Origin of the sequence: Pseudoalteromonas sp. RB2-MNA-CIBAN-0110 (genome assembly GCF_040309305.1) — a bacterium.
In the GTDB taxonomy this organism is placed as follows: domain Bacteria; phylum Pseudomonadota; class Gammaproteobacteria; order Enterobacterales; family Alteromonadaceae; genus Pseudoalteromonas; species Pseudoalteromonas arctica.
The window spans coordinates 1-57671 of the sequence record NZ_JBEOOQ010000029.1 but is presented as its reverse complement, the minus strand read 5'-3'; the positions used below and the strand labels follow the sequence as shown (position 1 = coordinate 57671).

Annotated in this window: 56 protein-coding genes and 1 tRNA gene (1 of these 57 running past the window's edge); 33 read left to right on the top strand and 24 right to left on the bottom strand. The window is 39.9% G+C overall.

The features are described 5' to 3' along the window. The 22 genes from infB to AAEY68_RS14225 all read left to right on the top strand — a co-directional run. Positions 1-2050, top strand: the 3' portion of a protein-coding gene (infB, locus tag AAEY68_RS14330) for a translation initiation factor IF-2 (protein ID WP_007585504.1). It extends 611 nt beyond the left edge of the window; the window shows 2050 of its 2661 coding nt (coding positions 612-2661); its start codon lies beyond the left edge, outside the window; the stop codon is at positions 2048-2050. A 156-nt stretch (positions 2051-2206) separates the two neighbouring features. Next, a complete protein-coding gene (rbfA, locus tag AAEY68_RS14325; RefSeq protein ID WP_007585506.1) occupies positions 2207-2692 on the top strand; it encodes a 30S ribosome-binding factor RbfA in 486 nt (161 codons plus the stop codon). Beyond that, positions 2676-3635, top strand: a complete 960-nt coding sequence (gene truB, locus AAEY68_RS14320; RefSeq protein WP_007585508.1) for a tRNA pseudouridine(55) synthase TruB — start codon at positions 2676-2678, stop codon at positions 3633-3635. The genes rbfA and truB overlap by 17 nt, the downstream gene beginning before the upstream one ends. 154 nt (positions 3636-3789) lie before the next feature. After that, a complete protein-coding gene (gene rpsO / locus AAEY68_RS14315; protein ID WP_007585509.1) occupies positions 3790-4059 on the top strand; it encodes a 30S ribosomal protein S15 in 270 nt (89 codons plus the stop codon). A gap of 619 nt (positions 4060-4678) precedes the next feature. After that, on the top strand, positions 4679-6805 hold the full coding sequence (pnp, locus tag AAEY68_RS14310; protein WP_007585511.1) for a polyribonucleotide nucleotidyltransferase: 2127 nt from the start codon (positions 4679-4681) through the stop codon (positions 6803-6805). A 141-nt stretch (positions 6806-6946) separates the two neighbouring features. Next, the gene (gene nlpI / locus AAEY68_RS14305) at positions 6947-7825 is read left to right on the top strand and encodes a lipoprotein NlpI (protein ID WP_165734800.1); all 879 of its coding nucleotides are present in this window, start codon (positions 6947-6949) and stop codon (positions 7823-7825) included. Next, positions 7812-8987, top strand: coding sequence for a hypothetical protein (locus AAEY68_RS14300; protein ID WP_350586182.1), 1176 nt, complete (start codon positions 7812-7814; stop codon positions 8985-8987). The genes nlpI and AAEY68_RS14300 overlap by 14 nt, the downstream gene beginning before the upstream one ends. 215 nt (positions 8988-9202) lie before the next feature. Beyond that, positions 9203-11995 (top strand): monovalent cation/H+ antiporter subunit A, encoded by a 2793-nt coding sequence (locus AAEY68_RS14295; protein ID WP_350586180.1) that lies wholly within the window; start codon positions 9203-9205, stop codon positions 11993-11995. Then, on the top strand, positions 11995-12348 hold the full coding sequence (locus tag AAEY68_RS14290) for a Na+/H+ antiporter subunit C (protein WP_010554685.1): 354 nt from the start codon (positions 11995-11997) through the stop codon (positions 12346-12348). The genes AAEY68_RS14295 and AAEY68_RS14290 overlap by 1 nt, the downstream gene beginning before the upstream one ends. Then, positions 12345-13862, top strand: coding sequence for a monovalent cation/H+ antiporter subunit D (locus tag AAEY68_RS14285; RefSeq protein ID WP_350586178.1), 1518 nt, complete (start codon positions 12345-12347; stop codon positions 13860-13862). The genes AAEY68_RS14290 and AAEY68_RS14285 overlap by 4 nt, the downstream gene beginning before the upstream one ends. Then, complete coding sequence (locus AAEY68_RS14280; RefSeq protein ID WP_007585523.1) at positions 13862-14398, top strand: Na+/H+ antiporter subunit E; 537 nt, start codon at positions 13862-13864, stop codon at positions 14396-14398. The genes AAEY68_RS14285 and AAEY68_RS14280 overlap by 1 nt, the downstream gene beginning before the upstream one ends. Continuing rightward, on the top strand, positions 14392-14661 hold the full coding sequence (locus AAEY68_RS14275) for a K+/H+ antiporter subunit F (protein ID WP_007378493.1): 270 nt from the start codon (positions 14392-14394) through the stop codon (positions 14659-14661). The genes AAEY68_RS14280 and AAEY68_RS14275 overlap by 7 nt, the downstream gene beginning before the upstream one ends. 9 nt (positions 14662-14670) lie before the next feature. Continuing rightward, positions 14671-15003, top strand: coding sequence for a Na+/H+ antiporter subunit G (locus tag AAEY68_RS14270; protein ID WP_007585525.1), 333 nt, complete (start codon positions 14671-14673; stop codon positions 15001-15003). A 130-nt stretch (positions 15004-15133) separates the two neighbouring features. Then, the gene (locus tag AAEY68_RS14265) at positions 15134-15631 is read left to right on the top strand and encodes a DUF2059 domain-containing protein (RefSeq protein ID WP_010554687.1); all 498 of its coding nucleotides are present in this window, start codon (positions 15134-15136) and stop codon (positions 15629-15631) included. Positions 15632-16140: 509 nt separating this feature from the next. After that, positions 16141-16584, top strand: coding sequence for a MerR family transcriptional regulator (locus tag AAEY68_RS14260; protein ID WP_010554688.1), 444 nt, complete (start codon positions 16141-16143; stop codon positions 16582-16584). Beyond that, complete coding sequence (locus AAEY68_RS14255; protein ID WP_350586175.1) at positions 16574-18820, top strand: heavy metal translocating P-type ATPase; 2247 nt, start codon at positions 16574-16576, stop codon at positions 18818-18820. Before AAEY68_RS14260 ends, AAEY68_RS14255 begins: the two co-directional genes overlap by 11 nt. 20 nt (positions 18821-18840) lie before the next feature. Then, a complete protein-coding gene (locus AAEY68_RS14250; protein ID WP_024593887.1) occupies positions 18841-19194 on the top strand; it encodes a cupredoxin domain-containing protein in 354 nt (117 codons plus the stop codon). Positions 19195-19264: 70 nt separating this feature from the next. Continuing rightward, positions 19265-19480, top strand: a complete 216-nt coding sequence (locus AAEY68_RS14245; RefSeq protein ID WP_007585532.1) for a TIGR02450 family Trp-rich protein — start codon at positions 19265-19267, stop codon at positions 19478-19480. Positions 19481-20095: 615 nt separating this feature from the next. After that, complete coding sequence (locus AAEY68_RS14240) at positions 20096-20308, top strand: EF-hand domain-containing protein (protein ID WP_007585535.1); 213 nt, start codon at positions 20096-20098, stop codon at positions 20306-20308. A 169-nt stretch (positions 20309-20477) separates the two neighbouring features. Next, the gene (locus AAEY68_RS14235; RefSeq protein WP_024593886.1) at positions 20478-20684 is read left to right on the top strand and encodes a hypothetical protein; all 207 of its coding nucleotides are present in this window, start codon (positions 20478-20480) and stop codon (positions 20682-20684) included. An 80-nt stretch (positions 20685-20764) separates the two neighbouring features. After that, positions 20765-20980: an EF-hand domain-containing protein gene (locus AAEY68_RS14230; protein ID WP_002958509.1), complete on the top strand. Its 216-nt coding sequence runs from the start codon at positions 20765-20767 to the stop codon at positions 20978-20980. 233 nt (positions 20981-21213) lie between these two features. Next, entirely contained in the window at positions 21214-22161 is a 948-nt protein-coding gene (locus AAEY68_RS14225; RefSeq protein ID WP_024593885.1) for a PDC sensor domain-containing protein, read from the top strand. Positions 22162-22196: 35 nt separating this feature from the next. Here AAEY68_RS14225 and AAEY68_RS14220 read toward each other — a convergent pair whose 3' ends face one another. Together AAEY68_RS14220 and AAEY68_RS14215 are read right to left on the bottom strand one after the other, a co-directional pair. Continuing rightward, positions 22197-23816, bottom strand: coding sequence for a M28 family metallopeptidase (locus AAEY68_RS14220; protein ID WP_024593884.1), 1620 nt, complete (start codon positions 23814-23816; stop codon positions 22197-22199). A 398-nt stretch (positions 23817-24214) separates the two neighbouring features. Then, positions 24215-24454, bottom strand: a complete 240-nt coding sequence (locus AAEY68_RS14215) for an RNA recognition motif domain-containing protein (RefSeq protein WP_007585551.1) — start codon at positions 24452-24454, stop codon at positions 24215-24217. A gap of 256 nt (positions 24455-24710) precedes the next feature. Between AAEY68_RS14215 and AAEY68_RS14210 the strand changes: the two genes are divergently transcribed. Continuing rightward, positions 24711-25997, top strand: coding sequence for a VCBS domain-containing protein (locus AAEY68_RS14210; RefSeq protein WP_024593883.1), 1287 nt, complete (start codon positions 24711-24713; stop codon positions 25995-25997). An 80-nt stretch (positions 25998-26077) separates the two neighbouring features. On the opposite strand, the gene lipA is transcribed toward AAEY68_RS14210, so the two are convergent. The 13 genes from lipA to leuS form a co-directional block, all read right to left on the bottom strand. After that, positions 26078-27043 (bottom strand): lipoyl synthase, encoded by a 966-nt coding sequence (gene lipA, locus AAEY68_RS14205; protein ID WP_002958515.1) that lies wholly within the window; start codon positions 27041-27043, stop codon positions 26078-26080. Then, positions 27040-27693, bottom strand: a complete 654-nt coding sequence (gene lipB, locus AAEY68_RS14200; protein ID WP_010554695.1) for a lipoyl(octanoyl) transferase LipB — start codon at positions 27691-27693, stop codon at positions 27040-27042. Before lipB ends, lipA begins: the two co-directional genes overlap by 4 nt. Before the next feature lie 19 nt (positions 27694-27712). Then, positions 27713-27991, bottom strand: a complete 279-nt coding sequence (gene ybeD, locus AAEY68_RS14195; RefSeq protein ID WP_002958517.1) for a DUF493 family protein YbeD — start codon at positions 27989-27991, stop codon at positions 27713-27715. A gap of 175 nt (positions 27992-28166) precedes the next feature. Further along, positions 28167-29330 carry a serine hydrolase gene (locus tag AAEY68_RS14190; RefSeq protein WP_010554697.1) on the bottom strand — a complete coding sequence of 388 codons (1164 nt, stop codon included), beginning with the start codon at positions 29328-29330 and terminating at the stop codon, positions 28167-28169. Between the two features lie 314 nt (positions 29331-29644). Beyond that, the gene (locus AAEY68_RS14185; RefSeq protein WP_350586171.1) at positions 29645-30409 is read right to left on the bottom strand and encodes a septal ring lytic transglycosylase RlpA family protein; all 765 of its coding nucleotides are present in this window, start codon (positions 30407-30409) and stop codon (positions 29645-29647) included. Further along, positions 30409-31515, bottom strand: coding sequence for a rod shape-determining protein RodA (gene rodA, locus AAEY68_RS14180; RefSeq protein WP_007585558.1), 1107 nt, complete (start codon positions 31513-31515; stop codon positions 30409-30411). Before rodA ends, AAEY68_RS14185 begins: the two co-directional genes overlap by 1 nt. Then, positions 31512-33380 carry a penicillin-binding protein 2 gene (gene mrdA, locus AAEY68_RS14175; RefSeq protein ID WP_033012431.1) on the bottom strand — a complete coding sequence of 623 codons (1869 nt, stop codon included), beginning with the start codon at positions 33378-33380 and terminating at the stop codon, positions 31512-31514. The genes rodA and mrdA overlap by 4 nt, the downstream gene beginning before the upstream one ends. A 9-nt stretch (positions 33381-33389) precedes the next feature. After that, positions 33390-33860 carry a 23S rRNA (pseudouridine(1915)-N(3))-methyltransferase RlmH gene (gene rlmH, locus AAEY68_RS14170; RefSeq protein ID WP_007585562.1) on the bottom strand — a complete coding sequence of 157 codons (471 nt, stop codon included), beginning with the start codon at positions 33858-33860 and terminating at the stop codon, positions 33390-33392. 37 nt (positions 33861-33897) lie between these two features. Beyond that, entirely contained in the window at positions 33898-34215 is a 318-nt protein-coding gene (rsfS, locus tag AAEY68_RS14165; protein ID WP_007585564.1) for a ribosome silencing factor, read from the bottom strand. Positions 34216-34270: 55 nt separating this feature from the next. Further along, positions 34271-34906, bottom strand: coding sequence for a nicotinate-nucleotide adenylyltransferase (gene nadD, locus AAEY68_RS14160; RefSeq protein ID WP_350586169.1), 636 nt, complete (start codon positions 34904-34906; stop codon positions 34271-34273). A 21-nt stretch (positions 34907-34927) separates the two neighbouring features. Beyond that, complete coding sequence (gene holA, locus AAEY68_RS14155; RefSeq protein ID WP_350586168.1) at positions 34928-35965, bottom strand: DNA polymerase III subunit delta; 1038 nt, start codon at positions 35963-35965, stop codon at positions 34928-34930. Next, positions 35965-36456, bottom strand: a complete 492-nt coding sequence (locus AAEY68_RS14150; protein WP_010554703.1) for an LPS-assembly lipoprotein LptE — start codon at positions 36454-36456, stop codon at positions 35965-35967. The genes holA and AAEY68_RS14150 overlap by 1 nt, the downstream gene beginning before the upstream one ends. Position 36457: 1 nt before the next feature. Next, on the bottom strand, positions 36458-39046 hold the full coding sequence (gene leuS / locus AAEY68_RS14145) for a leucine--tRNA ligase (RefSeq protein WP_007585573.1): 2589 nt from the start codon (positions 39044-39046) through the stop codon (positions 36458-36460). A gap of 196 nt (positions 39047-39242) precedes the next feature. Between leuS and AAEY68_RS14140 the strand changes: the two genes are divergently transcribed. The 5 genes from AAEY68_RS14140 to AAEY68_RS14120 all read left to right on the top strand — a co-directional run bounded on the left by AAEY68_RS14140 (position 39243) and on the right by AAEY68_RS14120 (position 43698). Next, positions 39243-39701, top strand: a complete 459-nt coding sequence (locus AAEY68_RS14140; RefSeq protein ID WP_024609293.1) for a zinc ribbon-containing protein — start codon at positions 39243-39245, stop codon at positions 39699-39701. Positions 39702-39778: 77 nt separating this feature from the next. Continuing rightward, the gene (locus tag AAEY68_RS14135) at positions 39779-42199 is read left to right on the top strand and encodes a Lon protease family protein (protein WP_257983226.1); all 2421 of its coding nucleotides are present in this window, start codon (positions 39779-39781) and stop codon (positions 42197-42199) included. A gap of 2 nt (positions 42200-42201) precedes the next feature. Continuing rightward, the gene (gene bamJ / locus AAEY68_RS14130) at positions 42202-42678 is read left to right on the top strand and encodes a BamJ family beta-barrel-assembly machinery protein (protein ID WP_007585579.1); all 477 of its coding nucleotides are present in this window, start codon (positions 42202-42204) and stop codon (positions 42676-42678) included. Between the two features lie 25 nt (positions 42679-42703). Next, positions 42704-42958 (top strand): hypothetical protein, encoded by a 255-nt coding sequence (locus AAEY68_RS14125; protein WP_182671329.1) that lies wholly within the window; start codon positions 42704-42706, stop codon positions 42956-42958. Between the two features lie 146 nt (positions 42959-43104). After that, positions 43105-43698 (top strand): hypothetical protein, encoded by a 594-nt coding sequence (locus tag AAEY68_RS14120; RefSeq protein WP_350586165.1) that lies wholly within the window; start codon positions 43105-43107, stop codon positions 43696-43698. Between the two features lie 21 nt (positions 43699-43719). On the opposite strand, the gene AAEY68_RS14115 is transcribed toward AAEY68_RS14120, so the two are convergent. Further along, complete coding sequence (locus AAEY68_RS14115) at positions 43720-44244, bottom strand: CIA30 family protein (protein ID WP_024609297.1); 525 nt, start codon at positions 44242-44244, stop codon at positions 43720-43722. Positions 44245-44326: 82 nt separating this feature from the next. Then, positions 44327-45106, bottom strand: a complete 780-nt coding sequence (locus AAEY68_RS14110) for a hypothetical protein (RefSeq protein WP_350586163.1) — start codon at positions 45104-45106, stop codon at positions 44327-44329. 180 nt (positions 45107-45286) lie between these two features. On the opposite strand from AAEY68_RS14110, the gene AAEY68_RS14105 reads away from it, so the two are divergent. From AAEY68_RS14105 to AAEY68_RS14095, 3 genes are all read left to right on the top strand, one after another. Further along, positions 45287-46372 (top strand): alkene reductase, encoded by a 1086-nt coding sequence (locus AAEY68_RS14105; RefSeq protein WP_350586161.1) that lies wholly within the window; start codon positions 45287-45289, stop codon positions 46370-46372. A 152-nt stretch (positions 46373-46524) separates the two neighbouring features. Then, positions 46525-47535: an RDD family protein gene (locus tag AAEY68_RS14100; RefSeq protein WP_350586159.1), complete on the top strand. Its 1011-nt coding sequence runs from the start codon at positions 46525-46527 to the stop codon at positions 47533-47535. Positions 47536-47564: 29 nt separating this feature from the next. Next, on the top strand, positions 47565-48413 hold the full coding sequence (locus AAEY68_RS14095) for an alpha/beta hydrolase (protein ID WP_350586157.1): 849 nt from the start codon (positions 47565-47567) through the stop codon (positions 48411-48413). A gap of 29 nt (positions 48414-48442) precedes the next feature. Here AAEY68_RS14095 and AAEY68_RS14090 read toward each other — a convergent pair whose 3' ends face one another. The 6 genes from AAEY68_RS14090 to miaB are packed head-to-tail and all read right to left on the bottom strand — an operon-like array spanning position 48443 to position 54389. Beyond that, positions 48443-48871: a hypothetical protein gene (locus AAEY68_RS14090; RefSeq protein WP_165725702.1), complete on the bottom strand. Its 429-nt coding sequence runs from the start codon at positions 48869-48871 to the stop codon at positions 48443-48445. Between the two features lie 59 nt (positions 48872-48930). Continuing rightward, positions 48931-50481 carry an apolipoprotein N-acyltransferase gene (gene lnt, locus AAEY68_RS14085; protein WP_350586155.1) on the bottom strand — a complete coding sequence of 517 codons (1551 nt, stop codon included), beginning with the start codon at positions 50479-50481 and terminating at the stop codon, positions 48931-48933. Beyond that, entirely contained in the window at positions 50462-51346 is an 885-nt protein-coding gene (gene corC, locus AAEY68_RS14080) for a CNNM family magnesium/cobalt transport protein CorC (protein ID WP_007585597.1), read from the bottom strand. Before corC ends, lnt begins: the two co-directional genes overlap by 20 nt. 22 nt (positions 51347-51368) lie before the next feature. Continuing rightward, the gene (ybeY, locus tag AAEY68_RS14075) at positions 51369-51827 is read right to left on the bottom strand and encodes an rRNA maturation RNase YbeY (protein ID WP_002958542.1); all 459 of its coding nucleotides are present in this window, start codon (positions 51825-51827) and stop codon (positions 51369-51371) included. A gap of 4 nt (positions 51828-51831) precedes the next feature. After that, the gene (locus AAEY68_RS14070; protein WP_007585598.1) at positions 51832-52890 is read right to left on the bottom strand and encodes a PhoH family protein; all 1059 of its coding nucleotides are present in this window, start codon (positions 52888-52890) and stop codon (positions 51832-51834) included. A 50-nt stretch (positions 52891-52940) separates the two neighbouring features. Continuing rightward, a complete protein-coding gene (gene miaB / locus AAEY68_RS14065; protein ID WP_101216148.1) occupies positions 52941-54389 on the bottom strand; it encodes a tRNA (N6-isopentenyl adenosine(37)-C2)-methylthiotransferase MiaB in 1449 nt (482 codons plus the stop codon). A 169-nt stretch (positions 54390-54558) separates the two neighbouring features. Here miaB and AAEY68_RS14060 point away from each other — a divergent pair, with 169 nt between their 5' ends. After that, complete coding sequence (locus AAEY68_RS14060) at positions 54559-55815, top strand: FAD-dependent monooxygenase (protein ID WP_350586152.1); 1257 nt, start codon at positions 54559-54561, stop codon at positions 55813-55815. A 154-nt stretch (positions 55816-55969) separates the two neighbouring features. Then, a complete protein-coding gene (locus tag AAEY68_RS14055) occupies positions 55970-57553 on the top strand; it encodes a putative bifunctional diguanylate cyclase/phosphodiesterase (RefSeq protein WP_350586150.1) in 1584 nt (527 codons plus the stop codon). Between the two features lie 41 nt (positions 57554-57594). On the opposite strand, the gene AAEY68_RS14050 is transcribed toward AAEY68_RS14055, so the two are convergent. Then, positions 57595-57669: transfer RNA gene (locus AAEY68_RS14050), tRNA-Gln, on the bottom strand. Between the last annotated feature and the right edge of the window lie 2 nt (positions 57670-57671).

The window sequence follows — 57671 nt, the reverse complement described above, 5'->3', positions numbered from 1 at the left end:
ACGTCAAGCAGAAGAAGCAAGAAAGCTAGCTGAAGAAAACTCGGCACGCTGGAAGAAAGAAGAAGAAGAACGTAAGAAACGCGAAGAAACAGCGGATCACCATCTTACGACTTCTACTTATGCACGTGAAGCAGAAGATGTTGCCGATGCTCGTGATGAGCAAGGTACACGCCGTGCTAAGAAAAAGAAAAAAGCGCCAGCAAAAGATAAATTTGCAGCGTCAAGAGGCCGTAACAAGTCTAAGTTAAAAGCACCTGCATCATTACAACATGGTTTCCAAAAACCAACTGTTGATGTTAAAAACGAAGTGCGTATTAGCGAAACAATTACAGTAGCTGAGCTTGCATCACGCATGGCCGTTAAAGGCGCTGAAGTTGTTAAAACAATGATGAAAATGGGTGACATGGTTACTATTAACCAAGTGATTGACCAAGAAGCTGCACAATTAGTTGCAGAAGAAATGGGTCACAAGGTTATCATTGTTAAAGAAAACGAATTAGAGCAAACAGTACTTAATGACCGCCACGAAGATGGTAAGTCAGAGCCACGTGCTCCAGTAGTAACTGTAATGGGTCACGTTGACCATGGTAAAACATCAACTCTTGATTACATTCGTTCTGCGAAGGTTGCTTCTGGCGAAGCCGGTGGTATTACACAGCATATTGGTGCATACCATGTTGATGTAAACGGTCACATGATCACCTTCTTAGATACACCAGGACATGCTGCATTTACTTCAATGCGTGCTCGTGGTGCTAAAGCGACTGATATCGTAATCCTAGTAGTTGCAGCAGATGATGGCGTTATGCCACAAACTAAAGAAGCGGTACAGCATGCTCGTGCAGCTGGCGTTCCTTTAATCATCGCAGTAAACAAAATGGATAAAGAAGGCGCAGATCCAGATCGTGTTAAAAACGAACTTGCTGTACTAGACGTTATTCCAGAAGAATGGGGCGGCGATACGCAGTACGTTCATATCTCAGCTAAAACTGGCTTAGGTATTGACGACCTTCTTGAAGCAGTATTGAACCAATCTGAACTTTTAGAGCTTTCTGCACCTACTGAAGGTATGGCGGCTGGTGTTGTTATTGAATCTCGTCTTGATAAAGGCCGTGGTCCAGTAGCATCAGTACTTGTTCAATCTGGTACGCTTAACCAAGGTGACATTGTATTATGTGGTCTTGAGTATGGCCGTGTTCGTGCAATGCGCGATGAAAACGGTAAAGACATTAAGTCAGCTGGCCCATCTATCCCAGTTGAGATTTTAGGTCTTTCTGGTATTCCAGCTGCAGGCGACGAAGCGACTGTAGTTAAAGATGAGCGTAAAGCGCGTGAAGTTGCTTTATACCGTCAAGGTAAGTTCCGCGATGTTAAACTAGCACGTCAGCAAAAAGCTAAGCTTGAAAACATGTTTACTAACATGACTGAAGGCGATGTTTCTGAAGTTAACGTGGTACTTAAAGCAGACGTTCAAGGTTCTATCGAAGCAATCTCTGATTCACTAACTAAACTTTCTACTGATGAAGTGAAAGTGAAGATTGTTGGTTCAGGTGTTGGTGGTATTACCGAAACTGATGCAACACTAGCTGCAGCGTCTAACGCAATTGTAGTTGGCTTTAACGTTCGTGCTGATGCTTCAGCTCGTAAAGTTATCGAGACTGAAAACTTAGACCTACGTTACTACAGCGTAATCTACAGCTTGATTGACGAAGTTAAACAAGCAATGTCAGGTATGCTAGCGCCAGAGTTTAAACAAGAAATCATTGGTCTTGCTCAAGTTCGTGACGTATTCAAGTCTCCAAAAATTGGCGCAATCGCTGGTTGTATGGTTACTGAAGGTGTTATTAAACGTAGCGCTCCAATCCGTGTACTACGTGAAAACGTTGTTATCTATGAAGGTGAACTTGAGTCACTTCGTCGCTTTAAAGACGATGTTGCTGATGTTCGTAACGGCATGGAATGTGGTATCGGCGTTAAGAACTACAATGACGTACGTGTTGGTGACCAAATCGAAGTATTCGAAACAGTTGAAGTACAACGTACTCTATAATTGTTACTAGGGAGTATTGAACGCTCAGGTTAACGCCGGACGTTCTACACACCCTACGCTAAGATTTTAAATGGGGGCTTAGCCCCCATTTGCATATCCATTATTTAGTTAACTTATTATTTAATTTCAATAAGTTATTATTTTAGGACAAGTATAATGAGAGAATTTTCTCGCACTGATCGTGTTGCACAGCAAATCCAAAAAGAGATTGCTGTAATTTTACAACGCGAAATTAAAGATCCACGCTTAGGTATGGTGACAGTGTCAGCGGTAGAAGTATCGCGCGATTTATCTTATGCCAAAATTTTCATTACTGTGTTTAACACACAAGATGAAGACGCAGCAAAGCAAAGCGCAAAAGTACTTAATGAAGCAACGGGCTATATTCGCTCGTTACTTGGTAAGCGTATCCGTGCACGTATAATGCCTGAGTTAAAGTTTGTAGTTGATAACTCATTAATGGAAGGTATGCGTATTTCTAACTTAGTGGATTCTATTATCCGCGAAGATAACGCAAAGCATGTAGATGAAGACGTAGAAAGTGTTGATGCTGCTGATGTTTCAGATAGCGAAGAAGGTACTGATCACGTAGACGATACAGATAGCGAAGAAGGCACTGATACAGATGGCAAAGCGCAGTAAAGGCCGTGCAGTTGACGGTATTTTGTTGTTAAACAAACCTGAAGGCATTTCATCAAATAAAGCATTACAGCAAGCAAAAAGTGTTTATTTTGCGCAAAAAGCTGGACACACAGGTGCTTTAGATCCACTTGCCACAGGTATGCTGCCAATTTGTTTTGGTGAAGCGACTAAGTTTACGCAGTTTTTACTCGATACAGATAAAACCTATATCGTTCGTGCACAACTGGGTGAGCGTACAACAACATCAGATTCTGATGGCGAAATTGTTAGCACTAAAGATGTGAACGTTACACGTGAACAGCTAACAAAAGAAATAGCTGCTTTTGTTGGTGAGTCTGAACAATATCCGTCAATGTACTCAGCTCTTAAGTACCAAGGTAGACCGTTATATAAGTACGCGCGCGAAGGTATTGAAGTTCCTCGTAAATGCAGAAAAATAAACGTGTTTAGCTTATCGTTTGACGAATTTGATGAACAAAGCAACGTATTACAAATGACGGCCCATGTATCTAAAGGGACCTACATTCGTACAATCGTTGATGATTTAGGCGAAAACCTAGGCTGTGGCGCACACGTTATTATGCTCCACAGAACCGCTGTTGGTCAGTATCCGGCAGATAAAATGGTCTCGCTTGATGAGATTGAAGCGTTGCTTGCTAAAGCGAAAGAAGAAGAGCTTGCGCCTTCAACTTATTTAGACTCGCTATTGCTACCAATTGATACTGCTTTAACTGATTTACCCGTTGTTGAAATTACAAAAGAACAAGGGGGAATTTTTAGTCACGGGCAAGCTGTAGAATTATCAATCGCTTTACCTGATGGTGCAATTAAAGTTGTTGCGGATAATATATTTATTGGTACTGGTGAGCGTAACTCAAACGGTCATTTAAAGGTTAAACGTGGTCTTGCTAGTCAGCAAGACGATTACGTGAAGCCTGAATAAGCAACTAATGTGCCTAACGGTGGCTTATTAGTTGTAGTTGGGGAAAATTAGCTTGTAGTTATTCCTACAGTTGGTAGAATACGCCCGCTTAATCGTTTTGGCTGAATTAGTGATCGGCTAAGACACCTTTTAAATTTAATTTTTTGGAGTTACTATGTCACTAAGCAATCAAGAAAAAATCGATATCATTGCTAAATTTGCACGTGCAGAAGGCGATACAGGTTCATCAGAAGTACAAGTAGCATTACTTACTTTTGACATCAACAAGCTTCAAGGTCACTTTGCTGATCACAAGCATGACTTCCACTCACGTCGTGGTCTGCTTCGTAAAGTAAGCACTCGCCGTAAACTACTTGATTACCTTAAAGGTAAAGACATCACTAGTTATACTGCGTTAATCAAAGAACTTGGCCTACGTCGCTAAGAACTAGATTATAGAAAAAGGAGCTTTTAGCTCCTTTTTTTGTGCCTGAAATTTGTGTTTCCAAATTAAGAAAATTCTTAAACCTATTGAATTATAATATAAAACCCCCATTTCATAGCCTACCAATAGCTGTTGTATTTACCCGCTAATTAGCCCAGTTTAAATCTAGTAGCGAGTGTGTGTTGACCTTTCGTGATTAATTTTGCAGCTGTATGTTTGGTCTTTAGGCAAGGCAGCGCCTATGTAGTGTGGTTATTCCCCATAAATAGGCGATAACGCAGCATAAATGCCAAACATGCGCTGCCCTGCGGGTTCATCCTAGGGGCGATTAACTCTTTGTTGCTCGATTTTTACTTAGCCCACTAGGTTACAAATCTCGCGCCGTGATTAAATCGACCCTAGATTGAACAAATTTCAATCCACAAAGATCAACACACCCTAGACTCGCATTTTGAAGCAGCTTTGGTATATACTATGCGCGTAGGTAAAAAGGTTTATCTACGCTTATTCACATCATTGCCAATTGTAGTACTTAATTGATTTCCAACTGAATACAATTATGTACTGTAATTGGTACTTTGATGACAACTTATTAGAATACATTTAAGGAATATTTTAAGTGCAAGCAATTATTAAAGAATTCAAACTAGGTCAACATACAGTGACTCTAGAAACTGGTGCAATCGCTCGTCAAGCAGACGGCGCTGTACTTGCAAGCATTGGCGACACTTCAGTTTTAGTAACTGTTGTTGGTAAGCGTGAAGCACAACCTGGCCAAGACTTTTTCCCACTAACAGTTAACTACCAAGAGCGTATGTACGCTGCTGGTCGTATCCCAGGTGGTTTCTTAAAGCGTGAAGGTCGTCCTAACGATGGCGAAACACTTATTGCACGTCTTATTGACCGTCCAATTCGTCCACTTTTCCCAAGCGGTTTTGTAAACGAAGTACAAGTTATTGCTACTGTTGTTTCTGTTAACCCTGAAATCCAACCTGATATGGTTGCGATGATTGGTACTTCAGCAGCACTTGCTATCTCTGGTATCCCGTTCAGTGGTCCAATTGGTGCATCTCGCGTTGGTTACATCAACGGCGAATATGTACTTAACCCTACATTAAAAGAGCTTGAAGAAAGCCAACTTGATTTAGTGGTAGCCGGTACTGATAAAGCGGTACTTATGGTTGAATCAGAAGCTAACGTACTTGCAGAAGACGTAATGCTTGGCGCTGTTGTATATGGTCATGAGCAATCTCAAGCGATCATCACTGCAATCGAAGAATTTAAAGCAGAAGCAGGCAAGCCTACTTGGGATTGGACTGCACCAGCTAAAAACGTTGCACTAGAAGATAAAGTTGCAGCAATTGCTGCTGATAAAGTAGGCGCAGCTTACTTAATCACTGATAAAGTAGCGCGTAAAGAAGCACTTGGCGTAGCTAAAGATGAAGTTGTTGCAGTGTTAACAGCTGAACTTGCTGAAGGCGAGTCTTTAGATAAGCAAGAAATTGGTAAAATATTCGGTTCACTTGAGAAGAAAATCGTTCGTGGCCGTATCGCTTCTGGCGAAAAACGTATCGATGGTCGTGAACCAGATATGATTCGTGCACTAGATGTAATGACTGGCGTATTACCGCGTACTCACGGTTCTGCTATCTTTACTCGTGGCGAAACTCAAGCGTTAGTAACAGCTACACTTGGTACAGAACGTGATTCACAGTTAATCGACGATTTAACTGGTACTCATAAAAACCACTTTATGCTTAACTACAACTTCCCTCCATTCTGTGTAGGTGAAACTGGTTTTGTTGGTTCTCCTAAGCGTCGTGAAATCGGCCATGGTAACCTTGCTAAACGTGGTATTGCAGCTGTAATGCCAACATTGACTGAATTCCCATATTCAATCCGTGTAGTATCTGAAATCACTGAATCAAACGGTTCATCTTCAATGGCTTCTGTATGTGGTACTTCACTTGCACTTATGAATGCCGGTGTACCAATTAAAGCGTCTGTTGCCGGTATTGCGATGGGTCTAGTTAAAGAAGACGATAAATTCGTTGTTCTTTCTGACATCTTAGGTGATGAAGATCACTTAGGTGACATGGACTTTAAAGTTGCTGGTACAGCTGCAGGTATCACTGCACTTCAAATGGATATCAAAATCGAAGGTATCACTCAAGAAATCATGCAAATTGCGCTTAAACAAGCAAAAGCTGCACGTTTACATATCTTAGAAGTGATGGACGAAGCAATTTCTGCTCCTTCTGAAGAGCTATCAATGTTTGCTCCTCGCATATACACAATGAAAATCCCACAGAAGAAAATCGCTGAAGTTATCGGTAAAGGTGGCGCAACTATTCGTCAGCTTACTGAAGAAACTGGTACAACGATTGAAATCGGTGACGACGGTACAATTAAAATTGCCGCTACTGATGGCGAAAGTGCAGCTAATGCAATTAGCCGTATTGAGCAATTAACAGCTGAACTTGAAGTAGGTACTATCTACGAAGGTAAAGTTGTACGTATTGTTGATTTCGGTGCGTTTGTAAACATTCTTCCTGGTAAAGATGGTCTAGTACATATTTCTCAAATTAGTACTGAGCGCGTTAATAACGTGGCTGATCACCTTTCTGAAGGTCAAGAAGTTAAAGTTAAAGTACTAGAAGTAGATCGCCAAGGCCGTGTACGTCTAAGTATTAAAGAAGCAATGGAATCAGCAGCACCTGCAGCTGACGCGCCAACTGACGCGTAATTGTTAACTTATTAATCTAGTTATATTAGCTAGATGATAAAAAAGGGGCTGTTTAGCCCCTTTTTTTATGCTTTAATGAAACCTTATTGGACAAGGTCTGTCTTATATTAATCGCGATATATCTTGGTATTAAGGATTTTAATGATACTCAAACATTTAGCTTTGGCATCTTTTGCTATTTTGTCTTTAAGCGCTTGCCAAACTACAACAGATTCAGAACCAACCCCGATTGTTAATGTGCCATTTACTGCACCTTTAGCCTCTGACTTTAGAAGTGAAATTGCTATTGCACGCTACTCGGAGTTATTGAATAGGGCTGACTTAAGCGAAGAGCAACAAGCTAAGCTTTATTACGACCGTGGTGTACTTTTCGATAGTCTAGGTATGACCACTCTTTCGCGTATTGATTTTAACCGCGCAGTAAAACTTAAGCCTGATTTAGCTGAAGTATATAATTTTTTAGGTATTCAACATACGCTTATGCAGCAGTACGAAAAAGCCTATGAGTTTTTTGATTCAGCTCTTGAGCTTGATGAAGAGCATGAATATGCTTATTTAAATAGAGGTATAGCCCTTTATTACGGCGATAGAGCTGGCCTTGCTAAAAATGACTTTAACGAGTTTTTAGCCCGTTCTCCTAAAGATCCGTACCGTGTTTTATGGGTTTATTTAGCCCAGGCACACGAGGATAAAGTAATCGCACTTGATGCCCTTAAACAAAATGCGACTGCGCTTGATGATTCGCAATGGGCGTATCAGTTAATCTCTCTTTATACGGGTGACATGAGTGAACATGCATTTTTATCAGGCATTAGTGATGGTGTTAGAACTGAGCAAGAATATGCGCAACGTTTATGTGAAGCTTATTTTTACTTAGCCAAAATGCATCAAGCAGCGGGTGAGCTGTACTTAGCATCAGACTATTTTAGGCTTGCGCTAGCAACCAATGTACATGAGTTTATTGAGTACAAATATGCGCGTTTAGAACTTGAGTTGATGGAAGGTGTTGACGCAAGTTAAGCGTTTTAAATTAATAGGTGTATTACTATGTTGTTTGTTAATTACAGGCTCGAGTAATCACCTTGGCGCTATTGGCTTTTGGCATGTTTTAAATACAAAAGCCAATGTTCTACAAAGTTATTGGAATTCACCAGCTTATTTTTCTGATCACCTAGAGCAGTTACCAAAGACCTCTTTAGCTATACTCGCTCGCAGTAAAATTTCCTCAGCACAATATATGTATTCTCTTAAGCTTATTAAAAGCAGTCAGAGTGATACTGCAAAACAATTTTGGCTCTCCGCTATAAATGACTTAACAATCCCAGAGCGTAAAATATTAGCAGCAAAGTTGCTTGAACAATCACGTTGGAGCGATCTAAAACTACTTGCTAGTAAAAATAAATTACCAGCAGGGGATGTGCTAAATCATCTTAAACTTCAATTAAAAACACCACAGAGTAAAATATCTACCGCGTTTATTCATGATCTTGGTTTTTCATCTTTAAGAAATATAAGCAAAACTAATAAGCAATGTATGTTTAACGTGCTGACTATGAGCGATCATCGCAGTGGCTTATATAAACTTACAGAGTTTATTAATGCTTATAATAAACAACCAGAGCCCCGTGAAAATATTTTTTGCTTTTCAAAACCCGTTTACGTTGCGGGTATGCTTGAGTGTAAAAGTAGTACTAGTCAAATAGCAAAGTGTGACTGGCAATCATCTAAACTTAATAGCCAGCTTCCTAACAATTTTGATTTTATAGTGATGATGCCGAAAGATGGAACGGCTAATGTCACGATGGGAACAATGCTAATAAACTCAAAAGCAAAATACAGTATATTTTTGCATGAGCTGATGCATTTTAACGGTTTTGAAGATGAATACGCTTTGCCTAAAACTAAGCAAGCATGGTTGTGTGCAAAAACGGGTTTTGTTGCACCTAATTTATTTATTTCTCATGGTGAGTCACCGCCAACAGGTTGGCATAAAGCAAAGAGTTGCCAAGTAGGGGGTACTGCTTATAAACCTAGTGAAAATTGGTCTATTATGCAATATCAGCAGTTAGGCCTCTCAGCGCAGTATAGACAACTTTGGTTGAAACATTTAGATATGACCAATGGTAACTTTTATCGTCACCCTGGCGCGCTTACATTTGCAAATAAGGCCATATTAAATTAACAATTATCAGTATTAATTAATTGTTTTTTTAGGCTTAATAAATTGTTAGTTCTTGTTTAAAAAACACCCATACAGAACCGCTTTTTATAGACAAAATCAGTGTTTTTCAGTATAACTATAGTCATTAATGTCGTTTAAAAACAGGCAGTAAAAGCATCACTTAGTATTAAAAAGAGATGCCCTAATAAACTTATGATAATAAAAGGCCCTACATTATGACTTTGCTCTGGATACCCTTGTTATCCTTAATTGGCAGTGTTATTTCTGCATGCACAGGTAAGTTATCCCGCAATTTAAGCACTAGTTTAACGGCTCTTGCGCCTTTGACGGCTTTGGGGATTACTCTATACCATGCACCTGCCGTTTTAGCGGGCGAAACCATTCGTTATTCTTTAGCTTGGATCCCGTCAATAGGACTCGATTTGTCTCTGCGGTTAGACGGCCTCAGTTTATTGTTTATGTTTATGATTTTAGGCATAGGCTTGCTCGTTATCCTCTACACCCGTTACTACCTAAGCGCTAATGACTCAATGGCTAAGCTATATAGTTACTTAATGCTATTTATGACTGCAATGCTTGGTATTGTTATGTCTAACAACGTCATTCAACTGTGGTTGTTTTGGGAATTAACGAGCATCAGCTCATTTTTATTAATTAGTTTTTGGTGGCATAAATCAGAAGCGCGAAAAGGCGCACGTATGGCGCTTGCTGTAACAGGCGCGGGCGGCTTAGCGTTACTTGCTGGATTGATGCTATTAGGTGATATTGTTGGTAGTTACGACCTAGATGTTATTCTAGCGAGTAAAGCAATAATTCAATCTCATGATTTATACGAAGTAGCATTGGTATTGGTGCTACTGGGTGCGTTTACTAAATCGGCACAATTTCCATTTCACTTTTGGCTTCCTCATGCAATGGCAGCGCCTACGCCAGTAAGCGCGTATTTACATTCTGCGACGATGGTAAAAGCCGGTATATTTTTGTTAGCACGTTTTCATCCTGCTTTGGCAGGCACCGATACTTGGTTCTTGCTCGTTGGGTTAACGGGTTTAGCTACGCTGTTGTTTGGCGCTTATATAGCATTATTCAAACACGACTTAAAAGGCTTGTTAGCCTATTCAACAATAAGCCATTTGGGTTTAATAACGCTATTACTCGGACTTGATACTGAGCTTGCGACTGTTGCTGCTATTTTTCACATAATTAACCATGCAACGTTTAAAGCGTCGTTATTTATGGCCGTTGGTATTATTGATCACGAAACGGGCACGCGCGATATGCGTAAATTAAATGGTATGTGGCGATACTTACCATACACTGCAACGCTTGCGATGGTCGCGGCGGCTGCAATGGCAGGAGTCCCTTTACTAAATGGCTTCTTGTCTAAAGAAATGTTTTTTGCAGAAACGCTGCATCAGCAAGTGCTTGGTTCTATGTCGTGGTTAATTCCAGTACTGGCAACTGTTGCAGGTGCATTAGCTGTTGCGTACTCAGCACGCTTTATTCATGACGTGTTTTTTAATGGTGAACCAATTGATTTACCTCGTACGCCGCATGAGCCACCGCGCTATATGCGTGTACCAATAGAAATACTCGTTGTGATTTGTTTGTTAGTGGGTATGTTCCCGCACTTTACAATTGATGGCATTTTATCTGCGGCGTCTTTAGCTGTACTTGGAAAAGAAATGCCTGTTTACGAATTAGCTATCTGGCATGGGTTTAACTTGCCTCTACTAATGAGTGCGATGGCGATTGCTGGCGGCTTATTTATTTATATTAATCGTAAATATCTATTTCAATTTCAAGCATCACTACCACCTCTTAACGCTAAAAAAACGTTTGAACGTGTAATCTTAAATATTGTTGCTTGGTGTCAGTCAAAGGTAAACAGTACAGAAAATGGATCGCTGCAGCGCTACCTTGTAATTATGTTAGCGGTAGTATTACTGTGTGCAGGTTGGCCGTTATTTGAAATGCAACAACTTGCTGGCAGCGTGCCACTTACGCCTGTTGATGTGCACAATGCAATTGGTGCAGGCTTATTGATTATTGGTGCTCTTGCTACCGTTATTTGTCATCGTTCTCGAATAGTATCGTTGTTAATGCTCTCAATTGTAGGATTAATGGTGTCGGTTGTATTTACACGTTTTTCTGCTCCTGATTTAGCGCTTACGCAGCTAACTGTTGAGGTCGTGACTATTATTTTACTTATGCTGGCATTGTTTTTCTTGCCGCAGCATTCGCCAAAAGAGTCAAGTTCATTACGCGTACTTCGAGACTTAGCAATAGCCTCTACGTTAGGTGTAGTGATAGCGAGTATTTGTTACGCATTACTTACACGTCCATTAGATTCAATCTCAGACTTCTTTATTGCTAACGCTAAAATAGGTGGCGGTGGTACCAACGTGGTTAACGTTATTTTGGTCGACTTTAGGGGCTTTGATACGCTTGGAGAAATTACCGTATTAGGTATTGCCGCATTAGGTATATTTAAAGTACTTTCTCGAATTCCATTATTTATGCCAGCAAGCGACAGCGAAGGGCGCCCATGGGCTAAAGAACGTCATCCAATATTACTGGCGAGTATTTCACAAAGTTTATTACCGCTTGCGTTATTAGTTTCTGCATATATTTTCTTACGTGGACATAACTTACCAGGTGGTGGCTTTATTGCAGGACTGGTAACGTCAATCGCGTTTATTTTGCAATACATGGCGCATGGTACAGCATGGATAAACGAACGCTTTGATGTTAATTATCGCAAAATTATAGCCTCAGGCATCGGCATTTCTTTGTTTACAGGTGTGGGTAGTTGGTTCTTCGATAAGCCATTTTTAACAACTTGGTTTGACTACTTTGATATTCCGTTTGTCGGTAAAACAGAGCTTGCCAGCGCGATTGCATTTGACTTAGGTGTTTACTTAACTGTTGTAGGCGCTACGTTAATGATTTTAGCAAGCTTAGGTAATATGACAGCAGATACCCAGAAAAAAGAGGTAAATATTTAATGGAATTATTGTACGCATCTTGCGTTGGAGTATTGGTCAGTTGCGGTGTGTTTTTACTGCTGAGAGCTCGTACATTCCCTGTAGTACTTGGGCTTACTATGATTTCATACGCTGTTAATTTATTTTTGTTTTCAGCAGGTCGCCTTACTATTAATAAAGCGGTAGTACTTGGTACTGGCACAGAATACGCCGATCCTCTACCTCAAGCATTAGTACTAACTGCAATAGTGATTGGTTTTGCGATGACCGCATTTGTGGTTATTTTGGCAATACGTGGGCGCGCCGATTTAGGTAGTGACCATGTTGATGGTTATGTGCCTAACACCTCTGCAGATAATAAGGAGCAAAAATGATCCAACATTTAGCTTCGCTACCTATTTTATTACCTATGCTGACGGCAGTTATTTTATTGCTGCCGCCATGTGGTAAAAGCGTCAAAATTCGCCGCTTAGTTTCAATTGTAATGGCAATAGCTACTTTTGCCATTAGTGTGCTTTTGCTTGTACATATTAATAATACGGGTATTAATGTTTACGCTATTGGTAATTGGTCTGCACCATTTGGGATAGTCTTAGTCGCTGACATGTTATCTACCTTATTGGTTACGTTAACTTCACTTTTAGGTTTGGGCGCTATTTTATATGGTAGTGCTGGCGATGATGAAAAGGGCAGCTTTTATCATCCACTTGTTCATTTTTTAATATTGGGTGTAAATGGCGCGTTTTTAACTGGCGATTTATTTAACCTATTTGTATTTTTTGAAGTGTTACTGATTGCATCATATGCACTGTTAATGCATGCAGGTGATAAACAAAACACTCGTGCGGCACTGCAATATGTAATATTAAATTTAGTTGGCTCAAGCGTATTTTTAATCGGTTTGGGTATTTTGTACGGTGTACTTGGTACGCTTAATATTGCAGATATGGCGCAAAAAGTATCACAGCTTTCGGGCGATGATGTATACCTAGCAAAAGCAGGTGGTTTATTACTATTAATTGTATTTGCTTTAAAGGCCGCACTATTACCTCTGCATTTATGGCTTCCAAATACGTATTCAAGCGCTAAACCTGTGGTTGCTGCATTGTTTGCGATTATGACCAAAGTAGGCGTTTACGCCATGCTTCGTGTTTACACGGTGATATTTGGCGAACAAGCCGGAGCGCTTGAACATATGGCGCAGCCTTGGCTTTGGGGCTTAGCAATTGCCACCATTATAGTGGGTGCCATTGGCGTTATGGCAGCGCAAGACTTACGTAAACTCACCTCTAACTTAGTATTAGTATCGGTAGGTACGTTGGTTGCGCTAATTGCATTGCAAAATGTAAATGCCACTGCTGCACTTTTATATTATTTAGTGCATTCAACACTTGTTAGTGCCGCACTGTTTTTACTAGCAGACCTTGTTTCTACGCAGCGCGGTAAAGTTGGTGATAGGCTAGTAGCGGGTCGCTCTGTTAAACAACCATTTTTATTAGGTGTGTGCTTTATTGTTGCGGCTTTAACTGTAGTTGGTATGCCGCCACTATCAGGCTTTGTAGGTAAAATTTGGATACTTAAAGCCACATTAAATAGTGAGCAAGCTTTACTATTTTGGCCTGTATATTTAGTAACAAGCTTCGCGTTGTTGGTAGCGCTTTCGCGTGCTGGCACAACCTTATTTTGGGAGCATAAAAGTAAAAATAGCGAAAACGCAGATTGTGCAAATGCACACCCGTTGCAGGTAATTGTAATTATAGGTTTACTTGCGTGTTCGCCATTGCTCGTTATTTTTGGCGGACCAATAAGTGAATACATGCTAGGTGCTGCTACTCAGTTACATGATATAAGCGGCGGTATTAATGCTGTACTTAAAGGAGGCATGTGATGAGATTACAAGCCCGTTTTCGTTGGTTACCAACGCCATTTCGTAGCTTATTTTTGTTTATGGTTTGGCTATTGTTAAATAATAGCGTGTCGGTAGGGCACTTAGTATTAGCGACTATTTTTGCAATACTTATCCCAATATTAAGTTTTTCGCTTCGCGAGCCTCAACCACTAATTTTAAAGCCGGGCTTGGCTCTCAAGCAGTTGCTTATTGTGCTGTACGATATTGTCGTAGCAAATTTACAAGTGGCTTTGCTTATACTTGGGCCATCTAAAAATTTGCGTCCGGCATTTATAAAAGTACCGATAGATTTAACTCATGATATGCCAATTACCATATTGGCCAGTAGTGTATCGCTTACACCCGGTACAGTGAGTGCAGAGGTTTACCCAATTGCTGAATCGTTACCTGAGGGTGAAGAGCCAACACAACGCTACTTATTAATACATGTGCTTGACCTTAAAGATGAAGAAGCACTTATCAAACAAATAAAACAACGCTACGAAGCTCCACTAAAGGAGATATTTCAATGTTAGACACCGTATTACTCATTGTTTTTTCGATGATTGGCTTATCATTATTGCTTAATTTATGGCGATTGATCATTGGTCCATCAGTGCCTGATCGTGTTTTAGCGCTCGATACAATGTACATTAACGTCATTGCACTGATTATTTTATATAGCATTAGTATGGATACAGGGCTTTATTTTGAAGCTGCACTACTGATTGCCATGCTAGGTTTCATAAGTACAGTTGCAGTGTGTAAGTATTTACTACGTGGCGATATAATTGAATAAGGTGAAAACATGATCAGCGAATGGGTTGTATCAATATTATTGTTATTTGGTGGTACGTTTATTTTAATTGGCTCAATAGGCTTAGTTAAACTACCTGACTTTTTTATGCGTTTGCATGGGCCAACTAAAGCAACAACGTTGGGCATGGCAAGTATGCTAATTGCAGCTATGGTTTATTTTGCAAATTCAGGGCATGGCCTAAGTGTTAAAGAAATACTCATTACTATATTTTTACTAATTACGGCACCGATTAGTGGTTACATGCTAATAAAGTCAGCTATTCATCATAAGCTAAAAGCCAAAGAAGGCACTAAAGGCCTAGATAATGTAGAAGACGATTAACATAAAAATATATTTATAAAAGGCCGAATAAATTCATTTTATTCGGCCTTTTTAGTGACTGCTTGTACCCTTTACAAGACTAATTAATAATGTAACTATAAAACGATTATTTATATGAAAGGATATTATTATGGGTAAGGTACTACTTTTATCATTACTGATTTTTTCTAGTAGTTTGTATGCTGAACAAAATACTAAGCAGCAAAAAATAGATGAACTTATTAGTGTAATGAATTTAGATTCAATGGTTGACTCTATGTACGGCCAGGTTGAAGGTATGATGAAAGGCATGTCAGACCAAATGGGCGTTAAGCCTTCTGAACAGGCAATTTTTGATAAATACTACAGCGACATGACGACGGTATTAAAAACCGAAATGAGCTGGGCCAAAATGCAGCCGATGATGATTAGCGTGTACGACAAACATTTTAGTGAGCAAGAAATTGCCGATATGTTAGCATTTTATAAAACAGATACAGGGCAAAAAATACTTGAAAAAATGCCTGTTGTAATGCAAGAATCTATGCAAATGTCACAAAGCTTAATGAAAGATGCTATGCCTAAAATACAAACTTTAGCGCAGCAACTAAGCGACGAATTAGAGCAAAGCCGTAGCGAATCAAACTAGGGCAGCGCATGTTTGGTATTTATGCTGCGTTATCGCCTATTTATGGGGAATAACCACACTACATAGGCTCTGCCTTGCCTAAAGACCAAACAGTCTGCTGTAAATTAAACCACCAATGATCAACACGCCCTTAGATTAATACGCGCCTTACTTAGGCGCTTCTCTCCTAAATTACCCCCCTCCAGATAATACACGCCCGATATCAGCTTAAGTTAATTATGTTTGTGTCACTATACTAATGAGCAACAATACTTAATCAATTTGAGGGATTAAATTCGGCGTTAACTGCGTTAAACATTTTTGATATACGACTGCATGGATGCAGAGGCAATTAGTGATAACAACTAAATAACGAAACCTTTGCCTTGTTATCAACACGATTTTCTTGTCTTAAATAGGTTACTTAATTAAGCGAATTGGTATTATTTTATTAGTTTTAAAATAGTCATTGACCTATGTGTTGCACCTAGGTTTATTATGAAGCTACTGAAACACGACGGAGCTAAATTATGTATGTTAAACAACTCGCCAAGTTAATGGGCGTGACTGCCGATACTGTTCGTCATTACACACGTGTTGGGTTACTTAACCCAATACGCAGTGAAGAAAATGGCTATCAAGAGTATACAAAGCAAGACCAGCAGCGTTTAAAGTTTATTATTAGCTCTCGTCAACTTGGTTTTTCACTCAAAGATATTCAACACATTATAGGCGAGTCAGAGCAGGGGAATTGTCCTTGTCCGTTAACGCGTAAACTCATTACTAAACGCCTAGAAGAAACCGAAGCACTATTTCAAGAAACATTAAAATTACGAAACAGAATGCATGCAGCTCTGGCGCAATGGGATACATCAGCCGATGGTGCAAATGCCAGTGACGTGTGTAGTTTAATAGAATCTTTTGTTGATCCAATAAACGATTCTGCAAATAAGGAGCAGCGTAATGACGACTGATACAAAAGACACCGCGCAAAACTTTATTATTGAAGGCGCTAATTGCGGCAGTTGTGTGGCTAAAATTGAAAAAGCCCTTAATAGCGTGCAAGGCGCGCAAAACGTGGAAATGAACTTTGCACAGCGTACTGTCCGTGTAGAAGGTAAAGCTTGCGAAAGCACGCTTATTAAAGCAGTCGAAAACATTGGTTATTCAGCTAAGCCAATGAGTAACGAGTCTGATCAAGATGCACTTGATGAAAAAGCAAAGTCGGATGAGGCACATTATAAAAAGCTAATGCGTAATATGATATTAGCGTTAGGGGTCGGTGCGCCGTTAATGATATACGGGCTTATTTTTGACATGAGTGTGACCACCGACACACAACGAATAGCATGGTTTTTAGTGGGTATAGTCACGCTTGTGGTTATGGCTATATCAGGTAAACAATTTTACAACGGTGCATGGCAGGCATTCAAAAACCATGCTGCCAATATGGATACATTAATAGCGCTTGGTACAGGTACTGCGTGGTTGTATTCAATGTTTGTGGTAATAGCACCAAACTTATTACCGGAAGTTGCAAGACACGTATATTTTGAAGCATCATCGATGATCATCGGTTTAATTAGTTTAGGGCTCGCTTTTGAAGTAAAAGCACGTGGGCGCACCTCACAAGCAATTAAACGCTTAATTGGCCTGCAACCAAAAACTGCACGCGTAATTCGCGATGACCAAGAGCAAGACATCGACATTAGTGATGTTGTAAAAAATGATGAAGTACGCGTACGCCCGGGTGAAAAAATCCCTGTGGATGGCGATGTTATTGAAGGCAGCAGTACGGTTGATGAGTCAATGCTTACTGGTGAGCCAATGGCCGTCCGCAAAAAAACGGGCGATAAAGTTGTTGCCGGAAGTATTAATAAAAGTGGTACATTATTATTTAAAGCCACGCACATTGGTAGCGAAACCACACTGGCTAATATTATTAATATGGTAAAGCGTGCACAAAACTCTAAGCCATCAATAGGGCGCTTAGCCGATGTCATATCAGGAATATTTGTACCAACAGTGATGATTATTGCAGTACTTGCAGGGCTTGCATGGTTAAACTTTGGACCTGAGCCATCAATTGCTTATGCCGTAGTTGCGGTAACCACCGTACTTATTATTGCTTGTCCTTGTGCGCTAGGACTCGCAACCCCTATGTCGGTTATGGTGGGTATTGGTAAAGCCGCAGAGTCAGGAATATTAATTCGAAATGGTGAGTCGCTGCAAACAACATCTAAAATCACCACCATGATTTTAGATAAAACAGGCACTATTACCCAAGGCACACCGCAAGTTACCGATGTAGTTACGTTTAACAACAGTGATGAAAATACAGTAATGCAACGTGTTGCAAGCCTTGAAAGTAGCTCAGAGCATCCACTGGCAGAAGCAATTACGGCACACGCTAAAAAGCAGGGCTTAGCTTTAAGTAAAGTAGCCGACTTTAACGCAATTACAGGTAAAGGTGTAACCGGCAGTGTTGACGGGCAAACACTATTGTTTGGTAATAAAGCGCTAATGGATAAATACGATGTAGCCGTTGATGATGCAACCGAGCAAGCTCAAACACTTGCCGGTGATGCTAAAACGCCCATGTATTTTGCAAGTAATAATAAGCTCCAAGCTATTATTGCGGTAGCAGATCCTATTAAAGAGGATTCAGTTGAAGCTATTAAACGCCTGCAAGATAAAGGTATCCACCTAGTTATGCTAACAGGTGACAACAAAGCCACTGCACGAGCCGTTGCTAAGCAAGTTGGTATTGATGACTTTATTGCAGAAGTAATGCCCGATGACAAAGTAAACGAAGTAACAAAGCGCCAAGCAAACGGTGAAATAGTGGGTATGACAGGTGACGGTATTAACGATGCCCCCGCACTTGCGCAAGCCGATGTAGGGTTTGCAATTGGCACAGGTACCGATGTTGCAATAGAAAGTGCAGACATTACCTTAATGCGTGGTTCGTTACATGGCCTTGCTGATGCAATTGCAGTGAGTAATGCAACTATTTCAAATATTAAACAGAACCTATTTGGTGCCTTTATTTATAACGTGGCGGGTATTCCGATTGCAGCCGGCGTGTTGTATCCATTTTTTGGCATACTACTTAACCCTGTTGTTGCAGGTGCAGCTATGGCACTTTCATCGCTTACAGTGGTAAGTAACGCTAATCGCTTACGTTTTTTCAAACCAAATAAATCGTAATTTAAGCTAAGGAGTACATTATGTTGATGATTAATATAGGTGGTGCACTGTTAATAGCCGCAATTATTTATTGGTTTTGGCTATACAAACCAGAGCAAACACAAAGTGATGACAACAAAGTAACGATAGTCGTTGATAACGGTGTTTATAAGCCAGGACACATTAAAGTGGCAGCCAACAAAGAGGTTGTACTTACCTTTGATAGAAAAGATGGCGCGCCGTGCGCCGAAACCGTGGTATTTCCACAGCTTGATATAAGTAAAACTCTGGCAATGGGTGATGGCAACACAGTTAAACTACCCGCGCTTGAAGCCGGTGAGTATGATTTTCATTGCCAAATGCAAATGTATAAGGGCAAGCTAGTTGCGCAGTAGTCTGAACTAAGTAGGTGTTGGGGTCGTATAGTTGCCTTATAAAAGTTACGAGTAAGAGTCGCTATATTAAATGAATAAATTAAACCCTAAAAAATTATTGAATAGTAAATGGACCGCAACACCTTCTATAAATAAAGAAAAACACTTCATTATTGTTGAGGTGGAATTTGATGAAGATGGTAATGTAATTGAGTGTATTACAGAGGCTGTTATGTCAAAAAATCAATATCCAATTAGTTGGCGAGATTTAAAAGATAACCAAAAGTGGCTACAAGGGTGGAAGTAGTTTAAATCTACATAATTTACCTCACTCCAATAGCGGCACATTTGCAGATAGCTGGAACACGATATAGGTTTGCTTAACTCAAGCGAACCTATATTTTACGGCGCATTAAGTTATGAACTCAATGCTATAACTTAGCTCATATATCACATTCTTTCTGAGTAATTCGCCATTTGGCAACAAAACAGTTAATTTCAAAATATCCTTCCAAAATTTTTATAATAAATCTCAAAAACAATGTAACTTACTGATTATAAGTAAATTAATTATTTAATGGTCGCGAATAAATCCTATGTTACTTCCATGTTCATATTCAGTTTATTTTGAAGACTAACCCAAACGCCCCCCTTATTGGCTTTTTAGCAAAAGTGTGTCTTTTTAACTAAATCTAACCAATTGATTTATATCGGTTTATTGTTTTTAGGTAAATGGCTGTTGCTAAATAGCAACAATAACACCTCCTCAAATTAAGCTTCTCTCGCTTTATATTGTTTAACTCATTGTTTTTAAATAATAAATAAAAAGTGGCACCGAAGTTGTAATACCTAGAGTGTATTAAGCAAAACGTGATGAAAGCCAAAGGCCTTAATCGCAACAACCCAATGAAGGAATACTATTATGAAAACATTTCAATCAACACTAGTACTAATGGCGCTAGCTTCTTCATCAGCGGCTTTTGCAGCAACAGATTTTGATACGCTAGACGTAGATGGTAATGGCGCAATCAGCCAAGCCGAAGCATCAGTAGATGCTGAGCTTTTAAGCAAATTTGAAGAACTCGATACAAACCAAGATGGTGAGCTATCTGAAGATGAGTTTTCTAAGGCCTAAAATTAAAGCCTTAAGCAGTTAATGCTCTGTAATGTTATCTAAATTCTGAGTTGCCAAAGACAACCTAAGTAGGCAAGGGAGCCTACTAAAAAGAATAACCAGGAAGTGACTAGAGAGCACTATAGAGCAAATTTATTTAGGACACCGCATACTTTTGAAGGATTAAATTATGAAAAAGCTACAATCAACATTTGTACTTATGGCTATTGTTTCTTCGTCAGTAGTATTTGCAAACACAGACTTTGAAACACTCGATGCAGACGACAACGCTTCAATTAGTCAAGCTGAAGAATCGGTGCAAGTAATAGAGCAATTTGACGAGCTAAATGTTCAAAGTAGCGGTGGTCCGACAGAAAATGATTTTTTTGAATATTAATTTATAAACACTTTACTCCTAAAGGATCTTTGAAAAGGACTTCTTACCTCTAATCAGGCTCAAAGCCTAAGGAAACGATTATGAAAACATTACACAAAACTCTAGCACTTGTAGCCCTTGCTTCTTCTTCAGCGGCGTTTGCTGCGGTAGATTTTGATTCTTTTGATACTGATGGCGACGGCGTAATTAGTAAAACAGAAGCCCAAGTAAACTCGCAACTAGTACAGCTTTTTGATCAATTAGATGCAGATGGAAATGGTGAATTATCTAAAGAAGAGTTTTCGAAGGTTCAGTAACAGGCTCTATATTTAAGTTAGTCGTAAAGCCTTACCAGTCATACTCACAAAGCAGCTAAGTAATTAATACTTAGCTGCTTTTTTGTGCATTTAATTTAATATATTACCTTTTAGTCACCAAAGTAGTGCAAAACACGAGTTTTAATATCATTAAGTTGCTGATTGTTAAGTTATTTTATTATTGGTTTTAAACTTGCAAATCTATTTATAACTTAGGTTAATGAGTATTTAAAATGGCGCGAATGAGTTATATCAGTAGTGTTGAGCGCTACCACGAATATGAGCATGTAATACACAGCTTACTTGAATCTATTTTGATGAGTATTGAGGATGGGTTAATTAAAGAGCGTGATACCCGCTACCTGATTAAGCAGTACCCATTTTTAGAATTACAATATTGTTTAAATGCAGAAGGTTTGCAGCAGGGTAATAATGTCTGCTTTAAACGGGCATATAGCAAAAAACTAGGTGAAAGTGGTAATCAACAAGATTTAAGCGAGCGCCCCTATTTTTTGAACGCTAAAGCAAGTGATAGAGTGTGCTTTACTGATCCCTACATTTCTATAGCGACTAACCATTTATGTATATCGGCGATTAAAGAACTAAAAAAACCAATTAATAATCAACATTACTTGGTCGTTGATGTGAGCTTAACGCAGCTTATTGAGTTTGTAATGGGTGATACTGCGCGCGCTAATATGTCGCCTTACTTCAAAGCGGGTTACGGTATTATTGTTGCGTGCTTATTTTGCTTAGTATTATTTTTACTGAATATCGTTTTTAATGATATATACGCGCTATTAACCCATGTAGATACCTCATCAGACCCACTTGAACCCTTTAGTATCATTATTTACATCACCCTAGCATTAGCAGTATTCGATTTAGGTAAAACAATACTCGAAGAAGAAATCCTTATGCATAAGGATATTTTTAGGCACTCATCTACGCGGCGCACTATTACACGGTTTATATCTACCGTGTTAATTGCTATATCAATTGAGGCGCTGTTAACTATGTTTAAAGCGGCGCTGGGGCAATCGGAATATTTAATGCCTGCAATAGCGATGATGCTTGCAGTAGTGGGGCTTTTAATTGCACTGGCTATCTATGTTTATTTAGGAGCAAAGGCCGAAACGCTATTAATGCGGGCTCGTTTAAAACAAAAATCCTCCAAGTAGGAGGATTTTTATATTACATAACTATTAATAGTTATTTATTGTTTATCTTGCGCGCGTTTGGCTTTAAAGTCAGACTCGCTCGTCCACTTTGGCCAATCGCCATTGTTTGCAAGTTGAGTGGCTATATCAACAATAAGATCTATATCTTGCTTAACACCACCTAACGACCAATCAGCAGAGTAGTCGTCTGCTTCTTTATGGTACTTATGCGCAATGTACTCAGGATCGGTATCGCCCAGGCTCATAAATAATAAACTAGGCACGCCTTGCTTAGAAAGTGAGAAATGATCAGATCTAAAAAATAAGCCATTTTGCGGACGAGGATCCATTTTAACAACACGGCCTTGTGATTTTGCAGCCTTTGCTAAATAGTTTTCCATTGTCGATAAATCTTTACCGTATTGTAAAATGTAGTCAGTACCATCAAGCACGTTCATGCCATCAATATTTAATAGACCGACCATTTTTTTTGTAGGTACAACCGCACCCGATGCAAATTCTTCAGAACCAATTAACCCCGTTTCTTCTGCTGTAAAGTTAGCAAAAATAATTGAGCGTTTAAATGGTTTTTGCTTATTCATTTTGCTCATGATGCGTGCTATTTCAAGCGTGGCTGCAGTGCCTGAAGCGTTATCTACTGCGCCGTTATAAATCTTAGGGCCAGTATCCGTTTGTTTAGTACCAAAGTGGTCCCAGTGAGCGCTAATAACAACGTATTCGTCAGGTGATTCGCTACCTGTAATTTGTGCAACTACGTTATGCGATTTTGCATGAGATACTTCGTTTTTAAAGGCAAGGTTTGCTTTTAAGTTAAGTGGCGTCGCTTTAAAGTCATCATTTAATGCTGCTTGTTTTAAATCTTGATAGTTAAGCTTTGCGGCGTTAAACATTTTCTCAGTCGCATCAAGTGTTAGCCAGCCCATAACCGGTAATTTAGACGCGTTTAAATTGTTATCCATTAACGTGTATTTAGTGCCGGTGTTTGAACTTTCAACTACGCCCCAAGGGTATGCCGCAGGTGCTGTTTCATGAACAATAAATACAGCCTTTGCACCTTGGCGAGCGGCTTCTTCATATTTATAAGTCCAGCGACCGTAGTAGGTCATTGCATTACCAGTAAAAAGGGCATTGTTTTGAGTAGCAAAGCCTGGATCGTTAACTAGCACAACCACTGTTTTATCTGTTACATCAATATTTTTATAGTCATTCCAGCTATATTCTGGCGCATTAATACCATAGCCAACAAATACAACGTCAGAGCTTCTTACATCAATTAATGGCTGAAGTTGCTCGGTACGTGCGGTAAAGTCTTTGCCTGATTCAAAGCTCAAATCACCTACCTTTAACTGCATGTCCTGATTAGCTGTCACCATTGCCATTTTTACAGGCTGTAAGTATTTACCTTTATAAGCACCGGTTAAACCCAGCGCTTTATATTGCTCGCTTAAGTAGCCTACTGTTTTCACTTCGCCATGAGTAAGCGGGCCTCGGCCTTGAAAGTCATCAGAGGCTAGCGTTTTAATATGCTGTTTAATATTGCTAAGGCTTACACCGGCTGTATTTTCTAATGGGGTTTGTTGGCTTGCAGGCTCTGAGCAGCCAAAGAGTGCAACTAGCAGGCTTAGGCTAGCGCTTTTTAAAAGAGTAGATGCCATAGTCTTCATATTGTTATTTAATTAGGCTTTCAATATAAAGGAAGCACCGCAGCGATGTCGAATTTTTATAGAGAACTTTTCATTCAATTGCAGATTGATTTGATAAGGTGTATAAATAACGAACAACCTAAGGGAGCACATAATGAGCCAATGTAAAAAAAGTGGGTATTTATTTATAGCTAGTGGCATTGCATTTTTTGCTGCTGCAATATTAGCTGAGCAGGAGACATTTTTTGTGCTGTCTGCTTCTTTTATAATATTGGGCACTATAAGTATAAAAAAAGCGGCTTAATAACCGCTTAGTTTTTTTAGCTAAATATAAAGCTTAAATACAATACTTGGCACTAAAAGCAAAAAACCAGCATTAGCTGGTTTTTTAGTATAAGTTGCAGTTAGCTTTATGCGTCTGCAAGCTTTACGCGGATCTTACTTTTATCAACAGTAGATTGGTTAAGTGCTTTAATGGCGCTTTTACTTTCTATGTCGTTTGGCATTTCTAAAAAGGCAAAGCCTTTAGATTGGCCAGTTTCTTTATCAAGTACCAAGTTGCAGGTAGTCACTTTACCGTGCTCTGCAAATAAAGTACGAAGCTCATGCTCAGTGGTAGCACGAGACAAGTTACGAACTAATAGTTTCATAATGAACCTAAATAATTATGTCAGTACTAATTATCTCAAGTAACTCAGCTTTAACCTAATTTTATTTTAAAACATATATAAATAAACGTTCTATAGGAATAATTGTTTGTATCACACTGAAAAAACATAGCTTTTATAATTTTAAATGGATTGTCATCAAATTGGTCATGTTAATTGGTAATTGAGTTGTGGTTATTTGCATAGTTAATTGGTAAGTTTATGTTTTATTAACTTACTATTAACTATAAAGCTAACAATGCCTAAATATAATCTTAAACTGTGTAATGTAATTACAACCGCACTTCTATCTTATTTAGTTGTTGGTTGTGGCAGCTCTGGCTCTGATTCTACGGTGCAAAATAATGAAGCGATTACTTTACAAACTCCTGCAATAATTGGTGGTTATAGCCGAGGCGAAGTTATTAGTGATAGTAATGATGCAATAACAGGCTCATTAACCATTACTGATCAACAATCCGGTGAGGCTGCTTTTATAGCACAAGAAAATAGCGCTACAAGCTATGGTTTTTTTAGCTTAAATGCTGGTGGAAATTGGTCATACACACTTGATGATTTAAACGCTTCAATAACATCTTTAAGTGAAGATGAAACACTGCAAGACACAATAACAGTAAACTCTTTAGATGGTACTGGCGCACAAATTATCATAACAATTGTTGGTGCACCAATAGCTCAAGCTGATGGCTTTGAGAACATCTCGCACGTGTTATTGCAATCAGATGGCGTAGATTCGGGACTTGACGCATACACACTTATTGAAAATATATTCGGCGAAGGGTCAATTGAATCTCCAGACTTGTACGCTGGCAATCATGAAAGTGTTGTCCATATTATCGAAGATACCGATACGATAATTGGTAACCATTTTGTATTTTTAGCCCACCGAGATGATGACCAAGATAAAGACAAAGGTGCAAGTGACAGGCAACGCAACGAAATAAAAACCTACGATAAATCACCGCAAGAAACACTGGCCTTTGAGGGGGAGACATTTCAATACAGCTGGAAATTTAAAGTAAGTAGCGAGCTTGAGCTTACGAGTAAGTTTAGCCATTTTTTTCAAATAAAAGCCCGTAACGAAAGTAACGACAACACCAATGGTAATGACGATCAGCCTATTATCACTCTCTCAGGTGCACAAAAAAACAGTACAGGCAATCAACTGCAAGTGCGGTATAGCGCAGGCTTTGACGAAAACGGTAACAGCACGGGTCTTGATAAAAACTTAATTGAAACCGACTGGTCTTTAATTACAGATGAATGGGTCGAGGTATTTGTACAAGCTACATTTAGTGAAAGTGGTAAGCTTGATATGACATTAACGCGCTTAAGCGACAACGCAGAGATATTTAATATAAGCGAGCAAAACATAGATATGTGGCGCGGCTTTAATGATGATGATTTTGCTCGTCCTAAGTGGGGAATATACCGCTCAATTGTTGAAACCGACAGCCTTCGAGTTGATGAAGAACGTGTTAGGTTTGCTGATTTTTCTATCACAAGAGGTAAGTTAGCGCAGTAAGCTATTTTATCAATTAGCATGAAAAAGCCGTTAATAATTATGCATTATTAACGGCTTTTTTTATTCTTTGATAAAAGTGGTTATTTTACTTCTTTGCCCGCTGCTTGTTGATCAGCATGGTAGCTTGAGCGTACAAACGGACCTGAAGCCGCGTGAGTAAAGCCAATTTCGTCTGCATACGCTTTTAAGCCGTCAAACTCTACTGGTGGCACGTAGCGTTTAACCGGTAAGTGATGCTTAGATGGTTGTAGATATTGGCCTACAGTTAGCATGTCAACGTTGTGTGCACGTAAATCGCGAAGCACTTCTTCAATTTCGCTAATTTCTTCACCTAAACCTACCATTAAGCCTGATTTAGTTTTTACTTCTGGGTGAGCTTCTTTAAAGCGGCGAAGTAATTCTAATGACCATTTGTAGTCAGCACCTGGGCGAGCTAGTTTGTATAAACGTGGCGCAGTTTCAAGATTGTGGTTAAACACATCTGGTGGCGTCTCGATTAATATCTCTAGTGCGCGGTCCATACGACCACGAAAATCAGGTACTAAAATTTCGATAGTAATAGTTGGATTATGTTTACGAATCTCGCGAATACAATCGGCAAAATGCTGTGCACCACCATCACGTAAATCATCACGGTCAACTGAAGTGATTACAACGTAGCTTAGCTTCATATCTTTAATAGTAAGTGCTAGCTTTTCAGGTTCAGTGGCATCAGGTTTTAATGGGCGACCATGAGCAACATCACAAAATGGGCAACGACGAGTACAAATAGCACCTAAAATCATAAAGGTAGCTGTACCGTGGTTAAAACATTCAGATAGGTTAGGGCACGAAGCCTCTTCACATACCGAGTGTAAGCCATGCTTACGTAGCGCTTTTTTAATGCCGTCAATGCGATCGGTTGATTTAGGTAAGCGAATTTTTAACCATTCTGGCTTACGCAACATTTCAGTTTTTTCTGTAGGTAAAACTTTTACTGGGATCAACGCCATTTTTTCTGCGTCGCGTAGTTTTACACCTGGTTCCATTTTGACTGGTTTATTCATTCGTTTTCAAACCCTTCAGTATGCTTAACCTGTGTTGCATTAAGCTTCTTGATCATGTGTTTCACCAATCCTTCACCTGCACTTTCTAGGTTTTGAGGACCATCTAATTCTTTAGTTTGCACCATATTCATGCCCGCATAACCACATGGGTTAATGCGTAAAAATGGACTTAGGTCCATGTTAACATTTAATGCTAAGCCATGAAACGAGCAACCACGACGAACCCTTAACCCAAGGGATGCAATTTTGCTGTCGTTAACGTAAACACCGGGTGCATCAGCTTTAGCATAAGCTTCAATACCATACTCGGCGAGTGATTCAATAATGCACTCTTCAAGCCATGTAACCAATTCACGTACACCAATCTTTAAACGACGTAGATTAAATAATACATACATCATTTGCTGGCCAGGGCCGTGATAAGTTACTTGTCCGCCACGGTCAACTTTAATCACCTCAATGTCGCCAGGAGCTAGTAAGTGTTCGTCCTTACCAGCCTGACCTTGGGTGAATACACTCTCGTGCTCTACAAGCCAAATTTCATCTGGCGTATTTTCATCACGGGTGTCGGTAAAGTCCTGCATTTTTTGCCAAATTGGCATATAACGCTGACGACCCAGTTGGCGTACGATCAAAGTGTTTTCGTTCACAACAAATCTCAACTATGGCTTAAAGCATGTGGCGTACGTCATCAATATTGCTGATCACGTTGTAAATTTCTTCAATGTGTTTGCCACTAGTAACCGTTGCTACAAGGCTTACTGACTCGTAATTACCTTTGCTGCTTGGTTTTACTTTAGGGGCGTAATCGCCAGGTGCTATTGGTTGTAACTTAGCTAAAATTTGATCAGTTAAGTTTACATTAGCTAAACCCATTATTCTGAATGTAAATGGGCAAGGGTACTCTAGGTACTCATCAAATTTAGTATCTTTAACAGGTTGAACCACGACGGTGACTCCTCATACAAAAGTGTGGACTCTATGCAAGCTCGAAGCTTAATACAGATAGGCAATTAGCAGTCTTGCTTATATGGGGCGCATTCTAACATTTTTCAAGCAAAAAAAAACGCCTCACAGTGGAGACGTTTAAATTAGTTACCCTAGTTAATAGGGGAGCTATAAATTACTGCATGATCTGTAAACGTAAGTAATCATAAATTTTGCTAAAGAAGCTGCCTTCTTCCACTTCTTCAAGTGTTACTAGTGGGTATTGAGCAATATCTTCGCCCTCTAGTTGTAAGAATAACGTACCTACTTTAGTACCTTTAGCAAGTGGTGCTTCAAGTGTGTTATCTAGCTCAAAGTTAGCTTTAAGGTTTTTATGCTGACCACGTGGGATAGTAATCGGTGTATCTTCTAAAATACCTAAAGATACATTTTCTTTGTTACCCATCCAAATACGTTGTTCTGCAAAGCTATCGCCTGCTTTGTACGGAGTAATTGTTTCATAAAAACGAAAACCATAGTTAAGTAGTTTTTTACTTTCTACTTTACGAGCTCGTTCGCTGGTAGTACCCATAACAACAGCAATTAAACGCATATCGTTTTTAGTTGCTGAGGTAACTAGGCTGTAGCCAGCTTCTGATGTATGACCAGTTTTAATACCGTCAACATCTAAGCTTTCGTCCCACAATAATGAGTTACGGTTATATTGCTTAATGCCGTTATAAGTAAACGATTTTTGCTTATAAAGTGCATATTCATCTGGCACATCACGAATAAGTGCAGCACCAAGTGTCGCCATATCGCGAGGCGTTGTGAAGTGCTCGTCAGTATCAAGGCCATGGCTGTTGATAAAGTGGCTGTTGCTCATACCTAATTTAGCAGCATGGGCATTCATTAAATCAGCAAATGCGCTTTCGCTTCCAGCAATATGCTCAGCCATTGCTACACATGCATCATTACCTGATTGAATAATAATACCGTGGTTAAGCTGATCAACACTAATTTGTTTACCTACTTCAATAAACATCTTTGAAGATTCTGGAAAGTTTTTAGCCCATGCTTTTTCGCTTACCGTTACCATATCGGTAGTGGCAATATTACCTGCTTTGATTTCAGTACCAATTACATAACTGGTCATCATTTTAGTTAAACTTGCAGGTGCTAGCTGTGTATCGGCTTCACCTTCAGCAATAACTTTACCTGTTGTAAAGTCGACTAAAAAATAACCTTTTGCATTAACTTGAGGTGGTGCCGGAATAATTTGGGCGCTGGCTGAGAATACGGCGGCTGTACAAACTAGGCCGCATACACCTTTGAGGATTTTATGTTTAATAGATTTCATCATACTCATTAATGGTTAAAGTTAAAGATTCGCGTTACGCCATTCTATACCCAAACTACCCCGAGATGCGAGTTTCAGTTGGAGTTAAAAACGATTTAGGCAAGGCATTGATTGCAAATAATAGTTACTCTATTGTTCAAATCAATAACGCAGTATAAATCGTTTTTAAACCAACCCTTAGGGCGTTTCACTGGAGCTTACTCTCTGTGTTGTTACTTTTTAAAAGGGATTACCATTTCTACAAAGTAACGCCTAGATATTAAGCCCCAGTGCAACGCTGAATTCTGCATCCTGGGGTAGTTTGGGTATTAGTCTTACTGAGTGTAAAGCAAGAACGCGTTTTGAAATTGATTTTGTTTTAATTTTTTTAATACTTCGTCTGCATGAGGGGTATCTTTTATTGGCCCTAAATGCAGTCTGTAAATGTCGTCTTTTTGAACGATATTTGTTGGTAATTTGTATTGCTCTCGCAATGTGCTGGCAAGCGCTTCAATATTAGCAAGTGTACTACCTGCAGCTACCTGAATATAGGTTTGACGCGCAGTTGCGCCCGCAAGCGTAACGGCTTCTAGCTTAACCTTTGCTGTACCATGGGTGTAATAGCCGAGCTTGTAAGCGGCTGCGTACGAAAGGTCAATTATTCTATTGTCATGAAACGGGCCCCGATCGTTCACGCGCACGATTACCGATTTACCATTTGCTGTATTGGTTACTTTAACAAAGCTAGGTAGTGGCAGCGTTTTATGCGCTGCGGTCATGGCAAACATATCATACGTTTCACCATTTGAAGTGTGATAACCATGAAATTTACGACCATACCAAGAGGCAATGCCTTCTTCACTAAAGCCTGTTTCATCAAGCATGGGTGAATAACTTTTACCAAGCACTGTATATGGGCGACTAGCGCTGGCGCTTTTAGTTACTTCGGTAACTATAGCGTCTTGCATCTCAAGTGTAGTCGGGGCTCTAAGTGGTGCTGCATCATGGCGCATGCTATAACGGCTACTTGAGCTGCTACTACATGCACTTAAAAGCAAAATTAATAACGTGGTAAATATAAGCTGGTTAGTGTGTCGCATTATTTTAAAAGCATCCTTTTATCTGTTGCGATTGACATAATAATGCCAAATCCTGCCATTAACGTCACCATCGATGTACCACCATAACTAATCAGTGGTAAAGGTACGCCTACAACAGGTAATAAACCCGATACCATGCCTATGTTTACAAATACGTATACAAAAAAGGTGAGGGTGAGTGCGCCTGCGAGCAATTTACCAAATGCATCTTGTGCATTAACAGCAATGTATAAACCACGGCCAATAATAAATAAATAGAGACTAAGTAAAACACATACGCCAAATAAACCAAATTCTTCGCTTAAAACCGAAAATATAAAGTCGGTGTGGCGCTCTGGCAAAAATTCTAATTGCGATTGCGTACCAAGCAGCCAGCCTTTACCTTCTATACCGCCTGAGCCAATAGCAATTTTAGATTGAATAATATGATAACCCGAACCGAGCGGATCGCTCTCAGGGTCTAAAAAGGTGAGTACACGCTGCTTTTGATAATCGTGCATACCGTAGTGCCAAAATGGCCATGCGGCAAGCGCTACAATAGAGCTTAAAAAGCCGATTAAACGCCAACTTAATCCAGACAAAAACAAAACAAATATACCTGAACTTGCAATAAGTATAGCGGTACCTAAATCGGGTTGTTCTTTAATTAATAATGTAGGGAGCATTACGATCATAAAGCCAATAATTAAGTGCATTGGCCGAGGAGGTAAGTGGTTTCGCCCTATATACCAAGCTACCATCATAGGGACTGCCAGCTTCATTAATTCTGCAGGTTGAAACCGTGTCACCCCTAAATCGAGCCATCGCTGTGCGCCTTTTGAGCTTACGCCAAATAAAAGTACACCCACTAGCATTAATAAACCAACGCAATAAAGTGGGATCACTAAACGCTTTAATGTGGCAGGCGAAAACTGGGCCAAAACAACCATAGCAACAACCGCACCGCCCATACGAGTCATGTGCCTAATCATCATTGAAGAGTCTTGGCCGCTTGCGCTGTAAACAACCATTATGCTACCAGCCATCATTATGAGTAATGCAATAAGCAGTGGTAGGTCTAGATGCATACGCATCCAAATAGAGCGTTTATCGTGCAAAGCGGTCATGGTGTATCGTTCCTTGCAAGATTAACTGGATTGGCTGCAAAGTAGTAATCCATAAGTTGGCGAGCAATTTGAATACCACCGTGGTTGTTTTCTAATACAACAGAAACCACAATTTTAGGATCGTTGTAAGGTGCAAACCCTACGTAAATTGTGTTGTCACGCTGGCGCTCTTTAAGCGATTCTGCATCGTAGCGTTCACCTTGGGCAATACTAACTACCTGTGCAGTACCCGTTTTACCAGCCGAGTCGTAGTTAGTGCCTTTAAATGCTTTGTGCGCTGTGCCTGATATTTTTTGAACTGTATTATGCATTGCATCTAACGATACCTGCCAATGGCGTGGATCTTTTAAAATAACAGGGGGTTTTTCTTCGTTGTTAATTTGCGTTATGTCGCTATCTTTTTTTATTACTTGCACCAAATGAGGTGGATGATTAATACCACGATTAACTAATATGTTAGTCGCATTTGCAATTTGAATTGGTGTAGCAGTCCAGTAACCTTGACCAATACCTACTGAAATAGTATCACCACGCCACCAAGACTCTTTGAAGCGTCCTTCTTTCCATTCTTTTGAAGGTAGAATAGCAGTAGTTTCTTCATGAATATCAATACCTGACAAATCGCCGTAGCCAAAACGGGCCATAAAATCACTGATTTTAGTAATGCCTAATCGGTAAGCCGCATCGTAAAAATAGGTATCGCACGACTCTTCAATCGCCTTGTATACATCCACATGACCATGGCCCCAACGTTTCCAATCTCGCCATTTGTGTTCAACATTTGGAATTTGAAAAAAACCAGGATCCCACATTGATGTTGATTCATTTACTATATTTTCTTCAAGCGCTAATACAGCCATTAAGGGTTTTACCGTAGAGGCAGGCGCATAACGACCTTGCGTAGTACGGTTTATTAACGGACGGTCTTGGTTAAGTAACGCTTTATAATTTTTGCTGCTAATGCCGTGTACAAATAAGTTTGGGTCGTAACTTGGGTTTGAATAAAGTGCCAGCACGCCACCATCTTTTGCATCCATAACTACAACAGCGCCACGCATATCTTTAAGCCCATGCTGTGCAATTTGTTGCAAGCCAATGTCTAAGGTAAGTACTAAATCGCTACCAGGTTGTGGCTGGGTCATGCTTAGAGTGCGAATTACACGGCCACGGTTATTAACTTCTACCCGTTGTGAGCCCACTTTACCGTGCAATGTTTCTTCATAGTATTTTTCTAATCCGAGCTTGCCAATATCATATGTAGCACGGTAATTGGTTGCACGATCTTCTTGTTCTAATTGGTTTAGCTCTTTTCTATTAAGCTTGGCAACATATCCAAGCGCATGCGTTAGCGTGTCGCCAAATGGGTAGTAGCGAGCCAGACGTGCCTCAATACTAAAACCAGGGAATTTATGTTGATTAACCGAAAATTTCGCCACTTCAGTTTCGTCTAAGCGGGCTTTTAATACTTGTGATTTAAAACGACGGGTGTGTTTTATATCTTTTAAAAAGTCTTGTTTATCTTGCTCTGTAATCGCAATTATTTTACTTATTTGATCAAGCGATTCGTCAAGGTCATCTACCTCTTCGGGGATGACTTCAAGGTTGTAAACAGGTTTGTTTTCAGCAAGTAGCACACCGTTACGGTCGTAAATTAAACCACGGTTGGGTGCAATAGGAATAACTTTAATGCGGTTATCGTTGGAGCGGGTTTGGTAGTCTTGGTGATCTTCTACCTGAATAGTATAAAGATTAGAAAGTAATACAGCGACTAATCCTAATACAAAAACAAAACCCACGAATGCTCGCCTAGCAAATAAGTTTGCTTCTGCGGAGTGGTCACGAATAGTGGGTCTATGTTTTAGCATGGCAAGGGGTTACTCGCGATGATAAGGATGGTTGTTATTTAAGCTCCAGCCTCGGTAAAGGCTCTCTGCAACAATTATACGCACCAAAGGGTGCGGCAATGTTAAATTAGATAACGACCATTTTTGCTCAGAAGCTGCAATGCACTCTGGAGCAAGTCCTTCAGGTCCGCCAATAAGTAAACTTACATCGCGGCCATCGAGTTGCCATTTTTCCATATTTTTAGCAAGTTGGTGAGTATCCAGCGCTTTCCCTGTTACCTCTAACGTTACAATACGATTGCCTTTTGGAATAGCCGCTAATGTTTTTTCACCTTCAATGTGTAAAATACGTTTTATATCTGCATTTTTACCACGTTTTCCGGCTTGAATTTCAATTAACTCTAGGGCCATATCTTTAGGGAAACGTCGCTGATATTCTGCAAATCCCGTTTCTACCCATGCTGGCATTTTAGTACCAACAGCAATCATTTGTATTTTCACGTATTACTTCCAAGCATTGTCTAAAATGAGTGAGCGTTTAGCCCCACAGTTTTTCTAGATCGTAATAGCTACGTGCTTCGTTTTGCATCACGTGTACAACCACATCACCTAAATCAACCAGTGCCCATTCGCCGTCGCCTTCACCTTCATAACCTAATGGCTCTGAATCTGCATGACGCGCTTCTTTTGCTAAGTGATCGGCAATTGACTGTACGTGGCGTTTAGAAGTACCAGAACAAATTACCATGTAATCTGTGATATCTGATGTTCCAGTAACGTCAATATGAACGATGTCACGCGCTTTCATATCGTCAATTTTGTCCATAGCAAAGGCGAGTAGTTGTTTTGAATCCAAGGTTTTGTCTCAATTTAAAAATTTAATGGCGCGCATTTTAACACGCTAGGAGTTTTTAAGCATCAATTTGATAGAGCTGATGCACTTCTATGTAATGACTCACTGCATCGGGCAATAGTTCATTCTTTTTATTACTTTTTTTCAGTTGTTCGCGAATGGTGCTTGAGGCCGCATCGAGCATTTCGCCCGGTAAAAAATAAAGTTTACCTGCAAGTGAGTGTTTAAGTGCCGCTACTTCGCCGGCATTTGCGCGTTGCATATAGCTTTTGAGCTCACCTGTTACAGTGCAATGTTGAGCAGGGCGCTGGTACACCACAATATGGCAAAGCTGCGCTATTGTCTTCCACTCAAACCACTTATCTAGGTTGTTAAATGAGTCCATACCAATTAAAAATAAAATAGGTGTAGTGGGGTGCTCTTTACGAAGTTCTTGCAAACTAAGTAGCGAATACGATGGACCGGTTCGATTAAGTTCTCTTAAATCGAGTTCAAAATGAGGATAAGGAGCAATAGCTGCGTTGAGCATATTAATTCGGTGCTGCGTACTAATACCCGGAGCTGCTTTATGTGCAGGTAATGCACAGGGCATAAAATAAAGCGTATCCAAATTAAACGCATTTACGCATTGCTGCGCCATATTTAGATGGCCTAAATGGACTGGGTCGAAAGTACCACCAAAAATTGCGATCATTTAACACCCATTAGCTATCTATTAATTAACCGCGTGGCACGGCATAGGAATGTTGAGCGGCTGGCAAAATTTAATACAAATATGAGCAAGCGCTTGGTAAGGTGCAATTAAATTACCTTGCTTGTAACTGGCATCAAACAACGCAACATCACTATTTATTTGTTCTAGTGTGTGCATGTTTAAACGGTTAATAGCATTTTGAACTGGACCTTGTTGGTTTTTCCAAATTGCTTTTTGTTTAAATAAATTAGCGATAGGTTCGCCATTCAGTAAACCAAGTTGCACACTTATAAGTGTATTAAGCTCTTTGGTTATAGCCCACAAAATACTCACCACTTCGGTGTTATCGCTGGCAAGTTTGTTTAATACTTTTATAGCTTGTTTCGCGTGACCATTTAATAGCGCATCGCTTAAATCAAAAATATCAAACTTGGCTTGGTTTAACAGACCTTGCATTACTAATTGCTGAGTAATTAATGCATTGCCGTGCAGTAGCGAGAGCTTCTCAAGTTCCTGAAAACAGGCTAACAAGTTGCCTTCGGTGGCATTTATTAAGCTTACTTTGGCGTCGCTTTGCATATTAAGTGATAAACGTTGGCATTGCTCATCAAGCCATCGTTTTACATGAGAGCCCGTAAGCGGGTAGCAAGGTACAAATACACCTTGCTTATCAAGAGCTTTAAACCATGCTCCACGTTGTACTTCTTGGCTGGCTTTAGCGCCTTTAACAATTAAAATAGTATCGGGATTAACCAGCTCAACTACTTTTTTAAAGGTGTTGCTGCCAATAACGCCTGGCTTTTGTTGGTTTAAATCAAGTTCAATAATAGTGCGGGCGCTAAACAGCGACATACTTTGGTACTGGGCTATAATTTCTTGCCAATCGAATCCTTGCATTAAAGTAAACTTAATTATTTCATCAAAACCTTGTTGCTTAGCACTGTCGCGAATTTGTTGTACGCACTGCGCTTCTTGAAAAGGCTCTTCTCCAAATACTAAATAAAAGGGCTTTAGCCCTTTATTTAATTCACTCGGTAGTTGATTAGCGTAGCAGCGCATTATAGTTGCGACAGCTCTCTAACAATACGACGACTGGCTTGCTCACGAATTTCGCTAATAAGTAGCTCAAGCTCTTTTGCTTTTGCTAATGCATGATCCGGATCGTCTTGGTAATTACGGTAAAGCTCAAAACGTTTTTCTATCGCTTTTTCACCTGGGCGTTTAACTACATACGATACGCCATAAGCGAGCTCATATTCAGCAACTTGGCCGTTTTGGAACAGCGAGAGTGTTTGGCGTTCAATGCTTTCTTTGCGTAAGTACAATTGGGCTTTATCTTTAGCTGACGATACTAACTCTACGTTACTCGCTTTAAGCTCTTTTTTAAGCTCAGTGAATAAAGTCGATTTTTCGTCATCGCCTACAAGTGTTAGCTGTTTTAAGTTATCAGGCAGGCTAGAGGCTTTTTTTAAATGAAAGCCACAGCTTGATAACAAAAAACAGACTAGCACTAAGGCTAGTCCATTTTTAATGGCGTTAAATGCAGCCATATTAGTTAGCTACCACGTTAAGTAGTTTGCCTGGTACGTAAATGATTTTACGAATGGTTGAGCCATCAGTAAATTTAGTTACGTTAGATTCTGCAAACGCAAGGGCTTCTACTTGCTCTTGAGTTGCACCAGCTGCCACTGTTAACTTAGCGCGAAGCTTGCCGTTTACTTGTACGATGATTAGTTTTTCATCTTCAACAAGTGCAGACTCGTCAACTTTTGGCCATGCAGCATCTAAAATTTCGCCTTTTTTACCAAGCTCTTTCCAAAGCTCATGCGATAAATGCGGAGTAATAGGTGCAAGCATAATAACTAATGCTTCAAGTGCTTCGTTAGCAATCGCTACATCTTGTTTGTCGCTCAGTGGTGCTTTTAATAACTTATTAGAAAGCTCCATAATGGCTGCAATAGCGGTGTTAAAGGTTTGACGACGTTCAACATCATCAGTCACTTTAGCAATTGCTTTGTGTAAGTCGCGACGTAGTACTTTTTGCGGGTTAGTTAGCGCTGATTTATCAAGTGCTTGGTAACCTACTGTTTTAACGTCTACCGCGTATTTCCATACACGTTTTAAGAAACGATGTGCGCCTTCAACGCCTGAGTCTGACCATTCAAGCGTTTGCTCTGGTGGTGCTGTAAACATCATGAATAAACGCACTGTATCTGCACCATACTGGGCAATTACATGTTGTGGGTCTATACCATTGTTTTTAGACTTAGACATTTTGCTCATGCCTGATGAGAATACCGGCTCACCGTCTTCCTTGTGCCATGCTTTAGTAACGCGGCCTTTTTCGTCGGTTTCGGTGTTTACATCAGTTGGCGAAATCCAAATATCGCCGCCTTTTTCATCTTTACGATAAAATGTTTCAGCAAGTACCATACCTTGACAAAGTAAGCGGTCAAACGGCTCGTCTGAATTAACTAAACCAAAGTCACGTAATAATTTATGGAAAAAGCGTGAGTACAATAAATGTAAAATTGCATGCTCAATACCACCAATGTATTGGTTTACTGGTAACCAGTAGTTAGCAGCCGCTGGATCTAGCATGCCTTCGTCGTAGCGTGGGCTACAGTAGCGTGCGTAGTACCAAGACGATTCCATAAAGGTGTCAAACGTATCAGTTTCGTGAAACGCAGGTGCGCCATTTACTGTTGTTTTAGCCCACTCTGGGTCTGCTTTAAGTGGTGAAGTTACACCGTTCATTACCACATCTTCTGGTAAGCGAACTGGTAGCATATCTTCTGTTGCAGCAAGTTCTTTACCATCTTCATCGCTAAGCATTGGAATTGGAGAACCCCAATAGCGCTGACGGCTCACACCCCAGTCACGCAGGCGGAAGTTTACTTTACGCTCACCAACACCGAGTGCTTCTAATTTATCGGCAATCGCTTTAAAACCAGCTTCAAAATCAAGGCCGTTAAATTCACCCGAATTTACAAGTACGCCTTTATCAGTAAATGCTGATTCTTTTAGGTTTACTTCAAGATCTGAACCTTCAGCAGGCGCAATGACTTGTTTTATATCTAGGCCGTACGCTGTTGCAAACTCAAAGTCGCGTTGATCGTGTGCAGGTACTGCCATTACAGCGCCTGAGCCATAATGCATTAATACAAAGTTAGCAACCCAAATTGGTACTTGCTCGCCCGTTAATGGGTGAGTGGCGTAAAAGCCTGTTGCTATGCCTTTTTTCTCCATTGTTGCCATGTCTGCTTCGGCAACTTTGGTGTTTTTGCATTCTTCAACAAACATTGCAATAGCATCGCTATTTTTAGCGGCTTCTTGCGCAATAGGGTGACCACCAGCAACAGCAACATACGTAACACCCATAAAGGTATCTGGACGAGTTGTGTATACGCTAAATGTTTCGTCGTTATCGGTGCGTTTAAATTCAATATCACACCCTTCAGAGCGGCCAATCCAGTTGCGCTGCATTGTTTTAACTTGCTCTGGCCAATCTTCTAACTTGTCTAAATCGTCAAGTAGTTCTTGTGCGTAGTCGGTAATTTTAATAAACCATTGTGGAATTTCTTTTTGCTCAACCACAGCGCCTGAACGCCAACCACGGCCGTCAATAACTTGCTCGTTAGCAAGTACAGTTTGATCCACTGGATCCCAGTTAACTGTCGACATTTTTTTATACACTAGGCCTTTTTCGTAAAGCTTAGTGAAAAACCACTGCTCCCACTTGTAGTATTCTGGATGACATGTCGCAATTTCGCGATCCCAGTCATAACCAAAACCTAATTGCTTAAGTTGGGTGCGCATGTAATCAATATTTTCGTATGTCCACTTAGCTGGTGCTGTTTTGTTTTTAATAGCAGCGTTTTCTGCAGGTAAACCAAACGCATCCCAACCCATAGGTTGCATTACGTTTTTGCCTTGCAGGCGCTGGAAACGAGAAACAACATCACCAATGGTGTAGTTACGCACATGACCCATATGCAGTCGACCACTCGGATAAGGGAACATAGAAAGGCAGTAATACTTTTCTTTGCTCTCATCTTCAGTGACTTTAAATACCTGGTTTTCTTCCCAGTAGCTTTGTACTTTTGACTCTATATCTTGCGGGTTATATTGCTCTTGCATCTATGGTTCCAGACTTCTTGCAAACTAATAAAAAATTGCCGTTAGGATACCCCAAATAAAACACTATTCACAGCGTCAAAAACATGCTTTTATTAAATTGTAACTTTCAGTGCAGGTTAACCTGCCTTTTTATAGTGTGGTTAGCTAAAGACATAAGTTACAGACTGATTTAACAGCAATTTTGAAGGAGTAAAAAATGACTGATTACAAAACATGGCTTGGCAGTTTTACCCATTGGATAAAAGATGTGAAAGAGCATGGTTTAAAAGATGTGGTTTCTGGGTTTGTTGAATCTGAGCAGGCGCTTAAAGATTTAAGTCAAGAAAGATATGAGCTCTACAAAAGTTATTTAAAGAATGATATTGAACATATAGTAGAGAACGAATCACACTATAATTCGCTTGCATGGCAAGAGCTTAAAGAGTCTCTTTGGTTTGAACTTTCGCACATAGAAGATAAAACTCAACTTGAGTGGCAATCTCTTAGCCAAGATTTTAAGCACAATGGTGTGTATCACGCAGGCGAATGGATAGCCATGGGCACATTAGTATGTAAGAATTGCACCCATAGTTACGATGTTTATCACGCTACACAAATTACACCGTGTATTGAATGTGATGGAATCTATTTTAGTCGTAAGGCACTGCACCCTTAAATATAAGTATTAAGTGGCTGCGGGCCACTTAATACGCCCAAAGGCCAGCGAATATGCTGGTAAAAAAAGAAGTTAGAATGACGAAAAAATTGCTGCCACTATCTGTTTCAAAGCTCGCACCGAGTATTTCTACTAATCACGTAAACACGTGTATGAACAATCCATACCCAGAGCAACTTACGTTTATAGGCCAACAACGCGCCCAAAGTGCTTTAGATTTTTCATTAGGGATGGAACTGCCGGGTTACAACGTTTATGTAATGGGCGAGGCCGCTCACGGGCGCTTTACGCTTGTTAAAGATAAACTTAAACAACACGCAAAAGACCGCTCAACGCCAAACGAATGGTTATACGTAAACAATTACGATGACCACAGAGAACCTATTGCGCTGTTTATGCAACCAGGTCAAAGCAAGCAACTTAGTGACGACATAGATTCATTTTTAGATGAAGTGCTAGACACATTTCCGGCTGCTTTTGATAACCCAGCGTATCAGCGTAAGAAAAAATCAATCGATCGTGAATTTAACGATGCCTACGACAGTGCTATTACCGCAGTAGAAATTGCGGCGTTTGAGCAAAGCGTTGCATTAGTAGAAGAAAAAAATTCAGTAGGGTTTGCGCCACTTGTAGATGGTAAACAATTAAGCGACAGCGAATTTGGCGAACTTGAAGAAACGTTGCGTGAAGAGTTTTTTGAAAAAATTGAAAAGCTAGAAGATGCATTAATAGAAGCGTTAATAGAGCTGCCACGTTGGAAACGCGAATCAAAAGAAAAACAACGCAATCTTAAAAAGTCGACTGCAGAGCAAGCCACTAAACCACTTTTAAAAGACTTAGAACATAAATATGCCACGCATATTGGTGTACTGCGCTATTTAAAAGATATACGCGTTGAAATTATAGACGCGGTACTTGAATGGCTAGATGACGAAGATGAAAGTGAAGAAAGCAAAGAAGACTTTGATCGCAAAGGCATGCTTACCGACTTTTTTGCACCTAACATTTTAGTTGAGTTTAAAGAGGACGACGCAGCACCGGTTGTGTACGAGCCTAATCCAACGTTTGGCAATATATTTGGCAAAATTGAGTACTCAACATCGCAAGGCTCTTTAATTACCTGTTATCGCTCAATTCAGGCTGGTGCATTGCATCGTGCTAATGGCGGTTATTTAATTATGGACGCTGAAAAAATCATGGCAAACCCACAAGTGTGGGATGGTTTAAAACTCGCGTTAAAAACACATCAAATTAAAAACGACTTACCGTATCAAGACAGCACAGTAGGGACTAGCTTTACACTTCGCCCGCAGCTTATACCGCTTGATGTTAAAATTATTTTATTAGGTTCGCGCGAGTTGTACTACACCATAGGTGAATACGACGAAGAATTTGCAGAGCTATTTAGAGTATTAGCCGACTTTGATTACTACTTGCCAAGTAGCGATAAATTGCAATACCAGTTTATTACTAAAGTAACCGAGTATTGCGAGCAAACATTAAAGTGCACTGCAACGCAGGCTGCTATGGTGCGTTTACTTAAATTTAGTTACCGCCAAGCTGAGCATCAAAATAAATTATCAGCGCGTTTTGCTGATGTACTTGAACTTATTGCAGAAGCCAGTTACTACGCAAAGCAAGACAAATTAGCCGTTATTGACGCGCACCATATTGACGAAGCCATTGGAGGCAAGCAATACCGTACCGGCCAAATTAGCGAAAATATGCTCAGTGATATAAAAGAAGGTCACACACTTATTGCAACCGACGGCCAAGCCATTGGTAAAGTAAATGGCTTAACCGTATTACACATTGGCGATACCTCATTTGGTACCCCTGCGCGTATTACGGCAACGGTTTATGCTGGCGCCGATGGCGTAATAGATGTTGAACGCGAAGCTGAGCTTGGCAAAGCAATTCACTCAAAAGGTGTTATGTTGCTTACCGGTTATTTAGGTAATAAATATGCGCAGCACTTTAGCTTAACGCTTAGCGCTAATATTGCCATTGAGCAAAGCTATGGTTACATAGATGGCGATAGCGCATCTTTAGCAGAGCTGTGTGCGCTTATTTCGTCTATTACAAGCCTACCTATTAGCCAATCAATTGCGCTTACAGGCTCTATAAACCAACACGGTGATGTACAAGCCATTGGTGGCGTAAACGAAAAAATAGAAGGCTTTTTTAAACTGTGTAAAATGCGTGGTTTAACAGGTTCGCAAGGCGTTATCATTCCTAAATCAAACCAAGTTAACTTAGTGCTTGATGACGAAATACTTAATGCGGTTGAATCGGGTAAATTTAATATTTACGCAGTTGAAACCGTAGACCAAGCGCTTAACTTATTAATGGATATAGAAGCTGGCGATATTATTGATGACCAGTATCCAGAAAACTCAGTAAACGGTATTGCACTTGCTCGCCTCAAAGAGATTGCCGACATAGTAAACGGCGATGATGACGAAAAAGACGAAGAGCTAGATAACGAAAAAGGTTAATGATGATTAATATAATTTTGGCGGTAGTTATCGCCATTTTTTGTTTTTTAATATTTCAAAATAGTAAAAAAGCAAAACAACAAGCAGGCATAAATGCACAAATAGGTGCAGATTATTTAGCCGCTAACGCAAAGGTAGAAGGTGTAGTAGAAACGACTTCTGGCTTGCAGTATAAAGTAATCCATAAAAGCGAAAACGAAAACACACCAACCCCAAAAAGTATGGTTAACGTGCATTACCACGGCACACTAATCGACGGCACTGTGTTTGACAGTTCAGTAGAGCGTAAAACACCTATTAGCTTTGGTTTGCACCAAGTTATTAAAGGTTGGACTGAGGGCTTACAACTTATGAGCCCTGGCGATAAATACACGCTATATGTACCGCACCAATTAGCGTACGGCGAAAAACGGGTAGGGAGTATTCCTCCTGCCTCAGTACTTATTTTTGAAGTAGAGTTACTGGCAATTGAGTCTTAGTGATTAAATAACAAGGAAGTAAATTATGAATAAAGACGAATTACTTAAAATAGCCAAAGGTGATATTAACTTTACCTTTCAATCTATTATTTATGCATTAGCGCTATGCTTACTAGTTGCAGCTGTTTTTTTACTAAAGATGAGCGTTAACCTACAAATGGGTTTAATAGTTTGTATTATTGGTGTGTTTGGAATGACTATTTATAATAATTTAAATACTCGCCTAAATGCGGCGCTTGCACTTATTGCGCTCTCACAAGATAACCAAAACACTAAGTAAGCAACGAGTTAGTTTAATAAATTGGTATAAGCCCTGCTTTAATAAAGTGGGGCTTTTTGCTTTTAGCTAACATTAAAATTTACTCAAGGATTTTAATACGAGGTCGATACCTATAATAGTTACAAAGCTATTTTAGGGATAAAATAATGAAGATTTCACCGACTCCCATTGCATACCAAGTACACAGCTCAAATACTCAACCTTTAGTGCAATCAGATAAACTACCGGTTGAAAAAGCGAGTGAAGAAAAGAGCGAGGAAGAGAGTGAGGAAGAGCCAAAATATGTGTTATCAAAGTTTTTAGATACCAAAGCCGAAGAATATAGTGAAGATAATGCAACGTTTGGCAGTCAGTATAAAAACCTAGAAAAAGTATACAAGCACTTCACTGGGCGAGTTATTGCGCTGCAAGAACAAATTAACAAACTTAAACAAAGCCCCGTACAACGTAGTTTAACTATAAATACTTCTGCAAGTGAGCTAAATAAAAGTGATGCGAGTTTAACTTTAGATGCTGACCACCTAGGTGCAAAAAAATACAAAAACACGCAACAGCAAGAGCAAATAGATATGTTAGAGCTGCAATTAGGGGAGTTAAAGTCAGAGCAAGCAGCAATAAAACAACAAATGGTTGAGCTGCAATTAGGGGAGTTAAAGTCAGAGCAAGCAGCAATAAAACAACAAATGGTTGAGCTGGTTATTAGTGAAATGAAGAGACGGGGCGACGACTATACTATTTAGCGCCACCAACATGCTGGTGGGCTAGCTTTTAAACTCAATTTTACCCACTTCAAGTTTAAACTTACCTTCTTGCTTGCCTGCAATCATAAAGCCTAGTTGTTTTATGTCATCAAAATCAATAATCGGTTGTTGCTCAAGCACGCGGCCGCGATACGTTAAAGTAAAATCACTCGGAGCAAAGTTTATATCTACCCATTCATTTTTTACTGTTTTAAATGAGTGGGTGTACGCTGCGCCATCAAGATAATTGGTAGTTCTGAGCCTAAGCTGATAGGTTTGTCCATCGCCTTTAACGCGCAGTGCTATAGCTTTAGTGTTTTGGCTTTGTGTATTTAGCTCTGTACGTATTGATGCAAAACCGCCGTTATTATCAAGCGAAACATTGCCTGTAAAAAGCAAACTTTCTTGAGTTTGTGTTACTTGGCTATTAGATACACCGCCCATTACTGAGTCGTTAACAACGTACCAGCGCTGGTTTGCATTCGCTTGTGCACTTACAACTAATAAATTAAATACAAAAAGTGATGATAGTTGCTTTGTTGTCATACGTGTTTCCTAATTGGCATTAAGTAAGTGGAGTACTTATAACTAATACGCTTTAATAATGTATTTGTTCACTAATTTAAAACTAATTATTTTTACGAGCCCACTTATCCATTATTTTATTAAATAATATTTCATCATCAGTTTGCTCACCAGGGCAGTGTTGCGCGCTACCTTGAGGCATGCCATTACTACCAAATACGGTTGAAGTATCAATTAAATAGCATTTACCGTTAAATTTTTCTAATCGTCGTGTGCCTATTGTATTTTGGCTAATAACTTCCGATTTTTGTGATTTAACCGGTGATTTAACCGGTGATTTAATTGTGGGCGTGGCAGCTATTGCATCATCAGTACTATCTGAGTTATCAGCTTCGCCAAACGTGACCATTTTTTTATGCGTTAAGTTATTTATAGGTGCGCCATAAATAGGCGCATACGGGTTAAGTTTTTTAAACGTTTGCGTGTTGGTATTAATGGTGTGGGCAGAGGGGTGAGATTTATTTGTAATAGTGGACTTTGTTACTGTTGTTGTTTTTGGTTTTTCGTCACGTTGTTTGGGTGCTTTAGTAGCTTGTGTTTGAGTTGTAGGTATTTTATTGGTGCTTACAGATTCAGGTGCTTTTTTTACCTCTAACTTTGCAGGCTCAACAATCGGTGCGTTAGTGGTGGTGTTAACGGTGCTTAACTTAGGTTGCGTTGATAAGTTAACCATTACATAAGCGTTTATTACGGTGTCTTTTTTTGTTGGAGGTACTTCAACTTTTATTTTTTGCGAAAGTAATTTATGTGAAAGTAATAAGTATAGCAACACGCCATGTATACATAACGAGATAACCCACGGCCACGCATTCCCTTTATTCACATCAAACCCTCAACTTAATAGTGCTGTTAAGAGTCAATAAAATACATTTAGTTCACCTAAAGTTAATGTGTTTTACTTTGTAGCTTTATTGCAGATACAACAAAACTATTTTGCAGTTTTTGTTGTTTTTGCATGTGCTTTGTTACGTTATTATGAGCGCAATCAAACTTAGGAGGCATTATGACATTACTTTTTGAACCAATAGAACTTGCAGGTAAAACATTAAAAAACCGTATTGTTATGCCCCCAATGACTCGCTCGCGTTCAACACAGCCTGGCGATATAGCTAACGACTTAATGGCAACATATTACGCACAGCGCGCAAGTGCCGGGCTAATTGTAAGCGAAGGCACACAAATTAGTGAACTTGGCAAAGGCTACGCTTGGACTCCGGGTATTTATTCAAATGAGCAAGTTGTAGGTTGGAGTAAAGTAACCAACGCAGTACATAGTGCTGGTGGCGTGATGTTTGCTCAGCTTTGGCATGTTGGCCGTGTAACTCATAGTGACAACACCGGTGGCGTACAGCCTATTTCAGCCTCGGCCATTGCTGCAAAAGACGTAAAAGTATTTGTAGATACAAACGGTGCACCGGGGTTTGTAGACACCCAACTCCCACGCGAAATGAGCAAACAAGATATTACGCATGTCATAGGCGAATTTCGCCAAGCTGCTAAAAATGCAGTTAATGCAGGATTTGATGGCATAGAGCTTCATGCTGCTAATGGTTACCTTATTAACCAATTTTTAGACTCAGAATCAAATGCTCGCACCGATGAATATGGTGGCAGCGTGCAAAACCGAATACGTTTTTTAATTGAAGTGGTAAATGCTGTTAGCGACGAAATTGGTAGCAGCAAAGTAGGCGTAAGACTAGCCCCGTTAACAACTCTTAATGGCACAGTAGACGAAAACCCTGAGGAAACTTATTTAGCGGTTTCTGAGGCATTAAATAAAGCCGGTGTAGGTTACATGCATATAGCCGAAGCCGATTGGGATGACGCACCTTTGATGAGTGTTGAGTTTAAATACGCTATTCGCAAAGCCTACAGCGGTGTATTAATTTACGCAGGCAAGTACACAAAAGAGCGCGCAGACAAAGCACTTAGCGAAGGCTGGGCTGACATGATTGGCTTTGGTCGCCCATTTGTATCAAACCCAGACTTACCAGCACGCTTAAAGCAAGGCAAGCCTCTTAACAGTCACAACCCCGACACTTTGTTTGGTGGTGCAGAGCAAGGCTATACCGATTATCCAACGGTATAATTGCTAGTAAGTAATAAACATTGAGTAAAAACATGAAGGGCTGCATTTTATGCAGCCCTTTTTTGTGCACTGATTCTATTAGCTTTATCTTGAGCAAAAAATAAAAAACGCGTAAGTTAACCGGGTTACCTATTTTAATAACAAGAAAATAAATGAAAGCCAAAGAGATAGAACAATTAGAATTATCAAACTCTGAAACCCGAGAAGTTGTTACCCCCTACGCCTTTAAAATTGACAGTGCTTTACTGGGCTTGCCTTTAGCTACGCCAATTCGGCGTGCACTAGCTATTATTATTGATGTAGCACTGATATTTTTAGCAGCCAAACTCAGCGCGGCTTTAATAGCATTTGTTGCTGCAATGGCTTTTTATAAAGGTACGGCACAGCAATACCTTCCAAAAATGTCGAATGTGTGGCGAAGAATCTTAAAAATAACGGCAGCAAGTATTTTATTTGTAAGCGCACTTACTGTGCTTTCAATTGGCATTGATTACCTAGAAGACGATAACGCTGATCAAGCTTTAGCTGTTCAGGGCGTAAAAATACAAGATGAAATTCAGCTTACTCCCACAGAAAAACAACAGGTAAATACTTATTTAGCGCAAACAGCCGATGACAGCTGTGAGGAACCTTGCCAACAAAACGCGCTTGATAATTTAATAGGGCAAGTACCTAAATTAGCAGAAATGGACGACCTACAAAGCCCACAACTTGCTACCGTACTTTTACAGCTACTAGTGCTCAGTGAAAATAACGAAATAAAGCCTGCGCAGTTAATAGAAGAAAAACCTGCACAAACAACCACAAATAGTATTTTGCAGTGGAGCAAAGGCATTATTCAAGACTTAGGCTTAGGGTTTGGTTGGGCTGCAGTTTACTTTACGTTGTTCTCGTTACTTTGGCGCGGCCAAACACCGGGTAAAAAAGTTTGTAATATCCGTGTTGTCGCCCTAAGCGGCGAGCCATTAGGTTTATTAGATTGTTTTGGTCGCTACGGCGGCTACGGTGCAGGCTTTGCTACGGGGTTATTAGGGTTTTTACAGATATATTGGGACCCAAACAGACAAGCCATTCAAGATAAAATATCAGCCACTGTGGTTATTAAAGGCAACTTGAATCAAGTTGTAAATGTTGAAACGGTAGAAGAGACTGTAAAAAGTTAAGTTTGCTCTTATTAATTACAAGGATGGTTATGAAAGCTTTATTAATGGCGTTTAGTTATCTGTATTTTATTACAGCTTCGTATGCATCAGAAAATATTGTGTTAGCAAAAAAACATCAGCTTAAGTCTATTATTTTAAGTGAGCAGCGCAGTTATAGTGTTTATTTACCACCAAGCTACAAGCAAAACCTCGAACGAGTATATCCTGTTATTTACTTGCTTGATGGCGACCCAACCCATTTAAAAGCCTTAGCGGGGCTCGTTGAAGCACTCAGTACTGAGCGGCTAGAAAAACAAATTCAACAAGCAATTATTGTCGCTGTTCCTAACAGTAAAAATGCGATAAGAGAGCGCGACTTTACCCCTACCAATGTCGATTGGACTTTTAACGGCAAGCTACTCGAAAAATTTGAAAACATTGGCAATGCCGCAAACTACACCGCTTTTTTTGAAAAAGAACTTATTCCCTTCGTTAATAAAAATTACCGTACATCAAATAAGCGGGTATTAATTGGGGAATCTTTCGGCGGCTTGTTCGCAAGTTATGTTTTACTTACAAATCACTCTTTATTTACTGATTACTTAATTATTGATGCAACCTACCTTTGGGATAATAATTATCTCAATTGTTATTTTGACGAGCAACAGCTTATAAATAAGCAGCTTAAAGGCAATGTATATTTTACTTTTGCTAATAATGCAGCTTTTGGTGAAATTGGAGAGGCTAATTATAAATGGGGCTTAGAGCTTGCTAAAAAACTAAAAGCGCACCCGAGTAACAGTTTATATATAAATCAACGTTACTTTGAAGAAGAAACTCATGGCACGGTGGCTGCGCTTAGTTGGTATTATGGTTTAATACGTTTATTGAAATTGTAAATAAAGCTTTCGGTTATTCCAACGCTTAATCAGTCCCTGAATAGCTTTATACCACTTGCTTTACTAATTTTTTGCAAGCTTCTATTAAAAGTATCAATTTGAATTTGTTTATTTGGGTATATGCTTTTTAAGTGTTTTATTAATAATGACATAAGACCTCTATTTCTATAGTTGGGTTCTGAATAGCACACCCAAATAAAGATAATTTCACTTATTTCATACATTAAATAAGCTTTGTTTTTAATAAATAAAACTTGATATGGATATAGAGAGTACTCTGAAAAGTTCATATGATCTAAATAAAAGCTTTTGAATCTATAAATATGATTCGATTTATATGTTACTGGATCTATGACTACTTCCTCTTCAACAAATTCACTTGCATCACAATCATAGGCGCACTCTGCAAAATTTAAGTTTAGTTTAGAAAACTCTATTAAGCTGTTTTGTTCAATCAAATTTGGCACCATTATTACTAAATAAAACGTTTATCGTTATTTTGTGATACTGGAGAAAATCACTTGGAAGATACATATCGAACGCCAACAACTCCCATCAACAACACAAATCCCCATACAAACACATTGCCGTATTGGCTGTACACGCTGTCGCCTTTTATGAGCTTAATGTTAGCTTTCAATGTTGTAGCTTCAAACTGAGGCATGGTTTGTTGTGTGTGGCTTATGGGGTCGTATACGGCGCTTACACCATTGTTGGTAACTCGCACTAGAGGGCGTTGTAGTTCGAGCGCGCGCATACGGGCTATTTGCATGTGTTGCAAAGGCCCAATAGAGTCGCCAAACCAGGCATCGTTACTTACCGTAAAGAGTAGGTCGGAATCGCTTTTGTAATTACCGCGGACTAAGTCGGCAAAAACAATTTCGTAGCAAATAGCAGGGAGTAAGTTATAGCCATTGGCGCGTAAGTTGTTTTGCACTTTGTCGCCACGCGTAAACGACGACATAGGTAAATCGAATAATGGGGCAATAGGGCGCAAAAAGTCTTGAAACGGTACAAACTCGCCAATAGGTAATAGCTGGTGTTTTTGATAGCGGTTTTTATCAAGGTAATGATAATGCCCGTGATCGTCGCCGCGTTCTTTATTACCGACCACAATAAGTGTATTGAATATGTTTTTGGTGTCTCGCTGGTAGTCAACAATACCGGTAACAAGGGCGGTTTTATTAAACGAGGCGGCACTGTCTAAATTGGCTAAGTAGGAATCAGCAAGCATCTCTATTTCAGGCACGGCGGCTTCTGGCCATACTATTAAGTCGGCATCCCAATGTGGGCGTGTCATGTCTTGGTATTTGCTCATTGTGGTCCAAAACTCACTTGGCTCAAAGCGCAGGTGCTGCTGTATGTTCCCTTGTACGAGCAATACTGACATGTTTTTATCTGTGTAATGAATACTGCCGGTGGTGCTTGCGCCTGTAAAAATAAGCGCAACAGCTGTCGCAGTAACCGCCGGGGTTTTAAAATCTTTTTGGGTAAGTCTATATAGTGCAAAGCCAATAGCGACACAGGTAAGTGTTAAGCCAAACTCGCCAATATAAGGGGCAAGCAACCTTAAAGGTCCGTCGGTTTGTGTGTAGCCAAAACTTAACCACGGGAAACCGGTAAGTACGGTGCCACGTAAATACTCACTAATTGCAAAGCAGGCAATTAGTAATGCGCCAAAGCTTTTAGGGCCACTGGCAAAGCGTGTAGTTGCCCAAAAGGCAAGTGCGGGAAATAACGCTAAGTATGAGCACAAAAATGCCATTAATGAGAGCGATGCTATAAGCGGCATACCGCCAAAGGTGGCAATAGAAACATGTACCCAGCTTATACCTGCACCAAACCAGCCTAGGCCAAATATAAAGCCATATTTAGCAGCGGTTTTTGCGTGTGCTTTACCGGTATTATTGGGATTAACGCAAAAAATTATGGTACCAAGGCTAATAAATACGATGGGCCAAATTTCAAAGGGGGCATAGCCAAAAGTTAAAACAAGGCCCGCAACGAGTGCGAGCCATGCTTTTTTATCTTTTGCTAATAAGGTAAGTCTAGTTAGCAGTTTCTTCACTGTCGTTATCATCAGCCTTAGGAACGGTGACTTGCAGTTGCAAAATACGACGATTGTCGGCGTTGGTTACTTTAAATTGGTAACCTTCTATGTCAATCGTTTCACCACGGCTTGGCATATGGCCAAATGCGTGCAGTACAGTTCCGCCAATAGTATCGGCTTCGTCTGTGCTGTAGCCTGTTTTAAAATGCTCGTTAAAGTCATCTACAGGTGTGAGTGCTTGCACTACGTGAACATGTTTAGCAAGTCGACGAATATCTTGATGTTCTTCTTCTTCGTCGTGCTCATCTTCGATTTCGCCAACAATTATTTCAAGAATATCTTCAATCGTTACCAAGCCCGATACGCCGCCGTATTCGTCAATAACAACAGCCATATGGTAGCGTTGCTGACGGAATTCGTTTAGCAATGTATCAACACGTTTGCTCTCAGGTACTACCATTGCTGGACGTAAATAATCGCGTATTGATGGTAAATGCTCGTCTTTATTTAAGATCAGTGGCAATAAATCTTTAGCGAGTAAAAAACCTTCTACATGGTCTTTGTCTTCAATCACCACTGGAAAACGTGAGTGAGTTGAGTCAACCATCATTGGAATTAGCTCTTCAAGCGGGCTGTCGATCTCAAGAGTGATCATTTGTGAGCGCGGAACCATTATGTCTCGCACTTTAAGCTCAGACACGCCAAGCACACCTTCTATCATCTCTTTTGTTTCAGGATCGATTACGTCTCGTTCTTGCGCATCGGCAATAACTTCGACCAGCTCTTCTCTATTCTGGGGTTCCCCTTGCAACATTTGGGCTATTCTGCCCAACCACGTTTTGCCAGAAGAACCCTGGCTAGATTGCGAGTTACCGTCGCTCATTGCGTCTAATTGCTCCGTTAATTTAAATATCGTCCCGGTATGGGTCTGCTATGTTTAGCTCTGCAAGTAATTGCTTTTCGATGCTTTCCATCTCTAAAGCATCGTCACTCTTTATATGGTCAAATCCAAGCAAATGCAAGCATCCGTGAATAACCATGTGGGCAAAGTGGTCATGAAATGACTTCTCTTGCTCAATTGCTTCAGCTAATACAATGGCTGGGCAAATAATTAAATCACCAACCAGGGGAATATCTATTCCTGGTGGTGCTTCAAATTCGAACGACAGTACGTTGGTCGGTTTATTTTTACCGCGATAGTCGTTATTAAGTTGTTGCGATTGCGCTTCGTCGCTAATAACGATACTGAGTTCTGACTCGTCACGGTATTGGCTAAGGGCTTTGTCGGCCCACAGTGCAAATTGCTCTTCGCTTGGGAGGTTGTCAAACTCACAGGCTATTTGTAAATCAAGTTCGGTTGTCAAAGTATTACTCTTTAGTAGTAGGCTGTTGAAGAGCAGCAAGTGCGTCTTTTGCATTTTGCTTTTCAATGCGCTTTAGTCGCTCGCTTTCGTCGTTTCGCTCGTAGGCTTCAACTATGCGTGCTACAACAGGGTGTCGTACTACGTCTTGGGCTTTAAAGTAGTTAAAGCTAATTTCGTTTACGCCATCAAGTACTTCCATTGCATGGCGAAGGCCTGAACGTGTGCCACGAGGTAAATCGACCTGTGTTATATCGCCTGTAATAACCGCTTTTGAGTTAAACCCTATACGGGTTAAAAACATTTTCATTTGCTCAGCGGTGGTATTTTGGCTTTCATCTAAAATAATAAAGGCATCGTTTAAAGTGCGTCCGCGCATGTAAGCAAGCGGAGCGACTTCAATGATATTTTTTTCGATGAGTTTTTCTACTTTTTCAAAACCTAGCATTTCAAAAAGAGCATCGTAAAGAGGGCGCAGGTATGGGTCTATTTTTTGACTTAAATCACCGGGTAAAAAACCAAGCTTTTCGCCCGCTTCTACAGCAGGACGCGTTAATAATATACGGCGTATTTCTTGGCGCTCAAGGGCGTCAACGGCGGCAGCAACTGCAAGGTAGGTTTTACCAGTACCAGCAGGGCCAATACCAAAGGTAATGTCGTGGTTTAAAATATTAGCCACATAAACACCTTGGTTATCGTTACGTGGTTTAATCACACCACGGCGCGTTTTAATCACCATTTCTTTGCCGTAAGCGCTGCTTGATGCGTCTTGCTCTAGGGCTTTTGATTCGGTAATAGCTAAATGAACGGCTTCGGGTTCTATTTCGCCTAAAACACCACGAACTGGCTGAGTATCAACATAAAGGTTTTTTAAGATTTCTACAGCGCCGGCGCAGTTGTGTAGTTTACCGGTTACTTTAAAAAAGTTGTCGCGGTGAATTATTTCAACAGCCAGGTGGCGTTCAATTTGTTTGATGTTTTCGTCAAACGGGCCACATAAAGAAGAAAGGCGTTTGTTATCGGCAGGTTCTAAATAAATCTCTAATGTTTTTAACTGATTACTCAAAATTGCTTCCTATAGTACTGCGCCAGCGTTAACTGGCGCTAATAGTGTGACTAAGGAACGAAAGAAGCTACGCCAATTTCGTTAACAGTGTCTGGTTTTGGCTCTGCAGCTGCAGCTTTAGTTAAAATAGCTGAAGGAGCGATTTCACGTCGTAAGTTCATTTCTGATTCTGTACGAATTAAGTCACCACGTAAAGAGTTAGGTAGTGCTTCGGTAATACGTACGTCAACAAACTGTCCGATCACTGTGTGCGGGCCAACAAAATTTACTACACGGTTATTTTCGGTACGGCCACGTAATTCCATTGGGTTCTTTTTAGAAGGACCTTCAACAAGTATACGTTGCTCTGTATCGAACATCTGACGGCTAATTTGCTGCGCCATTTGTGTAATACGGTTTTGTAGTAAGTATAAGCGTTCTTTTTTCTCTTGCTCTGTTACGTCATCTGGCAAATCTGCCGCTGGCGTACCTGGGCGGGCACTGTAAATAAAGCTAAAGCTCATATCAAAACCAATGTCGCTAATAAGCTTCATGGTTGCTTCAAAGTCTTCTTTACTTTCGCCTGGGAAACCAATAATGAAATCTGACGACATACTTAAGTTAGGACGAATTTTGCGTAACTTACGAATTGTCGATTTGTATTCAATTGCCGTATGGCCACGTTTCATTAGGTTTAATATACGGTCTGAACCACTTTGCACTGGTAGGTGTAAGTGATCTACAAGCTCTGGTACATCAGCGTAAACGTCGATTATATCAGGCGTAAATTCTACCGGGTGCGATGTGGTGTAACGAATACGGTCAATACCATCAATAGCAGCAATAAGACGAATTAAATCTGAGAAGTAACATATTTCGCCATCGTGCGTGTCCCCGCGGTATGCGTTTACGTTTTGGCCTAGTAGGTTTACTTCACGTACGTTTTGCTCAGCAAGTTGTGCAATTTCAAGTAGTACGTCATCTACTGGGCGGCTAACTTCTTCGCCGCGAGTATACGGTACAACACAAAAAGTACAGTATTTAGAACAGCCTTCCATAATTGATACAAACGCAGATGGGCCATCCGCTTTTGGCTCTGGCAGGCGGTCAAATTTTTCAATCTCTGGGAATGAAATATCAACAACCGATGAGCCTTTGTTGCCTTGCACTTGTTTAATCATTTCTGGTAAACGGTGCAATGTTTGCGGGCCAAAAATAACATCTACAAATGGTGCGCGTTGGCGAATAGAGTCACCTTCTTGTGAGGCAACACAACCACCTACACCAATTATTAAGTCTGGCTTGTCGTCTTTTAACAACTTCCAACGACCTAACTGGTGAAATACTTTTTCTTGTGCTTTTTCACGAATTGAACAGGTGTTAAGTAAGATTACGTCGGCATCTGTTGCATCATCAGTTAGCTGGTAGCCGTTGGTGGCATCTAAAAGTTCAGCCATTTTCTGAGAGTCGTATTCGTTCATCTGACAACCCCAGGTTTTAATATGCAGCTTTTTGCTCATTGAAATATTGCCTCGTGTTCAATTCGATAGTGGCACAAAAATGTGCTAGAAACAGGATTAAGGAGCAAGCATGCTCACTTAAAGGAGGCGTATTTTAGCTGGATACCCGCCCAGATCCAAGTATAGTTTTCATGTTTGTGATCTCAAATCAATACAGGGCGAGTTTAATGTGCTGTTAGGGATATCCTCTGGTATAAAACAAATTAATTTTGATACAATCAAAACAGACTCAAGTAATAATAAAATGATGAAAAACATGACCAAAAATAATGTGATAGTGGTTGGCGGGGGCATGGTTGGCGCGGCTATGGCGATAAAGCTGGCTCAGCAAGGCTTTGGCGTGGGCATAATTGAAAAACACCTAATAGACCCATCGCACATTCTTAGTAGCGATAAGGTGGATATTAGAGTGTCTGCTATTAATCGTTTTTCAGAAAATTTACTTGATGAATTAGGGGCAATGCCTCTTTTAAGGCAAAACCGCATAGCGCCTTATCAACAATTAGAGGCTTTTGAGCGCGGTGGTGACAATTTATTATTTGATTGCGCCGACATAAACACGACACATTTAGGCCACTTGATTGAAAATAGTTTAATTCAAGCAAGTTTGTGGCAGCAATTTGGGCATTATAAGATTGAGGTTATTGAGCAATCATTGCCGGTAACTAAAATAGAGCAAACGGATGATTTAATTACGCTTGTGTATGGTGATCAAACCTATACAGCTGATTTAGTAATTGCCGCCGATGGTGGACAATCGCAGCTGCGTGCTAAAGCTAATATTGGTATTACGGGTTGGCAGTACCAACAGCATTGCATGGGGGTATTAATTAAACTCGATGCACCGCAACAAATTAAAACATGGCAACAGTTTACACCAAGTGGGCCGTTAGCATTTTTACCAATGCAGGCACCGTACGCTAATTTAATTTGGTACGACGATGCAAATACATTGCAAGCATTTAAAGGGCTAAGCCCAACTCAGTTAAAAACGCACATTCTGAATAAATTCCCAGAACTTGCTGGAGACTTTGAAGTACAAACCCATGCAGTATTTCCACTTACTCGCCAACATGCTAATAATTATTCGCAAGGGCGCTTGGTTTTAGTAGGCGACGCTGCACATACAATTAATCCCCTTGCTGGGCAGGGCGTTAATTTAGGTTTTCAGGACGTAGTGGCACTTGCTGAGGTTTTAAACGAAGCAGGAGATATAGGTTGCCCACTAAAACTTAAAGAATACGAGCGAGCTCGCCGTAGGGCTAATTTATTAATGATGAGCATGATGGACGCGTGTTACTTTGGGTTTTCTAATCAAATTACGCCACTTAAATGGGCACGCAGCCAGTTTTTAAAAATGGCTAATAATACGGGGCCGATAAAAAACTGGGTTTTAAAATACGCAATTAGTGGTGATTTAGGCTAAATTTAAAGTAGATATTAGAAAGGCTCATTTATGAGCCTTTTTTTATGTCTGTTTTTAAGTCAGCAAATAGTGACTCGGCTATATTGAACACGGTTTTAATTTAACTGGTGTTACATCACTAAATCGCAATCTAATAACTTTAAAGAGCCTGTGTGTGGATAATTTTTTTACAGTAATAATTATTTTAAGTGCGCTACTGCTTGTTGCTAGCTTAAAAACAACCGTTAAAGTTTGCAAAAAAACATCGCAAAGAGCATGGAGTGTACTGCTATGCGCTATTATTTTTTTTATTATAGGGTATTGGTGGATACTCTATTATTTTTCAAACCACGACATTGCACCCGTCGTTATGAATATGGTGGCTATGTTGTTACTTGGCGGTGGTGGGTTTGTTTTTTTAGTTATTAAACTGAGCTTAAAAAGTATTCTTAAAATAGAGCAAGCAACGCAGTATCAAAAATATCAAACTGAGCACGATAACTTAACAACTCTACCTAACCGCGATAAGTTTTTTAAATCTTTAAGTAAACAAGTTGAATATCCTTCCCCATTTTCACTATTTTATATCGACTTAAATAACTTTAAACAAATTAATGATGCGTTTGGGCATCAGTGTGGTGACCAACTCTTGGCTGCATTTGCCAATAAACTAAATAAAGAATTATGCGGCATTGCTAGGTTATATCGAATAGGTGGCGATGAGTTTGCTTTTTTATTGCATACCGATACAGATGAAAGCATGAATTATTGTGTAAACATTATAAACTCAGCCGTCAAAAGTCCGTTTTGTACGAATGAGCAAATGGTTAAAATACAATTAAGTATAGGCGTAAGCCGTTTTCCTGATGATAGCCGATTGCCCGATCAGCTATTAAAAAAAGCTGACTTGACACTGCATGAAGCTAAAAAAACATTTCAACCTTTGGTAAATTACTCATCTGCAATAGGTAAACGAGCTGAGGACTTTTTTGATTTATCAGCCAAAATTAAAGTGGCATTACATAAAGATGAGTTTGAGCTTTATTTACAACCCATAATGGACTCTAAAGATCTGCAATTACATGGCCTAGAAGCGCTTATCCGATGGCCGCAAGATGATGGTAGCTTTATTAGTCCAGAAAAGTTTATAACCGTAGCTGAGCGTACAGGGCTTATTTTTCCTTTATCGAAATGGGTTGTACAAGAAGCCGTTAATCATATTAGAAAGCTCAAGCTATTTGGTTTCACCGGTACTATACATGTCAATTTATCAACGAAAGATATTGAAAGCAGCGAGTTTTACGATTTTATAATTAGTTTACTCGCAACCGACCCTACATTAAGCGACTCGTTAATTTTTGAAATTACAGAAGGTGCAATGATGACAAATATACCGGCTGCTAGAAAAATGATGCAACAGTTGAGTATGCGCGGGTTTAAATTTAGTGTTGATGACTTTGGTACTGGCTTTTCGTCACTGTCGTTATTAAGAGAGCTGCCAATTAATCAAATAAAAATTGATCAGTCGTTTGTCAAAGATATGCTTACTAACTCACCTGATTACGCCATTGTAGAATCTACATTGTTTTTAGCGAGTCGATTAAATTGCGATGTAGTTGCTGAAGGAATAGAAACTAAAGAGGTAGAACAGGCGTTGTTGAGTCTTAACTGTGATTATTTACAAGGGTATTTATATAGCAAACCAATAAATATAGATGAATTTATAAATGTTTATTTAAGTGCAGAAAAAGTAAGTTGAATTTAATGAGTATTGAGAAGTTTTAGACAGGGGAGTCAAATTGGCTGGGATACCAGGATTTGAACCTGGGAATGCCAGGATCAAAACCTGGTGCCTTACCGCTTGGCGATATCCCAAC

Bases quoted from the DNA above. Each gene is read 5' to 3' on its own strand.
- rbfA (WP_007585506.1), top strand. From the start codon at position 2,207: ATGAGAGAATTTTCTCGCACTGATCGTGTTGCACAGCAAATCCAAAAA.
- truB (WP_007585508.1), top strand. From the start codon at position 2,676: ATGGCAAAGCGCAGTAAAGGCCGTGCAGTTGACGGTATTTTGTTGTTA.
- rpsO (WP_007585509.1), top strand. From the start codon at position 3,790: ATGTCACTAAGCAATCAAGAAAAAATCGATATCATTGCTAAATTTGCA.
- nlpI (WP_165734800.1), top strand. From the start codon at position 6,947: ATGATACTCAAACATTTAGCTTTGGCATCTTTTGCTATTTTGTCTTTA.
- AAEY68_RS14295 (WP_350586180.1), top strand. From the start codon at position 9,203: ATGACTTTGCTCTGGATACCCTTGTTATCCTTAATTGGCAGTGTTATT.
- AAEY68_RS14290 (WP_010554685.1), top strand. From the start codon at position 11,995: ATGGAATTATTGTACGCATCTTGCGTTGGAGTATTGGTCAGTTGCGGT.
- AAEY68_RS14285 (WP_350586178.1), top strand. From the start codon at position 12,345: ATGATCCAACATTTAGCTTCGCTACCTATTTTATTACCTATGCTGACG.
- AAEY68_RS14280 (WP_007585523.1), top strand. From the start codon at position 13,862: ATGAGATTACAAGCCCGTTTTCGTTGGTTACCAACGCCATTTCGTAGC.
- AAEY68_RS14275 (WP_007378493.1), top strand. From the start codon at position 14,392: ATGTTAGACACCGTATTACTCATTGTTTTTTCGATGATTGGCTTATCA.
- AAEY68_RS14270 (WP_007585525.1), top strand. From the start codon at position 14,671: ATGATCAGCGAATGGGTTGTATCAATATTATTGTTATTTGGTGGTACG.
- AAEY68_RS14265 (WP_010554687.1), top strand. From the start codon at position 15,134: ATGGGTAAGGTACTACTTTTATCATTACTGATTTTTTCTAGTAGTTTG.
- AAEY68_RS14260 (WP_010554688.1), top strand. From the start codon at position 16,141: ATGTATGTTAAACAACTCGCCAAGTTAATGGGCGTGACTGCCGATACT.
- AAEY68_RS14255 (WP_350586175.1), top strand. From the start codon at position 16,574: ATGACGACTGATACAAAAGACACCGCGCAAAACTTTATTATTGAAGGC.
- AAEY68_RS14250 (WP_024593887.1), top strand. From the start codon at position 18,841: ATGTTGATGATTAATATAGGTGGTGCACTGTTAATAGCCGCAATTATT.
- AAEY68_RS14245 (WP_007585532.1), top strand. From the start codon at position 19,265: ATGAATAAATTAAACCCTAAAAAATTATTGAATAGTAAATGGACCGCA.
- AAEY68_RS14240 (WP_007585535.1), top strand. From the start codon at position 20,096: ATGAAAACATTTCAATCAACACTAGTACTAATGGCGCTAGCTTCTTCA.
- AAEY68_RS14235 (WP_024593886.1), top strand. From the start codon at position 20,478: ATGAAAAAGCTACAATCAACATTTGTACTTATGGCTATTGTTTCTTCG.
- AAEY68_RS14230 (WP_002958509.1), top strand. From the start codon at position 20,765: ATGAAAACATTACACAAAACTCTAGCACTTGTAGCCCTTGCTTCTTCT.
- AAEY68_RS14225 (WP_024593885.1), top strand. From the start codon at position 21,214: ATGGCGCGAATGAGTTATATCAGTAGTGTTGAGCGCTACCACGAATAT.
- AAEY68_RS14220 (WP_024593884.1), bottom strand. From the start codon at position 23,816: ATGGCATCTACTCTTTTAAAAAGCGCTAGCCTAAGCCTGCTAGTTGCA.
- AAEY68_RS14215 (WP_007585551.1), bottom strand. From the start codon at position 24,454: ATGAAACTATTAGTTCGTAACTTGTCTCGTGCTACCACTGAGCATGAG.
- AAEY68_RS14210 (WP_024593883.1), top strand. From the start codon at position 24,711: ATGCCTAAATATAATCTTAAACTGTGTAATGTAATTACAACCGCACTT.
- lipA (WP_002958515.1), bottom strand. From the start codon at position 27,043: ATGAATAAACCAGTCAAAATGGAACCAGGTGTAAAACTACGCGACGCA.
- AAEY68_RS14190 (WP_010554697.1), bottom strand. From the start codon at position 29,330: ATGAAATCTATTAAACATAAAATCCTCAAAGGTGTATGCGGCCTAGTT.
- AAEY68_RS14185 (WP_350586171.1), bottom strand. From the start codon at position 30,409: ATGCGACACACTAACCAGCTTATATTTACCACGTTATTAATTTTGCTT.
- rodA (WP_007585558.1), bottom strand. From the start codon at position 31,515: ATGACCGCTTTGCACGATAAACGCTCTATTTGGATGCGTATGCATCTA.
- mrdA (WP_033012431.1), bottom strand. From the start codon at position 33,380: ATGCTAAAACATAGACCCACTATTCGTGACCACTCCGCAGAAGCAAAC.
- nadD (WP_350586169.1), bottom strand. From the start codon at position 34,906: ATGATCGCAATTTTTGGTGGTACTTTCGACCCAGTCCATTTAGGCCAT.
- holA (WP_350586168.1), bottom strand. From the start codon at position 35,965: ATGCGCTGCTACGCTAATCAACTACCGAGTGAATTAAATAAAGGGCTA.
- AAEY68_RS14150 (WP_010554703.1), bottom strand. From the start codon at position 36,456: ATGGCTGCATTTAACGCCATTAAAAATGGACTAGCCTTAGTGCTAGTC.
- leuS (WP_007585573.1), bottom strand. From the start codon at position 39,046: ATGCAAGAGCAATATAACCCGCAAGATATAGAGTCAAAAGTACAAAGC.
- AAEY68_RS14140 (WP_024609293.1), top strand. From the start codon at position 39,243: ATGACTGATTACAAAACATGGCTTGGCAGTTTTACCCATTGGATAAAA.
- AAEY68_RS14135 (WP_257983226.1), top strand. From the start codon at position 39,779: ATGACGAAAAAATTGCTGCCACTATCTGTTTCAAAGCTCGCACCGAGT.
- bamJ (WP_007585579.1), top strand. From the start codon at position 42,202: ATGATTAATATAATTTTGGCGGTAGTTATCGCCATTTTTTGTTTTTTA.
- AAEY68_RS14125 (WP_182671329.1), top strand. From the start codon at position 42,704: ATGAATAAAGACGAATTACTTAAAATAGCCAAAGGTGATATTAACTTT.
- AAEY68_RS14120 (WP_350586165.1), top strand. From the start codon at position 43,105: ATGAAGATTTCACCGACTCCCATTGCATACCAAGTACACAGCTCAAAT.
- AAEY68_RS14115 (WP_024609297.1), bottom strand. From the start codon at position 44,244: ATGACAACAAAGCAACTATCATCACTTTTTGTATTTAATTTATTAGTT.
- AAEY68_RS14105 (WP_350586161.1), top strand. From the start codon at position 45,287: ATGACATTACTTTTTGAACCAATAGAACTTGCAGGTAAAACATTAAAA.
- AAEY68_RS14100 (WP_350586159.1), top strand. From the start codon at position 46,525: ATGAAAGCCAAAGAGATAGAACAATTAGAATTATCAAACTCTGAAACC.
- AAEY68_RS14095 (WP_350586157.1), top strand. From the start codon at position 47,565: ATGAAAGCTTTATTAATGGCGTTTAGTTATCTGTATTTTATTACAGCT.
- corC (WP_007585597.1), bottom strand. From the start codon at position 51,346: ATGAGCGACGGTAACTCGCAATCTAGCCAGGGTTCTTCTGGCAAAACG.
- miaB (WP_101216148.1), bottom strand. From the start codon at position 54,389: ATGAGCAAAAAGCTGCATATTAAAACCTGGGGTTGTCAGATGAACGAA.